Genomic DNA, 57,671 nt, shown 5'->3' with positions numbered 1-57,671 from the left:
CAGTGGGACATCATGGGCATGGACATATTTCTGTTTGGTTTCGCGTACATTGGGACAGAGTACCGTTCCAACGAAGCGGCAGAGCACAAGAATCTGCAAGATCAACTTGTGAATTTTTTGCGGCTGTTATTAGAATGTGCAAGAACTGGGTATATTCATTGTAGACTGACCCGTGGTTCATTCATTCGTTAAACCAAGGAGGAAACACAATGTCACGTAACAATCCGTACAAGTGGTTAAACGCCATTGGTTTTATCGCTGTAATTATCGTGAACTACCTTTCCAACGCTCTGCCGATCGGGGGCAGAACCAACAAGGAAGTATCGGATATGTACCCTGTGCTACTCACACCTTCTGGCTATGCCTTCGCTATATGGGGTTTGATCTACTTGCTGCTGGCAGGTTTTGTGATCTATCAGTTTGTGCCTGCTTCGTGGAAAAGGGACTCCATTACCCGTCTCGGGTATTGGTTCCTGGCAAGCTGTGCCTTTAACGTAGCCTGGATTTTCGCTTTTCAAAACTTGCAGACCGGTCTCGCTTTACTGATTATTGTACTGCTTCTGTTGTCTCTGATCATGCTGTATGTAAAAACACGTACCATTACTGTTCCGACCACTGCTGAGATCTGGCTTGTGAAGCTGCCATTCAGCATCTATCTGGGATGGGTTAGCGTGGCAACGATCGTCAATGCAGCTGTTCTGTTATATAAAATCGGTTGGGATGGTTTTGGTCTCAGCGAACCGACCTGGACGATCATTATGTTGATTGTGGGTATGGTGCTGGCTGTACTCGTTAGCTTCCGTTATCGGGACAGTGTATATCCACTGGTATTCACATGGGCGTACATCGCCATTGCACTTAAACAAAAGGATGTCACTTCCGTATATTATACGGCAATCATCATTGCGATCGTACTGGCAATCTACGCGATTTGGCTGTTCTTCGCCCGTAATCAGGATCGCGATTGAGCGACTTCCATCCTAACGCAAAAACATAAAGCAAAAAGCCGATTCTGGTCATTTGACCTGAAATCGGCTTTTTATGTATAACGCAGTGAATGAAGGTTGTCCTATTTCAGGGCAATAACTTCAATCTCCACCAGTGCATCTTTTGGCAAACGAGCAACTTCTACTGCACTGCGTGCAGGATAAGGCTGTTCGAAGAATGTGCTATATACTTCATTTACAGGAACGAAGTCATTCATGTCCTTCAGGAACACCGTCGTTTTCACGATTTTATCCATACTTGTGCCTGCTGCTTCAAGGATAGCCTTCACATTGCTCAAGGACAGACGTGTCTGCTCCTGTACATCTGCGCCGAATTCTCCCGTTTGAGGATTCAGGCCAAGCTGTCCGGAAGTGTAGATGAAATCGCCTGCATCAACGGCTTGACTGTATGGACCAATGGCGCCTGGCGCCTGATCGGTAGAGATTGGTTTTTTCATGGACGGGTTCTCCTTCGTGTTCGTTATCCTGCTGCCGCATGGAGTCAGGGTTCGAACTCATTTTTGTTGCCTATTATACCACGATCTGCCTCAAGCGAGAAACGCTCCTCACTAGCCACATGAAGTAAACAGCTCGTTCAAAGGTTTCTTAGCCCCCGTCCACACCAAGGACATGAATGACTTCATTCGAATACACATGGTTTCCCTTGGCTTGCACCAGCGCAATATTGGTCATGGCCTGTGCAATGGTTACAGCGTGGACCGCCCGGTATTTGTCCGCTCTGCCTTTCATCCAGCGATCCAGATACTTCATGGCATAGGCAGCCATCTGCTCACCGAACCGCTTCTCGTTTCGATCTCCCAGAATTAAGGAAGGACGGAAGATATGCAGTGACGGAAAACCGATATCGGACAATGCATCCTCCATTTCCCCTTTGGTTCGACTGTAAAAGACCCGGGAACCTGCACTCGCTCCCATGGAGGAGATCACCAGCATCTGTACTACACCATGTTGCTTCGCAATCGTGGCTGCACGAACCGGGTAATGATAATCCACCTGACGGAAATTGTCCTGACTGCCTGCTTTTTTGATGGTTGTCCCCAAACAACAGTACAGGTCATCGATTCCATCGAATAAGTGGTCTTGCCTCTCCAGCTGTTCCCAGTCCACCACATGCTGTTCCAGTTTGGGATGTTGCAGCTCAAGCGGACGTCTAACCAGAACGCGAACCAAGCTGTATGCCGGGTGCTCCAGCAGATGATGAACCAGTAATTCGCCTACAAGCCCCGTGGCTCCAATCACCATGGCTTTCCGTTCGAGACGATTCAATTACATCCCTCCACTTCGCCCTCGTTTTATTAAGTTATGCGATATCGTTTCTATTTTAACAGTACACGACGTCCAAGGGTAAATGTAAGAATCAGCATCACGACACCAACCCCCACCTGAAATCCATAGGCTGAGATCCAAGCGAGCGCATCGGACCAGGTTTCCATTTTTTCATACAACCAGCCACCCAACAACGGCCCAAGAAACGAAGTTACTCCGGTCAGAGCCGAATACACCGCGACAAACATCGGTCTTTCACTTTTGGGTGTGTCTCCAATGGTAAAGTTAAATGCCAGCTGGTTGAATCCACCTACACCGATCCCAAGGAAGATATGAGATAGAAATAGTGCGATCAATACGGGCATGAACGACATTAAACCCCACGACAAACAGGAGAGTGCAATGACTGGCAATGTCCAAAATAGGAGGGTTTTGTTGCTGAATCTGGCATTCAGATTGCCCCAGACATAAAAACCGGCCATCATAACCAGCGTCTGGACTACCGTGATCAGGGATACAGTCTGATAATTGATGTTCAATAAATCGAGCATAACATAGGAATAGAGCGGAACAATCAAGGTCTGGATCAATAACCAGACAGCCAGGAACAGCGTTGCTTTCAAGAAAGAACGATCCTGGAACGGCTTGATGAACATGCGCCAGAAAACCCTTTCGGTAGAACGTTCAAAGGGAACGTTCGGATAGAAAAAATAGATGACTGTATTGGCAATGGCACAGATCCACACCGGAATAAACAGGATTAGAAAGCCCATTTCTCCGGGGTAACGGTCCAAAACAATACCGCCTGCAAATAAGCATACGCTTCCAAGAGCATTCAGAATCGTATTTCGAATTCCAAAATAACGACCTCTCACCTTGGCAGGTACGATATCGCCAATTAGTGAAGTCCAGATCATACCGCCGATGGTATTTGATATAAAAGCAACCGTATACACGCCAATATATACACTTACCCACCACTCTTTGGGGAATATAAACGGAATCAGTCCCGTTGCACTCCACAAGATACGATGTGTGCCCACGAACAGCAGCAGCATACGTTTACGGCTGCGAATACGCTGCATCCAGTAAGCTGCTCCGATCCGGGCAATGTTCACGAACGTGGTAATCGCGAGCACAAAGCCGATATGTCTCGACCCGGCCCCAAGGTACAGCAGAAATCCGGTTAAAAACGGGCCTCCCAGCAAGGTCTGTAAAATAATTGCCGGTACACCCTCCCATGTTGCAATCGATAAATTCGTGCGTTGTGTCGAACCCTTGCGCCGTGGTTTGCTTGCTAACGGGGGAGGGTTAACGTTGACCGTCTTCTGTATGGGGATACACTCCTTAGACCGGGTCTCAAATGCCGGTCGATGCTAGTTGTCATCCCAAATTCTACTCACGGCGCGAAGGTTGTCAACTCATTTTTTCACGGTCCAACGGGAGATAGAGATGGAAGGTGCTTCCTTTACCTTCAGCACTCTCAAGTTCAATCGATCCCCCCAGTAATCTCGCTAAATCCCGGCTGATCGACAGGCCTAGTCCGGTACCGCCAAATTTCCGACTAATCGACCCGTCAGCCTGCTGAAATGCCTCAAATATGGAATGATGCTTGTCCTCCGAAATGCCAATGCCTGTGTCCTGAACGGAGAAAATAAGCCATCGATTCTGAATACCTGCATTCTTAATCTGCTTGGTGCTTACGGTCAGCGTGACCTTCCCTCGGTGAGTGAATTTGATGGCATTGGACATCAGATTCCGCAAAATCTGTTGAACCCGCTGGGGATCAGACCATAGCGTCTCGGGCAGTCCCTGTTTTTTGTCCAGAACCAACTGAATTCCTTTTTTCTCGGCAACAAGCTGAAAGTGGCTCATGGCATCTTCTGTAAGTTGTGCGACACTGATATCCTCCAGTACAATATCCAGCCGCCCCGCTTCTACTTTGGAAAGATCCAGAATATCGTTAATGAGCGTAAGCAGTTCCTGCCCGGAGTGGTCGATCATATTGGCAAAACGTACAATATCCTCCTGATCCATCGTGTCGGCATTCTCGCTGATCATCTGGGCAAAGTTAATGACACTGTTCAGTGGTGTACGCAGTTCATGGGACATATTGGCGAGAAATTCCGATTTGTACTGTGAGGCAATCATCAATTGTTTCGCACGATCCTCCAGTACAATCTGGGCTTTCTGTAACTCTTCCTTTTGCACAGACAATAGCCGGTTTGTACTCTGGATCAGCAAAATTCGATTCTGTTCATTCTGAAAATCACGTAAAATAAATGCAAAAATAAGGCTCAGCAAAATGCCTGTAGGGAGTGTATAAGGCATAATATGTGAAAAGAAGTATGTAGCCGGGATCACACCAACGATAGCAATGTTTACACTATTGACCACATTGACGATAACTGTAACAAGGATTCCTTTAATAATCAGCCTGTAGTTGCTGCGTCTCATCCATATATTCAGACCTGCACATATGACGCCCAAAATAGACATGTTAAGTACTGCCGCCAATGTAGCATCCGTGATGCCAAAAGTCAGCCTCGACAGCCCAATTCCAATACCCACGATGATTACGCTATAGGGTTGTCTATACGTTAGAACGGCAACAATTAAAGGAACATAACGAAGATCAAAGACCACTTCATCGGTGAGTTGGAACCCAAAAACCGTACTGATCCAACCTGCAAATATAAGGACAAGCACTGAACTGATCTGCTTCACTCGAGAAGAGGTACGTATTACGACATATTTATAGAACACACTAGCAAGATATGCAATGGTAATAAGCATCCCCATATTCAATACGAACATTTTCGAAAATTGCATTCACTCACTCCTGTTGTACCGACTTTACTGGCCAAATTGCCTTCGTCCGTATGTGTCTCTATCATATCATGCCCATTGAAACTTCGGCATTCCTTCTTCGTCAAAAAAATACACAAAAATACACAAATCAGGATTCAATTTGTGCGCTGGTCGTAGTAGAATATATTGTTGTTTAAATTTGAATTAGTTATTTGCTGGGCTCATGCTCCTAGGGAGCATGAATGAAAGGAGAAAGATGTTGTGCAATTGTTAAAAAGCAAATCCTATTGGCTGTCATTGAGTTTGATGCTGTCTTTGGCCGTCATGGGGCTGTTCTATGATATTCTTAACAGTCCGGAACGCGGGTTCGTAGTACTTGATTCGCCGCTCGACCGGATCATTCCCTACGTGCCTGGCATGTCCATTCCATATTTGGGCTGGTACCCGTTTGTATTCGGTGTGCTCGCTTACCTGTGTGCCAAGGATCGCCTGACGTATTACCGCGTCTTGTTATCCATGAATATCTGTGTCTGGATATGTTATCTGATCTACTTCAACTTTCAGACCATGGTACCCCGCCCGGAACTGACGGGCACAGGCCTGGGAGCATCTGTTCTCGGATGGCTCTATAGCCAGGATCGTCCTTATAATTGTTTTCCAAGTATTCATTCTCTTCACTCTTATCTGGTTATGCGTGCCGTTCTCTCGGTTCCAAGCATCCGCAAACCCGTCAAGATTCTGGTGGCCGCCGGGGCAGCAACCATTATCGTATCCACGCTAATGATCAAACAACACGTGATCTATGACGCCTTGGGTGCAGTCATACTCGGCGAATTCGTTCTCACCATCATAACAGGCCTCGCTCTACACCGGAGACGCAGAAAAGAATCGAAGTGGACAGAGGGGATCAACTGATCCCTCACTTCGATGGTTTCTGAAGTTGCTGTTGTCGTCTCCATTCATCAATAAACAAACCTGCAAAATAGGGGTCCCATTGGGTCCCTTTTCCTTCTTCCAAAATCGTTAGCGCTTTCTCGTGACTCATCCCATTCCGATATGGTCGATCCGACGTCATGGCATCAAAGGCATCCGCTACCGCAATGATGCGGCCAAAAAGGGGAATATCATCACCAGCCATCCCATCCGGGTATCCTTTGCCATCATATCTCTCATGGTGAGATCGTACACCTGGCAGAAAGTCGGCCATGGCATCAATAGGCTCTATTTGCAACAAAATACTCTCTCCCTGCACGGGATGTGTACGAATAATCGCAAATTCTTCATCGCTTAGTTTTCCATCCTTCAGCAGTACCTCATCAGGTATGCCGATTTTCCCGATATCATGAAGCAGGGCTGATTTGTACAATAAATCCGCCTGTTCCTCATTCATTCCGCTTAACTTGCCAATCATCAGCGAATACTCTGCCACACGCATGGAATGCCCTGCCGTGTACTTATCTCGGGCGTCTAAAGCAGCAGCCAACGTAGAAAAATAACTTTGCAATAACTGTCGATTGCGTTCCTGTCTCATCTCCAGCCGGTTAATCATCATATTAAAGCCGGAGATCAGTGCCGAAAACTCATCCGCATATAGATCCGGAGCTCGTCTGCCAAGATCTCCCCCCTGAATTCGGTTCATCTCATGTGTCAGTTCAGCAACTGGATCACGAACATCACGAATCAACAGCCAGCTTCCCACCAGCGCAAACCCAGCGCCCAGAATAACGATGAGAATTCCCCACAGTATGTACTCTTTCGCAAATTCACTGTCCATATACTGAAGTCTGATATATGTAGCCAGGAAAAATAGAAAAAGAGGAAATAATCCAATCAGTGCCGTACTTAGCTGAAATTTACGCTGGATCGATACCAGGATGCGCCCTCCCAGTGAAGGTTCCATCCCGTATTGGACTTTGCCTCGATGTCGAATCTCAAGTAACAGGGGTCTAATCGCCCGCACCGTTAGGTAATACTCTATCAGCGCATGCATGATCGCAATCAGAAAGGCACACGCAGCGGCCACGACAATATACAAGTAAGGGAATTCAAGCCACCCTGTGGATATCATCCATATTGTTAATCCGGCTGCCGGAAGTGAGAACCCAAGCATGTGCGGACCCATGATCCGATATATGGTCTGTCCCGGGAAACGATGAATTTTCTCATACATGTGGTTTAATTCGTCTCTCTCATGATGCTCGGAAGTGAAAAATTGTCTTATGGGGCCAAGCTGCACCCACAGCGTAATTAATTCAGCAACCAGCATGAACAAGAGTGAAATCAGTACAATAAAGATGAGTCGAACAAATTGAATATTGGGTATTTGCAGAGTAGATACCATAACTACTGTACCGACAACAAAAACAGCTGCCAGTGAACCGATCAGATAATTGCGTATCAGGCGAAAGATAAATGAACGGTATGCTTCCAACTGAACCCCTCACTCTCTATGTGCAACCAGTTCTCCCTTGAGACACAGGGAGATTAAGGGTATTGCCTTCTATTTGTTTATCGGTTGCTCCGACTAAAAAAATTAATAAAATCCAATGGGTTGGCACCAGAACTGGAAAACACAAAAAGGCTGCTCCACGACGGAGCAGCCTTTGGTGATATGTCCTATATTTATCCTTTAATCTTGGCAGCCAGAATCATCGTACCGCGCGGCTCATCTCCCATTGCATCCGGTTCAAGCGTGATGGCAACCGTATCATAGTCGTTGGCCGAATCCAATGTGTAGTATACCGCTCCCGTCCCGTCACGACTAAGGAAAGTACCCGCATTCTGAGGGGTATCTCCTTTGATCAACCAGACCTGAAAAGCCTCGTTGCCTTCCAGGTTCGGCAGGTTCTCAGCCTGCACAACCAGGTGAGTGCCTTTGCTGTCAATAACGATGGTTGCGAGACCCTGAGCTACAATGTCCTGCGTTGCAGGATTCAGCTTCACTGCCTCGCCAGTCTGCATGCCCTGTGCAGGCTTCAGAGCTGATGCCAGCTGCTCTTGCAGCTGCGCATTCTGCGCCTGTGCCTGCACCAGCTGCTCTTGCGTAGCCGACGAGCCCGCCGCTTGCTGCGTCAGCGAGTCGATCTGGCTCTGCAGCTGCGCCGTGTACACGCCGAGCAACAGTGCCGCGGCCGCAAGGCCGGCACTGGCTATGCGCCAGGCGCTGCTGCTGCGCGCACGCGCGCGCGCTTGTGGCTGCCATGGCTGTGCCTGGGCAGCCTCTTCCACCCGGGCCGCAGGCACCGCCGTTACCGGCGGCAGGCCTGGCCCGGGCTGCGCCGCACGTTCATGCTGCGGCGCAAGATCCTCCTGAAGCACCACGGGTGCTTCAGGCTCTGCAGGAGCAGCCGCTGGCTTCGCCTCGGCGCTCTCCTGCACATGTCCGAGCACGTTGCCCAGCACACGTGCTCGCATGCCTGACGGCGGTGCTACAGGTTCCGCCGCAAGTGGCAGGAAGCCAGTCACTTCCTGCAATTCCTTCACCTCCTGGCGGCAAGGTTCGCAAGTTGCCATATGCGCTTCAAACGCCGCCACTTCCTCTGCTTCCAGTCCGCCCAGCACATACATCGGTGCCAGATCAGACCACTCCTCATGTCGTTCTATCATGGATGTATGCCCTCCCTTCCCGCGTCCGGATGCAATTCAGCATCGGCCAGCAACTTTTGGAGCTGTCGCATGGCAAGCCTGACACGGCTCTTTACTGTACCCAGCGGAATCCCGAATCGGCTGGATACTTCCTGCTGGGTTAATCCCGCATAATATATCGATTCTATAACTTGTTGCTGATCACCGTTCAATTGGGACAACGCCTCTTTAATCCGCGTACCTTCCCATTTACGCTGCACTTCTTCTTCCGTGTTTGTATGCTCATCGGCATAGGCCGCCAGTGTCTCTTGTTCAACTGAAGTAGCCGCTGCCCCTTTTGATTTCCGCCTCAGCATGTCCACTGCAATGTTACGCGTAATCGCAAACATCCATGTGGTCAGCTTCCCCTGTGAGGCATCGTAACGTTCAGCATTATTCCAGACCCGCATAAAAAGTTCCTGAACGGTCTCTTCTGCCGTCATGGGATCACCAACGATCCGATAGGCAAAAGAATACACCGCTCGCTCATAACGGTCATATAACAGCTCCAGTGCGGAGGCATCACGTTCCGCGATCCGCCGCATTAACCTGCTGTCCTCCATCGATTCAGTCATGCGAGGGCCCCTTTCTGTTTCTTCCCTCTTATTATAACCTACGCAGAATCTTTTGAAGAGGATTACCCCTGTGAAGAAATAGTCTGAAAAATTTTCTGTATCTTTTCAAACTAACCTTTCACTTTTTAACATAAAAATAGTCCGAATACATGTTGCTCTGGTCGCGCTTTCCTTTTTATTGCAGAAAATTACAACCTGTGGTATACTATAAAAGTTGTATTAAACAACCTCATATGATTTCTGTCTTCTTTAAACCCCGGAATATTTTCTTCATGCTGCGACCGCAGCGAATTTTTAAGCACAACTAACCTATGAAGATTGAAGAACCTGAATCACAATAACCCGGTAGTACAGAGTTTCACAAGATGTTCCCATTCACACTGGCGCGGTCATCGGAGCCGCAAGGACAAAAGAGAGGTAGGGCTTTTGTTGTTTTGGATATCACTTATTCTTGAGAAGATTGAAAACATACACAAAGCACCCGGAATTGGGTTCCGGGTGTTTATCCATGTCCACATACACATTTCAGCATCATCCACAGACTATCGGACACCGTTCCTTCATTGAGAAAAGTCTTCCTTTCACTTATCAGACTAGCCAGATATATTCGGTTCGGTTCTGCTTTTAAAACTTTTCCGTTCTCCCACTGACTGCACTCCTGGATACTTAATCCCTTACTCCCTTACTCCCTTACTCCCTTACTCCCTTACTTCTCCAATTCTGCAAATAACCCCAGATTCTAAAGCAAATGTTTACGTTCACCAGACGCTAACGAATCCTGCACAACTTATATTGAGGATTTCTGGTGCTATGTAAAATCTAACGAATCTCAGCCACGTTAATCCATGTCACTTCATGAATATAGGCTCCAAACATGCCCAGATTAAGGAAATAAGGTGTCTACGATTCGTTAAACAGTCTGTGGAATTCGTTAAAGAAAGTAATGCCAACGCTCCTTCACTTCTAATAAAAAAAGGACACCGCAGGATGAAATCCTACGCTGTCCCTTTCTGAATCATAGGTACGTTATGCCCCAACATGGAACTCAAACTCGGAGTTTATTTAGAGCACCTATCATAACGATCCACGATCAGCAAAGTCTCCTTGCACTCACAATTACTTAGATAAACATCGTTTTGGAGATGATGACCAGCAAGATGAACAGTACGAGGATCGTACCCATGGAACCCCAGCTTCCGCCGCCATGACCATAGGATACTCCACAACCCTGTTGATAACCGTGCATCATTGGAGCCTGATTGGCATGGTGTCCGTATCCATAGCCATATCCCATTGGCATTGTTCCACAACCATATCCATACCCATGCATTTCATGACCTGTGTATTGGTATCCTTGCATATGCTCATAACCTCCCATATGTCCGTATACGTGTCCCTGTCCGTTCGGTGAATTCGGTTTTACTTCGCTCATTGTTCATTCCTCCTTAACATTTGCCTACACCCCTAAGCTATGTATTCAGCCTACCTCTGGACCGGGCTATTGCCCTCATTTTGACAAAATGGGCGTTTAGCCATTAGGTACCTTCCCCATTTTCCAAACATACGCCGTCATTCCATTACTTGAATTCCACCAATTCTTACGTTCAACCACACGCTATCTTATCTTCCTGGCTCTCCACCATGCTTGTCCTCTAGAAAAAAACCCCACCGGTTGCCCGGCAGAGCTCGTCATATTATACCCAGAAAGATTTAGTGATGATTACGAGAAGAATGAACAGAACCAGGATTGCTCCAGTCGATGTCCAGCCGCCGTATCCTGCGCCTTCAACTACGTTGCCCATGTAGAACCCTCCTTTACCAATTATATTAGGGTCCAAACGGTTTATTAGATCAGGAACGCTTTAGAGATGATGACCAACAAGATAAAGAGAACCAAAATCGCGCCAGTCGATGTCCATGCGCCGCCGTATCCACCTACAACTCCACTCATGTAAACCCCTCCTTTGATTTGAGGTACAGTTCACTATATGCACCAATCATACATGGGACCGGGCTCAGGTCGAAAATGGGCTGTTTTTTTCCACATGACTATTCGTTAATTGCACCTACATAAAGGGTTAGTTCTTAAGTCTGAATGTTATATTCAAATACGTTTAAGCCATAAATAAATCTCACGGTTATATCCATCAAATGTATGTACTATCGTTCAAAATGGATACCAATACGGTATATCATTAGCTTCTAACTTGTTAAATACAGATAAATTACCTTTTTAGTAATTATGAATACTGAAATCTTTATTTATGTTATTATTTTACTAATAAAGTAGAAAGGAGTTTCCATGCCCACCACCTAAACTAGATTACAAACGAAATGATGACCTTAGAAAAAATCCCAACCGATGGGAAGCACATTAGGAGAAATTAGACATAATGAAGAAACTTATTACGATTTTGGCATTAGCCACATTGCTTAGTGCTTGTGGTAATTCAGAAACAAACACAACAACCAATAGCCAAACGTCCGAAGCATCCAAGGCAACTGAAACTGTCTCAACAGAAGCAAAAGCTACGAAATACACTACATATAGTGGAGAAGGATTTTCTTTTGCATATCCTGAATCCTGGAAAAGCGTAGATACAAGTCAAATGAATGTTCCATCCATTAAAGCTGCTTTTTCAGACCAATCTTCATCAGCCACATTTGCAGATAATATTAATCTGACGATTGAGGCCAGCTCAACCGGTTCAATCAATCCTGAAGAATACGCTAATAATATAGTTGATTATTACACACAAAACGGTTCAAGCATCGGCATTTCCGATTATACAAAAACCAGCTACACGAACAAGCCTTATAAAGAATATAGCGCTGGTGTCTTGGAAGGAGCCTATAAACACACCTCGGGTACAGATGTTGTCCTTGTCCAATATCTGATTCCGACCAATACAGAACTCTATACCATGACGTTAACCTACGCCAAGGATACTTATAATCAGGATGAGATCAAAGATATCTTGGATTCCCTAAGTATTACTGTTCCTCTGGAGCAAACAGCAACAACTGCAACGAGCGGAAATACATCTGCCACAGCATCAGCTGCGGATTTCTTTAATGAGTTAACTCCCTACATTACAGAAGACACAGCCTTTATGGAGCAGGCATCTTATGATTTCTTTGGTAAACATGACGATGTATTCCCGGCCATTACGGCAGAACTAACCAAAAAGGTACAGGGGCTCGTTGACTCCAATGTAACGACCCGTCATCTGAATAAAAATGTAGCCAACTATTACAATACTTTCGTACAAGTTAACGGGGAAGTCATATCCGTTGAAGAAGATAGCTCTCTCGGAGCAACTTTCTCTATCGTTCATGTCATGGATGAGAACGGAAACGATATTATAGCGTTATATCCTGCAACGACCGGAGATTTGCTTGATGGTGATTATGCCACTGTTATCGGTGCTCCAATTACCAACTTCTCTTTTGAAAATGTTGGCGGTGGTTACACCAACGCCACTTTGATTGGAGCCTCATTGGTAGTTGCAGATTAATTAAAATGTTAAATGAGTATACAAAAAGGCCAGCTCTTTAAAAGACTGGTCTTTTTTGACATTCGATTTAGGGATGTAGAGTATTTACATTAGGAATTAATTGGGCCTTGCCTGAAGTGACGTCAGTTTATCCTGAACCGATTGTAACTTCTGTATACTTGAGGCATCCGGTTTATCACGACGGTCGTCAATTTTGACGGATGTGGAAACACGCTGAGCTCCTGACAAAAACGGCGCTTCATGCAGAGCCGCAATTGCTGTAAAGATCTCGTTAAGCGGACCCTCAATAATGGTGCTCATGGAAGTTAACTGAAATGTAATGCCCCGTTGATGTTCCAATACCTTTTGCATGTCCGCCACATAACTGCTTAGACTCGTTGTACCCGTTCCGATTGGAATTACAGTCACTTCTGCTATTGCCATTTTGCTCCGCCTCCTCTGGGCCCCGTGAACAACCGCTGCCGCTGATTTTAGTCGATTTTTGACTATTTTTATTCTACCAGTTGAATACATTACAATTCAAACTGACGTGAAGACGTCATTCAAATTGTTCAAAAATTTTTTTTGATAAATCTTCAAATCTTCCAGTCCTTTTCCTTTGCGGATTCCTGGCTTAAATGGTATACTCGGAATTACGTTTTACTGGTTCTGCCCACTTTACAAACACAATATGTTGGGTTACAGTATGTTGACAGCTACAAAATGTAGTAACACTAGATTTCTCCGCTTCTAATAGTCACCTTCTGCAATCTCGCGAAAAACAGGATGAAATCACCTCCAAAGGCACGTCCCTGTAGGTGTAAATCGCTTTCTCGAAACAGAGTTGACACGGAGGTTAACGGGGCTGTTTGGACTGCATCCGGTATCCTCAAACTACAGGCACATCTGCATATAGACAAAAGCTTACATAAGCACTCTTTTCTGTCGATATCCTGAACCTCTAAGACAGTAAGGAAGCCAGAGCATCCATGGGCATTTTCAGCCGCGAGGCGGGAGAATGCTTTTTATATGAGCATGTTCTGCATTGTGCTGCTTTGTGCACCTCAAGTTGAGCGATTTAAGACATGAACTTGTCACCGCCTTTTAGTCCGCAAAACGTAACCTATTTCTTTTTCTCACCGTAAGAAGACACTCAATTCTTTATATAAAGAATTTCTCCAATTTATCTCTTAAACATGCGAAAGCGAGGAATATTCATGCCACAAGTTGTGACCAAGCCGAACAACCGCCAGCTTGCCTTTGATGATATGCGCATCTCGGTATATGCCGACCGTATCCTGGAAGGACTGGACATGCTCGACAAGGAACGTCTGGTACGCGGGGTAAACAGCAAGCTCCGTCGTGATGAAGTTACCGGAGACGAAATCAGTAACGCTTTTATGATGAGCGCACTGGAACTGGTAACCAAAGAGGAGCCTAACTGGAAATTTGCAGCGGCACGCTCCCTGCTCACTTCCCTGTACAAAAAAGCGGCTACCAACCGCAGATACAAGTCTTATCCGGACGAGCCTTATGGCGCATTCCACCCGCTTCTTGTAGATCTCGTGAAAAAAGGCATCTACCGTGAAGAATTGCTGGAATGTTACACCAAAGAACAGATCGACGAACTTGCTGAATGCATTGACTACCGCAACGATCTGCTCTTCGATTACATCGGCTTGCTCACACTGGCAGAACGTTACCTCGCTCACGATTTTGACGGAAAAGTGATGGAGTTGCCTCAGGAGCGTTACATGGTTATCGCGATGTACCTGATGCATCAGGAGCCTGCTGAGAAACGTATGGATCTCGTTAAGGAAGCATACTGGGCAATGAGCAACATGTATATGACAGCAGCTACACCTACGATGTCCAATGCGGGCAAAAAAGTGGCTGGACAGCTCTCCAGCTGCTTCATTGATACTGTGGACGACTCACTTGAAGGTATCTTCGATTCCAATACCGATGTAGCCCGTCTGAGCAAAATGGGCGGCGGCATCGGCGTTTACCTTGGTAAAGTAAGAGCACGTGGATCGGATATCCGTGGACACAAAAACACAAGTTCCGGTGTAATCCCTTGGATTCGCCAACTAAACAATACAGCGGTCAGCGTAGACCAGCTTGGTACACGTAAAGGTGCCATTGCCGTATATCTGGATGTCTTCCACAAAGACATTCTGGCGTTCCTCGATCTGAAGCTGAACAACGGTGACGAGCGGATGCGTGCTCATGACGTATTCCACGGAATTTGTCTGCCTGACTTGTTCATGGAGCGGGTATCCAGCCGTGGCGAATGGAGCTTGTTCTGCCCGCACGAAACTAAGAAAGTGATGGGTTGGAAAGACGAGAACGGTCGTCCACTCGGACTGGAAGATTTCTATGATGAGTCCTTTGGTGCAGGTGCATTCCGTGAGAAATACGAAGAAGCGGTCAACCACCCGCTATTGTCCCGTATCACCGTTCAGGCGATTGATATTATGAAACGTGTGATGAAGTCCCAGCTCGAAACAGGCACACCTTACATGTTCTACCGGGATACCGTTAACCGTGCGAACCCGAACCGTGCACATGGTATGGTCTACTCTTCCAACCTTTGTACCGAGATCATGCAGAACCAATCTGCCACTGTGGTAGAAAAGGAAGAACTCGTAACCAAAGATGGACAAACTCGTATCGTGATTTCCAAAGTGCCTGGCGACTTTGTTGTCTGCAACCTGAACTCCATTCACTTGGCACGTGCCGTGCCTCACAATGTACTGGAGCGTCTGGTACCGATTCAGGTACGTATGTTGGACAATGTTATCGACATTAACAACATCGAAGTGCTGCAAGCCCAATACACCAACAGCCAATATCGTGCAGTCGGTCTGGGAACATTTGGACTTCACCATCTGCTTGCCCTCGAAGGCATTCGCTGGGAGTCTGATGAAGCGGTAACGTATAACGACAATCTGTACGAAAAAATTAACTACCTGCTCGTGAAAGCCAGCATGGAGCTGTCCAAAGAAAAAGGACATTATCCGAAATTCAAAGGTTCCGATTGGGAAAGTGGTCACTACTTCGACCAACGCGAGTACACGTCAGGTGAGCGCGTAGGCGAGTTCGTAACAACCGAGCAGTGGAAAGAACTGCAAGCTGAAGTACGACAAAACGGTGTTCGTAATGCCTGGATGTTCGCCATTGCACCAAACGGTTCCACGTCCATCATTGCCGGCTCTACGGCCAGCATTGACCCGCTCTATGAGCTGTTGTCTTATGAAGAGAAAACAACATACAAGATTGCCAATCCGGCACCTGATCTGTCCGAAAAAACGATCTGGTATTACAAAACGGCATTCATGGTGGATCAACATGCTTCCATCAATATGGCTGCTGCGCGTCAGCGCCACGTCGATCAGGGACAGAGCTTCAACCTGTATGTTCGTCCGGATATCAAAGCAACGGAATTCCTGGAACTGCACTTGCACGCCTGGAGAGCCGGCATGAAATCGACGTATTACGTTCGTAGCCGGGCATTAACCATTGAAGAATGCGATTCTTGCGCAAGTTAAGTTTTATCCGTGATAGAGAAGATTAACTAGATTCACGATGACCACCAGGGCATCCTGTTTTGATTGCAAAATGGCGTTGCCCTGGTTCTTTTTTGCCTAAAACACGATCACAGCATCGCAAGATGTTGATATAGATGATTTCCCAAAGTTCTGTCGGCAGAACATTATGAAATTTCAAGGAGTGAACGGACGATGCAAGTACAGAAAATTTTCAACACCGAAGCCCCTAACCAATCAACCCGTATTATTGAAGGTGAATGCTCCGGTATCCTGAACTGGAATGACATTCGCATGCCTCATATGTACAAATTGTACAAAGTACTGCTGCTCAACCACTGGATCGCAGACGAGATTCCAATGTCCAAAGATGCTTCCCAGTTTGCTCAACTGGACGAGGAAGAGCAACGTACATTTAAAATCAACATCTCCCTGCTCGCGGTACTTGACTCCATGCAGACGATGTTTGTTGGTGATGTAAAACGTTACTTTACCGATTCTTCACTCGAAGCGATCTCGGCCATTATCGGACAACAGGAAGTTGTTCATAACCAATCCTACTCCTACGTCCTGTCTTCGATCGTATCGGATCGGGAGCAAAAGGAAATTTTTGAATACTGGAAACATGATCCAGTCCTGCTTGACCGCAACCGTTTCATCGCTGATATCTATCAGAACTTCCGGGACGAGCCGTCTCCACAGACGTTCTTCCAAGCTATGGTAGCCGATCTGGTACTCGAGGGAATCTTCTTCTATAGTACGTTTGCCTTCTTCTACAACCTGGCCCGTGACCAGAAAATGATGGCAACCAGCCAGATGATCTCGTATATCCAGCGGGATGAAAACCAACACTGTTACTTCTTCGCTGAAGTGTACAAACAGTTGCTGGTAGACTTCCCTGAACTGAACACACCTGAGAACATGGACTATGTATACAAAACAATCCATCGTGCTGTTGAGCTTGAAACCAACTGGGCACATTACACACTCAGCAACGTGCGTGGTATTGACCTGAACGAGTTGGAAGATTACATCAAGTACATCGCCAACAAACGTCTGCGTCTGATGGGTATGGAAAAAGCATATGAAGGTGTAGATGTAAACTGCATGCCTTGGATCAAACCATTCTCCGATGAAGCATTGAATGCAACCAAAACCGACTTCTTCGAAGCTAAATCCCGTAACTATGGTAAAGTTGGCGACGATAACGGATTTGACGATTTGTAAACCCAGCTAATTGTATTCTTCAATCATTCATAATGATCACATTAAAGCACTCCTTGTTCGTAGAAAGCCATCGTGGTTGTCTACAAGCGGGAGTGTTTTTTTACCTCTGAACCTTGTAAAATAGTTGGAAGAGATTCTCATCCCCTACTGAAATGAGGCCTAATCATGGAAAAAGAACTGCTGGAACAAATCAACTTGTGGCATGAGCAGGACCAATTCAGTCTCATTATTGAACGTATTGAACGAATCCCCGTCTCAGAGCGGGATTATGATCTGATTGGTCAACTCGCAAGAGCCTATAACAATGACGCACGCTATCGCGAAGCCATCCAACATTTGTTGTCTGTCAAGGAGCAAGGGGTAAACGATCCACTCTGGCAATATCGCTTGGGGTACGCCTACTGTTATATCGCCAACTATGAACAAGCCCTTTTGGCTTTTGAGAGAGCGGACGAGCTCATGCCACACGATGAATCTACCTTGGAATTCCTTCGTCAGATTCGTCCCGAAGCGGACAAGATGCGTCGAGATCGCCAGCGTCATGAAGAGGAGCTTGCCGCATTCGAGCAGAGCGGAGCACAGAACCATCTAAGAGCTGCTTCAGGGTCTTATGATCCTGCAACATTCTGGAAGCAGAGTGATTATGCACGGGACAACCATGTGTCGGCTCCCTTTGACGAAGCAGAAATTGTGTCGATTGAGCAAGAACTGGGTTACAAACTGCCCGCTTCCTATATTCATCTGATGAATACGCAGAATGGCGGTATCCCTGCACTCACTGTATTTCCCACCAAAGAAGCGACTTCCTGGGCTGAGGATCACATCGCCATTTCAAGCATTACGGGAATCGGACACGATAAAATATACGCACTCGCTGGTGAGATGGGAAGTCGATTCATGATCGAAGATTGGGGATACCCCGACCTGGGAATTGTGATCTGTGATTGTCCATCCGCTGGTCATGATGTCGTTATGCTGGATTATCGCTTCTGTGGCCCTGAAGGCGAGCCCTGTGTAGTTCATGTAGATCAGGAAAATGATTATGAGATTACATATCTTGCGCCGAATTTTGAAGCTTTCATCCGCGGCTTGGTTGATGAGGATACGTATGACCTGTCTGACGAAGAGAATGAGGTCTAAAATCCAGGAGGGTCCGGCCATATGACAACCCGTATATATTTTGGTTCCAATCAACTTGGCGAGGTGGCTGCAGTTCCATTGCAGGATGCGCTGAATGAGCTTGACCTGGGAACCCTTGAAGAGTATCGGCGAACGGATAAAGGTGTTATGGGTCAGACATTGCTCATTCGCTCTTCCCGTGGAGAGTATATTCTGAAAGGCAATCCTTTATATGCAGGACAGTTACAGGAAGAAAAGTTCTTTGTAGAACAACTGGCGAAACATACGTCCATTCCTGTCCCTGACCCCTATTTATTACAGGAAGATACCGAACTTCTAGGCTGGAGTTATGCCATCATGCCGCGCCTGCCCGGAAATCACCTGTATGATCCAGCATTCCAGGCTTCATTGTCACAGCAAGATCAGGAAGAGATCGCCTGTATGTTTGCCCATACATTAGCTGAACTGCACCGCTGGAAGGTGCCTGATGCCGGGGAATATGACCCTATAGCCCAGCAGATTGTCTCCTTTGCAGGCGATTATCTGGACTGGTTGTACGGAACCATTCGTCACTGGTTACATGACGCTGAACAGTACTCGGTGATTACAGATGAAGATGTTCAGTGGGTGGACGAGCAATTCAAGAATGCTGAACCGGCATTTCGGTCAAGAGCTGTTCCGTGTTTTGTTATGGGAGACTTCAAGGTCGAGAATATTCTGATTCAAAATCTGGACGACCGTTCTTCAGGGTGGCAGATTAGTGGTCTGTTCGATTTTACAACCGCCTATTTCGGAGACGGCACGGCCGACCTAACCAAAATATCCACCAGGTATGTTCGTGAGGGTCAACCAGAACTGGCCGCACAGTTCCTTCGCTGCTACCGGGATCTGGTCTGTGCAGCAGATGAAGAGAAATGCCAACACTTCCGCACACGTCTCAGCATGCATCTACTCTATCAACGTATCTTGTGGTGGGGGGAAGCCAAAGCGACAGGACAAGTGACATGGGCAGCCGACCTGCCTTTTGCACAGTGGGCGCAGCAGTCCATTGATTCGATTGTCGCATTGTTAGATTAGTAGAATGTATCGTTCCATATATGCCGCCCAACATGCGGGCGCACGCATAAAACCGCCAGAGATCATCCTTGATCTTTGGCGGTTTTCCTCATCTCACTATATATTTAAGTCAACGATGGAACTCTCAACTTAAGCTTGTGCAACGGGTGATTCCTGATGTTTCTGCAAAAACTCCAGCATCCGGCGGTACACGAGAATCTCGTTTGTTTTCCTTGAGAAGCCATGACCCTCATCATCCAGAACGATGTATTCCACTTCAAGTCCCTTGGACTGGAGCGCAGCCACGATCTGATCGGATTCGGCCTTCACGACCCTTGGATCATTAGCACCCTGAATAACCAGCATTGGGTTAACCATTTGATCGAGATACGTAATCGGTGAATCCTTCGTTAAGCGTTCGCGGTCACGGACCGGATCACCCAGCCAGTTGTCCATCATCGGCTTCCAGTCTTCCGGTACGGATTCCAGGAATGTGAACAGGTTACTTGGCCCAAAAATATCAACCGCAGCCCGGAACAGCTCCGGATGGCGGCCTGCCAATAACAGGGTCATGTATCCCCCATAACTTCCACCTACCACAAACAACCGCTCTGGCGAGGTAATTCCCTGATCAAACAGCCAGTTGATCCCGGCAACACAGTCCAGTCTTGGCCCTTCGCCCCAATCTCGTTCAACCAATTTGACGAACTCCGCACCATATCCGGTACTGCCCCGGAAATTCGGTGCAAAGACATGATAGCCCTGAGCGAGCATCATCTGGAACATCGGTCGAAAAAACTTCGCTTCGGATGCTTGCGGCCCGCCATGCGGCCAAAATACAGTGTATCCATTGGCCTGCTCTGGCTTTGCTTTGAACAAGAGAGCTTCGATCTCCAGTCCGTCGTAGGAGTTATACCGAATAACTTCAGGGTACACGAGATCACTTGGGTCCAGTCCGGTTACCCGATTGGCAGTAAGCGGCTCCCAGGACTCAGCACCTGCCATTTTGCGATAAATGTTATGCGGCTGGATCGCTCCACGTCCGAGGATATACACATTGCCAGCCTTCGTCACGTTCACCTGTTCTATTGTATCCAGCGGCATCTCTATGCGCCGAGGCTCATCAGCATTTTTGCCCAATACGTACATACGATTCTCCGGCCCTGTAAGTGTCCAGAAATATAAGGTCTCGGAAGCCTGATGCCAGCGGATGAACTCCACATCTTCCCCTTCGATTTTGCACAATGAACGGAATTCGCGGGTATCGATACGGTACTCAGCCACATAGGCGTATGTGGAGTCATCATTGGTAATGAACAGAAGGCGATTGTCATCTGCAAAAATCAGATCGGATACCTGACTATGACGTTCTGAGGCTGGCAGAATTACCATTTCTTCATCGTTACGATACAGATGCGCCGTCTGATACGTATTCGAGTACATTTTGAGAATGACATAACTCTTCTCGTCAGGACTTACTGCAACCAGGCTGCTCGTAACCTCTTCTCCACTGTATAACAGTTTATCTTCACCTGTCTCCAGATCGATGCGGCGTGAATTCAGATAGTTCGGATTACCCGCGCTGGTAACATAATAGAGACGTTGTCCATCCTCGGACAACTCTGAGAAATAACAGCGATCATTCGGTTCAGCCGGAACCACAGGCAGTGGGACACCACCCTCGGGTGGAAGTGCATACAGATGATAGTTCTCATCTCCATCCTGATCAAACGCGGTAAGAAGATGCCGTCCTTGCGGGTCTGCTTTAATAAATTGACTGCTCTGATTCAAGTACGTTAAAGGATACGGGTATCCTCCAGGCAAATCCATCGCCCAAATATTCGGCTGACCGTTCAGATTGCTGTCCATGAACAAACGTTTCTCATCTGCCGATACGGCAAAATGCGAAATACGGTACGTCTGGAAATATTGCTCAACATCCGGTTTGGGGAACTGAATCATGACAAACCTCCTTGGAATTGAACCAACGAATTTAACATTGGTAAATTAAGGTACTATTTGTCCATATTATAGGTAATGCCATTGTTTAGACAATAGATATGTGAGTAATACTTTCGAATTTTCTCCATTTGCACATCAGACTCATGGATAAAAGGTCATATGAGCTTTGTCTTCACGGTAATAATCCAACCTTTGCTTCATCGTACCTGTATGCAGTTCGAACAGATGTCCATCCGGATCGGTGAAATAGACAGAAGCTGCATCCCGCGGATCTCTTGGTCTTCCGGGAAGAATGTCTGCTCCGGCTGCTCGAAGTTGCTGCACAGATTCGTCGAACTCTTCTTCTTTGACAGTAAAAGCAATATGAGTATAGGTTCGTTCCGTATAATTGCGAATAACATCCTCCTGATTTAGGGCGATCCACAGACCGGCCAACTCGAAATAAGCCAGTTTGCGTCCTTTCACTTGAATTCGGGCACCGAGAGCCTGCTCATAAAAGGTAATGGACCGCTCCAGATTGGATACGGAAAAGCACAAATGATTAATTCCTTGAATATTCATGTGGCTCCTGACACCTCCATCGATTTAAGGACCTATCCTTATTATGGTATATTTTGCGCAAAAAACAACCGCCGTGCCTGCTCCTCTCGCACATCCTTCTGGGCGAATGCATAGGTTATCCGTATCAATGTACGTTCGAGGAGGATGTAAAGCGAATGAATCCTGTTTATCCTTTTTACGGTGAGAAAACGGTGTGCAAGGAGCAAAAGCTGGCATTTCCACCCCAGCACCAGGACCAGCAACCCGGTCTGGAAACCCTCATGGTGCCTGAACCAATTAGTGAAGATCCTGCCTATATCGGCAGCTGCAAACTCCAAGGTAAGGTTGCCATTATTACGGGTGGTGACAGTGGGATTGGCCGGGCGGCCGCCATTGCTTTTGCCAAGGAAGGTGCGGATATCGTCATTGCTTATCTATATGAACGGACAGATGCCGAAAGGACTCGTGAACGGATCGAAGAACTGGGACAACGCTGTCTCTTAATCGAGATTGATCTCCGCTTAAAGAAAAACTGTGAAGCCGTCATTCGCACAACCATGGAAACCTACGGAAAGATCGATATTCTGGTCAACAATCACGGCGTACAGTATGTGCAGCCGAGCATCGTTGATATTACGGAAGAACAGCTGTATCACACCTTTCAGACCAATGTGTTCGCCTATTTCTTTCTGATTCAGGCCGCTCTCCCGCATCTGTGCAGAGGTGCCTCCATTATCAATACGGCTTCCATTACGGCATATAAAGGCAATACCCAACTGATCGACTACTCTTCTACCAAAGGAGCCGTCGTATCGCTGACTCGTGTACTCGCACAATCGCTCGCTGCACAGGGAATCCGTGTGAATTCTGTCGCCCCGGGACCCATCTGGACACCGCTCATCCCTGCCAGTTTCTCCGCTGAGGATGTACAGGTATTTGGAACGGAGACGCCTATGGGTCGGGCTGGTCAGCCATATGAACTGGCGGCAGCTTACGTCTATCTCGCCTCCCGTGATTCATCCTACGTCACAGGTGAATGCATTCATGTCAATGGCGGTGATATGGTGACGACATAGGCTGGTGTCAGGTTGGATTTGGCAGGTGTGGCAGGATATCGGTTGTCCGGTTGCGAAGAGGGTTAGGAGTATGATCCGGTGAAGACCGGAACCTGACATCTTGTGACAAGGAGCTGAACAACCTGATGAACTTCGATCCACTCTACCAACCGTACCCCTCGTACCGCGTACCTGTGTATGCGAAGCAAGGCATGGTCGCCACGTCACAGCCACTGGCTGCACAAGCCGGTCTGGATGTATTGAAAAAAGGCGGCAATGCCATCGATGCCGCCATTGCAACTGCGGCAGCACTCACGGTGCTGGAGCCAACGTCCAATGGCATTGGAGGCGATGCTTTTGCCCTCGTCTGGACCGAGGGCAAACTGCATGGCCTGAATGCCAGCGGCCCTGCGCCTCAGGGCATATCCATTGAGGCGCTTCAAGCGGCAGGCTACACGGAGATGCCGAAGCTTGGGGTTGTTCCGGTGACGGTGCCTGGCGCACCGGCGGGTTGGGCTGAGCTGAGCCGCCGTTTCGGGCGGCTCACGCTGGCGGAAGCGCTGGAACCGGCCATCCGCTACGCGGAGGAAGGTTACCCGCTTGCGCCTGGGCTGGCCCGCCACTGGGCAAGGGCGGCCGAGATCTATGCACGCCAGGGTGATGCGAAGGCAGGGCGTGCGTGGTTTGAGACATTTGCTCCAGGCGGGCGTGTTCCCGCAGTTGGAGAGATGTGGCGCTCGCCGGATCATGCGGCGACTCTGCGCCAGATTGGCGAGAGCGAAGCGCGAGACTTTTACGAAGGAGAACTGGCAGAGCGCATTCATTCCTTTATGACAGAGCATGGTGGTTATCTGACCAAAGACGATCTGGCGGCATTCCGTCCCGAATGGGTCGATCCCATCTCCGTCTCCTATCGTGGATACGATGTGTGGGAAATTCCACCGAATGGACAAGGAGTGATTGCTCTGGCGGCGCTTAATCTGCTGAAAGGATATGAATTTGAAGAGAAAGAATCTGTTCAGGCGTATCATCAGCAGCTCGAAGCCATGAAGCTGGCATTTGCTGATGGGGAGAAATATATTACTGAAGAACGCAAAATGGGTGTGACGGTGGAGGAGCTGCTGTCCGAGGCATACGCGGAAGAACGGCGCAAACTCATTGGTGATACCGCACGTGCACCTGAAGCAGGCGATCCACGTGCAAGTGGAACGGTGTATCTGGCTACGGCTGATGGTGAAGGCAACATGGTTTCGTTTATCCAGAGTAACTATATGGGCTTCGGCTCTGGATTGGTTGTTCCGGGTACAGGCATTGCTCTGCAAAACCGCGGACATAACTTCTCACTGGACCCTAATCATGCCAACGCCCTGGAGCCGGGCAAACGAACGTATCATACGATCATTCCGGGCTTCCTCACCCGTGGCAGCGAAGCGGTGGGGCCATTCGGTGTCATGGGTGGTTTCATGCAACCGCAAGGTCATGTGCAGGTGGTCATGAATACGATCGATTATCACCTGAACCCACAGGCCGCCTTGGATTCTCCACGCTGGCAGTGGACAAAGGGTAAAACAATTCTCGTGGAACCGGGTTTCCCGCAGCACATTGCACAGGCACTCGCCCGCAAAGGACATGATATTCAAGTGGCACTCGATCCAACCCAGTTTGGACGCGGTCAGATCATCTGGCGCAACCCGGACAATGGCGTATTATGCGGAGGTACGGAAACCCGAGCCGATGGCTCGATTGCGGCTTGGTAAAACTCGCGTAATTTTTATAATAGGATGATCACCTTATCATTCGTGTAGGGTGAGATTTTGGCACAAGAGAGATGATTCATGTCATCTCTCTTGTGCCTTTTTCCAACTTTTAACGTCAGTAAACAACATACTGTAGTTATTGATACTCCCTTTCAACCAGAGAAATGTAAAAATAATGTATAATTCATGAAAAGTATTTATTTTTTCGTAATTTTTCACTACATACCATAAATCACAGTGTCTTTCTGACCGATATAGATAAAGGGAAATCCTCACCCTACGTGTCATCATGTACACGTCATTCCCTGGAGCTAAGGAACCATGCAAAACAGAAAAATGCGAATACGGAAATGAGGGTACCACATATGAAAACAAACAAGAACAGACGCGCAGGTCTAGGTCTCACCCTAATGATGATCCTGACGGTACTGATCCTGGGGGCATGTTCAGCCAATAATACAACAACGGCAACAGACAAAAGAACAAAGGTCGGGATCGTGCTTACAGAAGTAGGTCTGGGTGACCGCTCTTTTAATGATGCTGCTTTTGATGGACTGGCTCAGGCCAGAGACGAGAAAAGCATTGTCTTTGATTATCGTGAACCGGGCGAGAACTTAACTGCCGAAGCTGCATTTGAAGAGTTTGCGGAAGCCAAATTCGATCTGATTATCGGCCTGAGTGATACGATCCAAGCAGATATGGAGAAAGTTGCAGCCAAATATCCTGACCAGCAGTTCCTCATGATTGACAGTCAGTCCGAATTGCCTAACATTTCCTCCATTTCATTCCGGGCGGAAGAAGGAAGTTATCTGGCAGGTGTTATTGCTGCTATGGCCACAACCGAAAATCATGTCGGTTTCCTTGGTGGAATGGAGATCCCGGTCCTTCGTGATTTCGAGCAGGGTTTTAAACAAGGTGTTCTGGCTGTCAAGCCGGATGCAACCGTGGATGCCGTCTACGCAGGGGACTTCGGTAATGCCGATCTGGGTGAACAACTGGCTGCACAGATGATTCAGGACAAGGGCGCTGACGTGATCTACGTTGCTGCCGGTCTCACAGGCGTTGGCGCACTGACGGAGATTCAGAAATTAGGGAAATACGCCATCGGTGTAGATACCGATCAATTCTTTTTGGCAGAGAAAGCCATTCTTACGTCCATGCTGAAAAATGTGGATGTCTCTATCTATAATGCTGTTAACACGTTTGTTCAAAACAATCATACCTTCCCTCAAAAGGAAATCGTGGAGGGGCTGGCGGAGAACGCCGTGGGTCTGACTGCTCTACATAATATCACGCTCAGTGATGAACAACAGCAAACCTTCGAAGATCTGAAAGCAAAGATCTCTTCCGGTCAAATCAAAATTACGCTTGATCAATAACCCATCGGATACGAGGAGGTACGCACATGAAACTACAGGGAAAACTGATACTTAATGCTCTAATCTCGCTGTTCCTATGCCTTGCGCTGGTTGCTTATATCATCATGCAATTACTCGGTATGAATGCCAAAAATCAAAATCTGGTACCCGCCATGCTCAAGGTGAGTGAACTGAACGCCAATCAGATTCAGACCCAGCAAGCGCTGGATGTCTACTCATTCTCCATGACAGCAGGAAACCAGGACGCAGTGCTCCGCTTGCTGGATGAAGGCCAAACGATGATTCAAGAACTTACGGACGGATTGCTGGAAACGGATCAGCAGCTACAACTTATACAGTCCATCGAGACCAAATTACAAGCTCTCAACCAGGGAGCCACCGAAGCGATGAGCGCGATGAACAGTGCGGATGCGAAACGTTACAGCACTCGGGTTCGTGGCATACAGAATGATATCTATTCGTTAGACGAGATGACTCGGGATCGTTATGATCAACATACCGTCGATTTGGAACATGACATTCAGCAAACGTGGCAAGTCGCTCTCGGTGGAGCCATCGTATTGCTCGTCGCGGTGATGTTGTTCAATATGTATACTTCACGTCAGATCGCCCGGCGTATTCGCACGCTTAAAGACGCCGCGGGACAAATTGCAGACGGTGACCTAACAGGACAATTGCCGGAAGCTCGGGGTAAAGATGAACTCGATGATCTGAGTCGCTCCTTCGGTATCATGACCCATAATATTCGCGGCATTATTCAATCGATCGGTGCAGCTGGTCATCGTGTTGATCTGATGGCGCAAGATATTGACCGTGGCAACGATACAGCCCAAGCGATCGTGCAGCAAGTATCCCGCACCACGGAGGAACTCTCGATTGGTAGTCAAAAGATTGCCGAGGATCTGAGTGAAACGGTGATGGTTGTGGACAAAATGCAGTCTACCTTCAATAGTAATCTGGAGGCTACCTCCCAATCGGTGATCGATGGTCGTGAAGTATTAACTACCGTTGAGGAAGGTAATAAGGCTGTAGCGGAGCAACTCCGGCTGGCCGAAGTGAATCGTATGGCGATGTCAGAGGTGGAACAAACGGTGCGGGAACTGGAAGAAAGCGCGGTTCGAATCACTACGATGACTGCGTATGTATCGGAGATTGCCAAACAAACGACCATGCTCTCGTTAAATGCCTCCATAGAGGCTGCTCGCGCTGGAGAAGCCGGACGTGGCTTCGCTGTTGTTGCGGGCGAGGTGAACAAACTCGCCGAACAATCTGCGCAATCGGTCAAACATATCTATGCGGCTGTGGGCGAGATCACAACCTCCATGGACAAGGTGAAGAACTCTGTAGCACAGAGCATGCTTTTATTCGGCGAACAGGAACAAGCCACTGGCCAGACTCGTGAATCCTTCTCTGCCATTCGTGAAAGTGTGGAGCGCATTAGTACGGGTATCCATCAGCTTGCTGAGGACATGCAACACTCCAATGAACTCAGTACACAGGTGCAACTGGCCATTGAAAATATCAGTGCCATCACCGAGCAGTCGGCTGCCAGCAGTGAAGAAATTACCGCCTCCACATCGGAACAACAACGTTCCTTCGCTGATGCAAGTATCAAGGTGAAGTCATTGCGTGATATCAGTGCAGAGATGCATCAGGAACTGCTGCGATTCCGGCTGTAAGCAGGATGCCGGAGAATTCGGACCGGACGTAGTTCGGATTTAGTTTAGATGCAGGTTAGATGCAGATTATGGGCAGGTTATAAGCGAGCCAGGATCAGATAGCGTGAACATACAAACAAATAAATAAAGGGGAGCCTCCGTCATGAATCATGACAGGGCTCCCCTTTTCAGTAACTAATCGTTGTTTCATCTAACTAAACATTTACATGAAACACAGAGGACAGAAAGAACCTGAAGAAGCGGAGCTAAAAGCTATCTGAAAGAAAGCTGGTTCGGAAGCATACGCTATGACCGGATTTCCCACTTTATAAAAGCAATAAAAAACTGGGGATAACAGCGATCGGAAGGTTGTTCTGTCACCGGAGTGTCCAGTGTAAATATTCTTTAGTCAACTTATATACATAACAAGGCATCAGCGTTTCAGATCCAAACGTTTAACGAACTGAGCAAACCTTTTTGGGCCACTAATTGCAGATTATAGAATTTAACGAATCTCAGGCACTCTATTTCCTAATTTAGCCCGGTTTTTCAGTGTTTTCTCTGAAATACGCAGAAATAACGTGGATGAGATTCATTAGCTTTTGCCCCTCGATGTAAACCGTGGTATAAGGTGTATCAGGTTCGTTAGGGCATTGAGCACTGGGCATTGGGTATTGAGAAATGAGTACTGATCATTGAATAATGGACAATGATCAACGTGCACTCATTTACTTTTGATGCGCTGGTGCGTTGGTTCGTTGGATTACTTGCAGTTTGAAAATGTATCGTCATAGGCAGTAACCCAAAACCGCGAGCTTGTCCCATATCTGTCCCATCCTCACAATGCGTCGATGATGTCTCCGGCCAGTAGGGACGACGGGTCACCGCGCAGCAGGGTTGCTCGTTCGGCGGCCTGTCCGTGGAGATATACGCCGAACGCGGCAGCTTGCTCCGCGCTGAGCCCTTGGGCAAGCAGACCGGCGATGATGCCGGTCAATACGTCTCCGGTACCGCCAGTCGCCATGCCGGCGTGCCCGGTGGTGTTGATGTACGCCTCGCCGGATGGCGTTGCGATGACCGTTCGTGCTCCTTTGAGCACAAGGGTCACGCCCTGCTCGCGGGCGTATTTTGCAGCGTGTCCAATGCGGTCACGCTGCACTTCCTGGGTCGACATGCCCAACAGTCGGCCCATCTCGCCAGGGTGCGGCGTCAGGATTGTGGCCGCACCTCGCTGGCCCCAGTCGCGAGGCCCATGTGGGCCAGCGTCTGCCAGCATGTTGAGGGCGTCCGCGTCAATGACGAGCGGACGATCCGATTGTTGCCACAGACGGCGCAGCCAGTCTGTGTCGCCCTTGAAGCGGCCGAGGCCCGGGCCGGTCGCGAGCACGTCGCGGCTTTCCGCGAGACGCAGCACGACGCCCGCGGAAGCCGCGTTCCATTCGCCGCTGTCGCCATCGGAGGCGGCAGCGAGCATGAGCTCGGGCACGGTGCCGATGACATGCGGCAGCAGTGCCGCGGGCAGCGCCCATGTGGCGAGCCCGCAGCCTGCGCGCAGCGCGGCCTTGGCCGAGAGCAGGCCAGCGCCGCTCATCGGCAGACTTCCTGCGGCCAGCAATACGTGGCCGTAGGTGCCCTTATGGCCGTCCGGTGCCCGGAGGCGGCCTGTATCCACGCGCAGCGCACCGCGCAGCACCCCGTCCGTCAGCAGACGGACCGAGGGGCCATGCTCTGGCGCAAGCCGCGCGGGAATGCCGATGGCGCGCACCACAATGCGCCCCGCGGCAGAAGCGCCCGGGTACTGCACCAGCCCGCGCTTAAGCAGCGCGAGACATACGGTCACCCGGGCTTGAATGCAGGGCTCGTACACCTCTCCGGTGTCGGCGTCCAGCCCGCTTGGCACATCGGCGGACACGACCGGCTTGCCGCTGTCGTTCGCCGCCTTAATCAGCGCCGCGTAAGCTCCCCGCGGCGCCCCCCGCGACCCGGTGCCCAGCAACGCATCCACGATGCCTGTGCACCGGCTGAAGTCCACGGCTTCGCGCCCGTGGACAAGAGCAGGGATGCCAAGCTTCGCGGCGGCATCCCGTTGCACTGCGGCTTCGCCCCGCAGTGCATCAGGGGCATCGGCGTAGACCAATGTTACGCCAAGCCCCGCTTCAACCAAATGGCGTGCGGCCACCAGCCCATCGCCGCCATTATTGCCCTTGCCGATCAGCATGTACCACTGCTGATCTCCCGGGCGCTCCATCACCAGCGCCGGATCGGCGATGATGTCGCCACCATAACCTTGCCGATCACCGGGCCCGGTGTGTGCCCGCCTCGCATCGGTCTTGCTGCTATAGCCAAGCTGCCCTGAATCCACTAGCCGGCCTTCTGCCTGCCCTTCCCGACACAGCTTGATCACTTCCTCGGCTATGGCGCGACCTGCATTCTCCATCAGACTTGCTGCCGGAATACCGAGCTGATGAATGGTATGCTCGTCCACAGCTCTCATCTGTTCAGCGGTTACGATAAACAACGTTCATCCCTCCCCGTGACAAGCTCATCTCATACCTAAAAGCAACAACTTCGCACCTAAACTCTGCATCTTATATGTGTATCGCTATCTTTCCTCTTACCTCATCCAGTTACCACGATCCACTCGATACATCATCGAAAACTCTATCGATCCCGTGTACGAGACCTTCAGATTAAATCCATTCCAAAGCCTGTCTACGCTTAATAACCTACCGTAAACCGCGCTTGGATAAACTGCGGATCGTCCAATTCGTCCACCAAAGCCGCTGCAAAATCACCAACGGAAATAGAGCTTTCCCCGATATCATCCGTAATCACACGGTTCATGCCAACCCGGAACTGGCCTGTCCGACGTCCTGTTGTGATTGTCGCAGCAGGGCTCATGTAGGTCCAGTGAATGCCCGATGCTTCAATCAGTTCATATGCATCTGCATGTGCTTTCGCCAGTGGTTTGACTTCTTCCGGGAATCCCGGCGTATCCATCAGCCTATCACCGGAATCGGTTAGCAAGCTTCCCGCTCCACCAACTACAACCAGACGTCCTGCTTTTGCCCGACGCACACCCTCGATCAACGAACGTGTCACTTCCAGCATCTCTTCTTCTCCACCGAACTTCGGTCCATATGCACTCACAACCACTTCTTGACTCGCTGCAAAATCAGCCACCTGATCCGGGTTAAGCAGATCTCCCTGTTCTACACGCAAACGCTCATGAACCATCTCAATCTTCGAAGGGTCACGCACCACCGCTGTCACTTCATGCCCACGATCCATCAGCTCCCACAGTATCATCTTGCCAATCGCTCCGGTTGCTCCAAAAATGGCTACTTTCATATGAATTCCCTCTTTTCTGTAGATATCATCTTATCAACTTACCGTTATTTTAATACTTAATCCTATTGTTATATACCTTAAACGGCTCACGCCATCTTAAACCGGATGTGACATCTTGTAAACGTTAATGTTCATTCGCTTAACCTCTCCAACTATGCACCAGACCACGAACAACACTTCCCCAACCGCTTTTCCTTTCCATATCATTACCATAGACATCGCCAAAAAAGCCGCATTTGCGGCTTCAACATCACGTATTTATCTTACGTGGATAGTCTACTGAATGTTAGAAAATCAACAGCCTTCTGCGCCCAGATTCGCTCCGAATAAGCCTCATGCGCCATATCCTGTACAATATGAAGCTCAATCCTGCCCACAGTTCCAGACAGTTGCTTGTTTTCCATGATGTCCAGATATAACCTCTCCGTCTGTTCTACGGGACACAGTTGATCAGCCTGACCGTGAATGAGTTGAATATCCAACTCACTGAGTCCGGATACATAAGCTGTTGGGCTTCGATCCCGCAGGGCAGATTGATCATGCAAAAGCTCACCGATTTCAGTTTCCAAGAATGACCTCAGCTTTGCTCCTCCGCCCGCATACAGCCCTTCCAGATCCGTAAACGGTGCACAGGCAACCACAGTACTCCATAACGCCGGACTTTTACCTGCTACCAGCAATGCCAGATAAGCCCCATAGCTCACTCCATAGAGAGATACGTTTGAATAAGAAGATAACATCTGCTCCCGCATGAATTGGATGACATCTGCATCCACGCCGCCCCAATCGTTCTGAATGCGCATCCTGTAATCCGTGCCGAACCCTGAACTGCCGGGATAATTCAGCCCGATGACCCGCACTCCTGCTTGATATAATCCGCTGATGACCGGACTAAAGCTGTCAAACAGGCAATTATGAGGCCCACCATGAAGATAGATGACCACCAGTTCTGCGCCCTTTGGGTGCATGTCCATGTACGGAATCATGTCATGCCCATAACGAACCCATCCATAGATTACATCGGGTTCCTCTTCAGGATGGTTACCAATTCTCTCATCTCGCTCAACCGGGAAACGGGTAATCGTACGCGTTTGCTCCGAAAACCGGTATATCCCCGGCACCGGAGGACGTATGATAGATTCATATTTTCCGATCAAGCCCTGTCTGTCCTTGCTCAGGACAGCCTGTGTCAAGATTCCCGGATAATCATACAGCTCAAACATCTTCTCTCTGTCCAATGTATATTGAACATATTGCCACCTGCCGCAGGTTATCCCTTCGCAGAGGACTAGCTGTTGATGTGGATCGATTTGCATTCTAATCAGTTCAGAGAAGGGTTGTCTATCCCTTGAACATTCATGCACCCGATCCGCTCCCTGCCTAATCCATCCCGGCTGGAAGCCATCTTCCACAGGAATAGAAACGGCTATCAGATCCCCCTGCTTATCCATCACAGGGTAGGCATACTCCGTATAGGGTATTTCGGATGATGGATGGATATCTTCGGAATATGAATACACTCTTCCCAATCCACCAACGTTTACACCAACCTCTCGTGTTGACGCAGACCAGAATACAAATTGCGGATTATCCAGATCAGGAGTAACCCATCTCGCTTCATCCTTTTCTGGATCATAAAGACCTATACGGACAGCCCCTGAACGATGTCTAATGGAAAATAGCAGAATTAATTGCTCCCCTTGCCAAGCGGCCTGCTTCACTGGAAATGGAAACTTCACTAATAGGCTCTGTACCAGAATTAATTGCTTCTCATTCTCGTATATATGAAGCCATTTCCCCGCCTTTTCCTGTGTAATCACCAGAACACGGTTCCTGCCAATAAACTGAATATGCTGCGTGTGCTGATCTGACTCTGTCCCATGTTCAGAAAGGCTCTGCCGGCTATCCATGCGGCCTGTATCATCAAGACTGCACCATTCGCATGTATTGTCATCATAGCCCAAGAGCATACTCGTTCGTTCCTTGTTCACACTCATTCGTGTCAGGAATGGATAGCCCAACCGGATTTCCTCCTCTCATTCCAACACTTTAACTGCTCCCATCCCTCCAATTGCGATTCCAGTTTATCAATATACTGGTCCTGCGTGTATGCATCTAGGGGCGTAACGGTCCTCAGTCTGCCTAATGTTTCCCGAATCAACCTGATCTGTGGCAGACTGGCAACCGGCAGCCCCATCATCAATAGACGGTACACCCGGGATGCCCGTTCCTCTAACCCTTGAGTAATCAGCGCACCCGCGATTTCCACCGCACGGCCAAGCAGTTTGGAATGGATCGTGTTTGTCTTCATACGTAACAACTGAATCAACAGTTCATATTCTTGCTCCTGCTCACCCTGCTGTTGATGTAATACCATTTTTAATTGCAGTACATGCCCCAGCCAATCTGCGTACGTATCAACACATAACTTCTCCGCAGCCAGCAACGTCTTACCTGCCTCTGCATAGTGACCGGCTCGGAGCTGCAAGCCCGCAATGTTTAGTAACGTCTGAATCTGAAAAACTCGCTGATCGGGTCCATCAGGAAGCTGGCGTATACGCTGGCCCGCCTGTTGCTCCAACGTGATTGCACGTTCTACATTGCCCTCCTGCATCTCAATTAATGCTTCACCATTATCAAGCGCAGCCCATTTCCCAGTACGATACGTTTCAGTTAGTTCTTCATGGACAATGATTTCCCGAGCTTTCGAATAACAGTGTCGTGCTTCGGTATACTGCTTCCCGTTTTTGGTCAACAGCTGACCCAACTCAAACCAGAGTACTGCCTGCTGTGTCGCCGACAAACGTTGAAATAACGAATTATTGTCGAAAAAATGAAAACAGGACCTGTAGCGGGCCGGATCAGCCGATTTGGACAACAAAACCCAGGCCAGCCTATTGTAGAGCGCCAACGCTGCCTCTTTTTCCTTCCCTTTCTCCTTGCTTACCATTTGTAGATGTTCTTCCAACAAACGTCGAGTTTGATCGGGCGTATCCCTGACAATAGATACCGGAAGTTTGGGGATGTCCTCAGGATTACTCGCCATGGTTGGATATCGATGAAAAAAAAGCACTACACTTACTCCCCTTAATTTCTGTCGATACAGGATATAGTGGATGGCTCCCAGATCTGCAGGGTGAAGGTAGGAAGATACTTCAACCAGAACCCATTTTCGATTACCAGGCGTCCACCCTGATCTTTGGAATCTCAATAACGCATTTTTACATGCCACAAGATCATCTATTGGCTGAAATGGATTTAGTTGATAGATCAGCGGGAGAGTAGCATACGGATCACCAACCGCAATTTGTATAGCCTTATCCTGCCAATGCGTTCTCAGTTTGTGAATTTCATGCTTCACCGCATCTGATGTCCCATCAACGACAAACAATCCAGGTTCATGACTCACACGAAACCATTTACTTCTCAGATCATGATAATCCGTACTTTCCAGTGAGACAGGCATCATGAAAGTTCACTCTCTTTCGTGATTCGGCATACGTGTATAAGCTCAGGCACCTGTTGTAAATTCAGCGCCGTCATCAATTGATAACTGCCCCGGTTGTTTGCATCAAGTGAAGCTTTAATCCACTGATCCGGATCTGAACTGCACCGATGGAGACCATATGCAGCAAGCCAACGGGCCCAACCTTGACGCTTCGCTTCTGGTATTGTGAATATATGAGCAAGGAGTACACTGCCAAACTCATCGCTTAACAGGCAGCCCCCGATCTTCCTTCCTCCCAGTTCCACAAGCCCGGAACCTTTCAGCAGCTTGCCATATACACCCTGATAAATATCTCCGATAGCTTGACGAGCAGCTTCCCAACTTGGACAGGTAGGATCACTGGCCTGGAGCAAGTGTGCAAGGGAATCCGCCTGCCCCTCCGCAGACATCCAAACTGCGTCTTCATTAGGCATAGCCGGCACGGGAACGTCCTTCAGCTTGCCGAAAAATCGATACCGATGGGCAAGAACATCCGCCCGGTATCCAAGCTTCTCCCACGGAAATGAGGCAGGAGCAGTTGCATATAGAGAGGACCATGTGATTTTATCCAAAATGGATGACATTCGATTCTCCCAATAAAGATTGGAATGTGTTTCACTCCATAAATCCAATGTATACTGCCCCTCACCCTGATCAATCATCATGAACGAAGATAGGGTTTCGTCGTTTCCAGGTTCAACTGCATAATAGCGAGCACCCGTCTTCCCCGATTCGTGCTGGCATTGTGGCAGGATATCAGATATGGATGTTAGCATCATACGCTTTCCCCTCCCTGTTATAATCGAAACCTGAATAAACCAGCGGTTCGGATGCAACAGACGGATAAAAACGGCGTAGCAGGAACGTATAGATCCCCATATAACCGGTCATATAATCCGGGGAGAAGGACTCCATGTCCTCCAGAGGCCACATCCATATGTCTTCCTGTGGATCACTTCGCAATACATACAAGCTCTGTGTATACTCCGCTAGTTTGGTTTCATATCTGCCTGGGAACTTGCGGTTAGCCAAGAGTAGAAAATCGCCATTGCCTGCAATTCCGTGACACTGCCCAAAAGAAGCAAATACCGTTGCCTGTGCCACTGCATCCGCTGCTTGAAGTCCAAGTCTGGTACAGAGGGGATCTTGTAAAATATCAGCCGCTGCCATCAAAAATCGACCAATACCCGCCGATCCATTACACCAATGTACCCAGAGTGTATCCGGTTTTTCCGGGGATGCAGGCCACAGGCTCACGCCATTCTGTCCTCCATGACTCGTACGATCAAGTGTATCTACAATTCGCTTCACAGCAGAATAGTACACTTCCTTTCCTGTACGCTCCGCCAAAGCAAGCAGATAATATCCGATACCTGCGATGCCATGAGAGAACCCAAGGGAATGATGGCCTTTTTTGTCCGATTTATCTTTCACTTTCCACAAACTCAATGATTCATCTGTCTGCTCTTCTTGTTCCAGAATATAAACTCCCAGTTCCTCTGCTCTTGCCAGAAGTTCAGGGCGGCCGCCAATACGGTATATTTCAAGCAGCATCAATCCCAACCCCGCCGCTCCATGACTAATATTGGTCTGTACTGGCTCATGCCGGGTGATTTCCAATGCCAGATCCTCTGCACGTCGAAACAACGATGGATCATTTATTCGTTCAGCTGTCTCTGCAAGTGCCCAGGGAACAGCGCCATATCCAAAGTATAGTGCTACAGGTGTCTCATCTGGAACGTAAGGTTGATTCGTCAAAATCCATTCCAATACTTCACGTGCATATTGATGGTATTGTCTGTTTTGTGTAATCTGTCCAAGCTGATTAAAACCAAAGATCATCCCTGTCCAGCCAAAGTTGAAATTCGCCGGATGAAACATCTTGCTCATGCTGTTTTCCGGGAACAGTTGCAAGGGGTTATTAAAATCAAGAGAAGTGTACAGCGTGTTTACCATGCGCTCTGCCTGACGGAGTACTTCTTCTGGCTCCATATTGCATTCATCCTTCTCTATTACATCCATGCTTCCTCCTGAATTGACCTCTTGCTGCTCCAGCAATGCAACCAGTGTTTCACGAATTTCTGATAACTCCACATATCCGCCAGACATGATCTCGATGCCCAGACTTCCCAAGCCACGAAGCTGTGTATTACTCTGATGATCCAGATAAGCCTGTGCAGCTTCCAGATGGGATTGCCGATATTTCAGATAGGGGTCGATGGATGAAGCCATGTAATAGAAGACGCCTCCCAGTGCATACAGATCATCCGCATAAATGGATCGCCTGCTGTGTTCACGTCCCCGTGGCACATAGCCCGGAGTATGACCGGTCAATGGATCGGCCTTACTCTCATCACTTCTGACATAAGCCAGTTCAAGATCAATCAGGCGTACACTTCCGTCCGTCAGCACAACAATATTGTTGGGCGTCAGATCATTGATCACAATTCCTTTATCGTGACATTGCTGCACCATATTGAGAATATGTATACCCATCCGATGCATATCCGCCCGGTTGTAATCTGCGGCTACATGTCTGCGATGGATATATTCACGCAAGCTGATGCTTTCAAAATACTCCAGGATCAGATAGCGGTTATTTTCAGTGCTGAACAGATCAAGCGGTCGTGGGGTAACCCCCGTATCTTTCATCAGATCAAGCACGTGATATTCATTATCCAGATAGTCATGAGCAGAGCGCCCATTACCGTCTACACGCATGCGGTGGACCGCTTCTTTCATGACAGCCTGTTCGTACGATGTGCCAGAGATGAGAAATACTCCTCCCTTGCCGGACTTCTTGAGAACACGTCTCACACGAATATTTCGTATACCAAACTCATTGTTATTGGAATCGGAGTAACGAGAAGCAGCCTGATCCTTCCCAGTGGCTTGAATCCGCAGTAACTCCTCAGGTTCATTCACCCACTCCGGTTTATACCTGCCGGGTGTTCTTCGATCCTCCTCCAGCTTACCTTCCGGATTCTGGATCGCATACACTTTTGCACCCGAGTAACGGTCATAGTAGAAACGATCAGTGAATGCACCATATCGATAAAATACACACTGGCTACCGAGGTATGCCCGATCTGTCGGAATAGCTGGTCCTTTCAGATCGCTTGTACATGAATGCATGAGCTCAAGTAATTTCAAGAACTGCTCTTCGTCTCGTGCGTAAATGGTGACACACTTCCCAGTCTGAGGGAGAGGTATGGAACCGTTAGATGTTTCAATCAGTTTCAGCCCGCTGCTCACTACTTTCCATTGCACATCATTTTCTGTGAGAACAGGTGCAATGCGTCGCAGCAATTCAGCCCCTTCCACAGGGATAACAGACAGATGAATTTTCCAGCCCTGTGCGGGAAGCCTTAATTCTTCCGGTCTAAAACAAATCCAATGGCCGTCATTCGACCATTGGATGGATTGGGGAAGTTCCCGGATTATATGTTCCAAAGCGTTCTCAAAGGCGTCCTTCTTGGGCGTTACGCTTGCGAATTTCAATGAGAATCACTCCTTTTTGAATAAAGTAAGAGGGGGAGGTACAATTATTTTAGTAATGCGCGAAAATCAAAGACTTATCTTTCAAATGATTTAGTGAATAGAGCGTGTAAAGAAGTTCCTAGCTCTCAACAACGATTGTTTGTGAGCTAGTCCAGCTGCAAACTGTACACAAGCTTGTTTCCTCAAACATGTTGTTATCCTCTTCAACCTCTAGTGCCATCAAATCCTGTACAGATAAAATTTCCTTGTTTTCCATGATATATTACCTCCCATTTGTCTCCCCCTCTTATAAACCAAATTCTACATAAAATTTGATATTCCTTCTTTTAAATTGAATTATTTTACATAAATTATTCACTCAATCCATTTATTTCACCTGATCATGTCAAATTACTTGTTTCCTCGGACTAAAAAGAGGCGCAATATGACATCAGAATCCAGACTACATCGAGGTCGTTTGTTGCCGGGTACGCTTGCTCCGTTCTTCACGGAAAGGTCGGACAAACAGGCTTGCCATACCCATACATATAACAAATGTACCAATCCCCATGTACACCCATGAAGGGTTGTACGTTTCAATGAACCACCCTCCCAGCAACAAACCAAGCGGATTACTAATGCCACTCATCAAGACACCCATACTGTTCATGACACGTCCTCTCTTTTCTTCCGGGGTGGATAAAAGAATGGAAGTAACCAATGGTACATTCACAAGAGCTAGTCCCATCATCAACAAAAATGAACATGCAATCGCAATATACAGATTAGGAAACATCGGCATGAGCAACAAACTTGTGCCTGAGATGAGATAACTGATCAAAAACCAGTGAGCGAGCGAGAGTCGTTTGGCATATTTACCACTAAGCAGAGAACCTGCAATACTGCCAGCGGCAAAGGCTGACTGAAGCAGACCGTAGCCTTGTGGTCCGGCTTGCAGCACCATATTGGCAAAAATCGGCGTGAAAATGTGCAGTGGTGCACCTGCAAAATTGATAATGGCTCCAAAGATAATGCAGCACGCCAAAATTTTACGGGAAAACAGGAATGTAATTCCCTGCATGCTATCTTTAACAAAACCGGAGACTCCTTTTTGTTTCACGACTTTGGTTACAGGGATGCGGATAAAGAAAATGGATATGGCGGATAGCAGAAATGTAACGGCATAGATGAACAGGATGGACTGAACGGAGATGAGCGCGATCAATATTCCCCCCAAGGCGTATCCAAGCAATTCAATCGTTTTGGAGGAAGAGTTCAGTAGTGCATTGGCTGGAGCTAATTGTTTTGTAGGTTCTGGCAAAATAGCGGGGATGACTGTCTGGGTTGCGGGATTGAACAAAAAACCAAGGATGGCAATGAGCAGATTGGCTGCGTAAATATGCCACGGAAGCATGGCTCCTGTCATGAACAAAAGTGCCAATATGCAAGCTATGCCTGCACGCAATATATCTGTCCAGATCAAAAGCTGCTTTTTCGGCAGGCGATCACTGATCGTAGCCAAGGGAATGCCCAAAAATGCATAGATCAAGTACGGTAGCATCGGAATCAGCGCAGCAGCAAGTGCCGACTCCGTTAATTGGAGGATATACCACATCGTCGCCATAGAAAATAAAATCTGACCTGCGCCAGAAATCAACCTGCCAACAAGAAGCACAACAAAAGAAGGAAGGCGCAAAACCGCTCGATAGCTGTCGCCACGAATCTCACTTTTCATCTTTTTCACGCACCTCTCCCTCGTACGTAACAGATTCATCATCACTATTACGATGCAGACGCGTAACCAAACCTGAATCTCGAATGGTCTGTTGTATCTTGGCTTTTACCCGTTCCAGTTCAGCCGTATACTCGCGTATCTCGTTCAATAAGGTCTGATGGGTTCGTATGCCTTCCCTAATCAACATTGCAGTCGCATCAGAACGGTTTTTGGCTAATTCAAGAAATACAAGCTGATCTATGATATCAATCTCTTCCTGACTTAATCGGACGGAAACAACTCCCTTGGCTCCCGAAAGATTTTTGTTCGCCTGCTCCACAGATCGTTCCACCATCTGGTTAAACTGAGCTTTCTGGTCATTGTACATATTCAATTCCTCCATTCTTCACGAGTGCACCCGTATATCGTAATTTGTAAATCGTAAACTGGTTTTAATTTACATTATACCTGTAAATAATTGGTTGTAAAGCAAAAAACCTTTGGATTTATCCAAAGGTTCGCCGAATATGTTATTTAACTAGTTCACTAATCTCCCTGCCTCCACCACATACCCTCCGATTTTGGGCTGGTGTATTCAAATCCAAATTGAGCATAAAGTTGATCAGCCGGAACATCCGCCAGCAGACTGACCAAACCACGGGCAGGTACTGCTTTACGCAGATAATTCATAATCTCGCTCATGATCAGTTTTCCATACCCCATTCCCTGAACATCCGGGTGTACAGCAATATCGACGACCTGAAAGAAACAACCTCCATCTCCAATCACTCGCCCCATGCCTATCAGCATATCCTCTTCACGCAGACATACGGCAAACAGGCTATTCGGTAATCCAATCTCCGCCCCTTCTCTGCTCATTGGGCTAAGACCCGAAATCTGCCGTAAGGCAAGATACTCCACCGCTGCAGGTGGTGTGTGTTCAATACTCACATGATCCATGATTTGTGCCCCTTTCTGCTTGAATTCATCTACTTCCTGTGTAATAGTGAGAGAATGCTTACGTGAAGCGTGTTTCATGATACGTGAAGTTGGTGCAAAGGAGGAACAAGTGTGTTTCAACGTTGGATTGAAGATCTAACATCGCGCTCAGGCACTGTGGCTGTGCTGTTTGGAGTCATGGCTTTGCTTCTGGGGATATACATATGGTCTGCCACTGAAGTTCGCCGCAGCCACGAAAGGCGAATGCAAAGGATACGAGATACATTATACATAAGTACAGCCCTCTTGGGACAACTTACCATCCAGGAAAATCGGAATTATGAACGATCGGAACACGAACATAATGATCTGATCACAGCAATGTTAACCTGCAAAGCCGCATCTTACCTATCCCCTCAGCTACAGGACCAGATCCGTGACTGTATTAAGGATCATGATCCTGCCAGAATCGGACTGATGCACAGAGCACTGGAACGGGAATGCACCGTATTATCGGATGAACTCAGCCGGGATACTCATGCAGATCATTGGGGCACAGCGGTCTGGACCATCCTTCGGCCCGTAGCCGAACCAGCCGCACTGGCGGCCACAGGGTTTCTGGTTACAGATCTGGTATTTCGTCAGCGAATGTTGGACGTCCCTGTGGACTCATGGGACAACATCTTGCCATGGATTCGCGCAATTTCCCTGATGATCACCATAATATATGGTTACCTGCTCTGGGCTAGCCCCCAACGGGATAGGCCGGGTACAGTAACCAAATTGCTCTCCTTGCTGATCGCGCTATGCTCCTCGCTCCATCTGATTGGACCTGTTGCTGCGCCCTACGCACTGGGATTACAATTAATCCTGTTCACTTCAGGCTTCAGTCTGACCGGAACACGCTCTCGAAGTGATCGCCCCTACGCAGGACATACGGATTTGGAACCAACAAAGCAAGTCTCTACGGAGCTGGAAGAGAATACACGTCGTACATCTGGTACCAACACCGACGAGTAACTAACGCATTCAGCCCATCACCATCTTCGAGTGAATTTTCAACATCTATATTCTGCATGTCTCTTACCACGTAAAAAAGGGCTGAAACTACATTGTAGTTTCAGCCCTTTTTTATATTACTAATTTTGTCTTGCGAAGAATGATTGGCAGCTTATTCTGTCATCGAAGTGGCATGTGTAATATTTTTTTTAGTTCAATTTATATAATGGATAATTACTTCGCTTATTTGGCTACAACATGTGCAATGATACGACCTTTTTCGTATGTGACCGTAACGTTATAACCATCTGCGGTTACACTGTCGAATTCACCTGTAATTCCATTAGCGGTGATTAACGTAATATCTTTGGAACCTTCAATCTTATGGTTGGACAAGTCTAGTTTGAGACTTCCTCCATCAATGTAGAGCTTTCTGCCGACATTCAGTTGACTGTTGTCACCATCTACAACCAATTCCAGCGTACCGTTATCCATGGTGAAGTTTCTATTCAAGGTTAATGCTCCGTCGACATTCACAACAACGGTTCCATTTTCCACATACAGATCACCTGTACCCAAAGCCGTTGCGGATTCGGCTACCAACGTTCCTGCTTGCAGCAAGGTTCCGCCTGTGTAGCTGTTGTTGCCTGTCAGGGTAAGTGATCCTGTTCCCTTTTTCGTGAGCATTCCACTACCGGTGATATCATTTCTCCACCAGTCTTCAGCATTGAACCGTCCTTTGGAAGCATCCATATCCACAGTTACATTGTTCAAGAATGCACCGTATCCATCCGCAGCCGTGACCAGATCAATTCTACCCCAGCCCTTGGAATCATCCAGTACAGGATATCCAGAGTCAATGGATGTTGTATACAATACTTGTCTGCGTTGCTCATCTGTTAGATACGGTTGACGCGTTTCCAACAGAGCTTCTGCTCCTTGCGGTACAACGGGAGCCAAACCTTTGGTTCCTGTTTGTGGTAGACCGTAAGTCATCTTCTCTCTATAGAAGGCTTTATTGGCATCATGATCTTCCCATTTGTGTTCATCATAAGCACTCTTGAACGTGTAATCTTCGGTTACGGTGTGTGCATACTCATACAGACTCATATTTTTTTCCTTGGCTGCGGCTCCAAATACTCCTCCTGCATTCTCATAGCCTTTCTCTAACACATCTTTGTTCTCAGCCTTATTAAGTGCATATGCAGCCATGGCTGTGGACTGTATTCTTCCTCCTATAACATCAAGCGGCGAGTGCATCCCCGTTACGACTCGATTCTCGCCCAGCTGAGCTGCTCTCGTTAACAATTCAGAGAATCGTTCTGGTGTAGCGTATGCCAAAGGAAATACGGATAAGTAAGCTGCACTGGTATGTCCGCTCGGAAATCCGCCATCTTTTCCTCTTCCATCCTCAGCGATTCGTTTGACATAAGTTAACGCAGGAATAAGCTTAACGTTGGTTTCGTATTGCTGGTAATGTTTTTCTCCGGTTGATTTGGTGCCGCCTGAAGCCAGAGGTACTTCTTTTTTCTCACCTTCGCCCAAGGTTTCCCATACAGGCAGTCCTTTGCTGTCAACAACTTCTTTCACTTCTCCATTGGAATTCATTCTCCACGGTCTAGGGGAAGAGTAGAAATATTTAGAGGGATTAGATGAAGCAGGAATTTTGAATCGAACCAGATCAACTAAATGGACCAAGTCTGATAGTTCTGTTTTTTCCTCCCAATCTCCAATACCTTGGCTTTCATCTTCCACGGTTTCTTCGGTCAATACCACATTCATCTCGTCCACCGTTCGTTCAACGTTTGTCTTTGGCTTGATGATATCTACATACGTGTTAGCCAACGGACCAAAGCCCTCCATCACGCTGTAAATCTTATCCCTTTGGTCATCATAGTAGGCTGCCAAAGCCTCTTCACCCGTGCGGTTTTGCGTGACCTTTTCTACATATCTGATATTGGCTTCCCAAGTCGCTTTGTTTCGGATCTCTTCATTTGCATATGTTTTCTGATCATCGACGGCTACGGTTGGATCATTCTTAAAGCCGTCATAATATGGGGACGGTCCATCTCCATACTTTGCATTCTTTCCGTCAGCTCCAATTTTGGTTGCCGCCGTTCCATCTCTCCAGTCCGCTTGGTTCATGGACCATACTTGATCAAAACCGTCCAAAATATCAATGAACGGATTGGTCTCCGCAATATTTTTCAAGGTGTCGTCTCCAGCATTGGCCCCGTCCTTCACGGCGGACAACCGAGCTTCATCTGCTGGAGGATTAACATTCAGTACGGCTGCCGTTCCTTTTGGCTTAGCTGGTTTGGCAGCCGTAGTCGCATCTGCTTCTACCGCCTTAACGAGTGCTGACACGGCTTCGGCACGAGTAATGGAATTAAGCGGCTTGAAGCTTCCATCTGCATAACCAGCGATAATTTTCGCTGCTGCCGCTCCACCTACTGCTCCCTTGCTCCACGCTGCAATAGACGATGAATCGCTAAAGACATTTGCTGCTGTTTCATTCAATTCCAAATTTAGAATACCGGCAATCACTTTAGCTGCTTCTTGACGGGTGATCGGATCTTGCGGCTTCATTGTGCCATCGGTGTATCCATCTATATATCCATTCGCATTTGCAATAGAAATTGCTTCGTAATACCATGCACTCTCAGACACATCGTTAAAGGTAATTTTAGCTTGTCCGGAATATCCAAACGCTCCATTTACCAAATTCATAAATTCTGCTCTGGTAATATACGTGTTCGGTTTGAATGAACGATCCAGGTAACCTCGAATTAATCCTTCATCACCCCATGCTTGAATATTTGCTTCCGCCCAGTGTCCCTTAATATCAGAGAACTGAATCTTCTGATCGGCTGCAAAACTCTTCTCTGCAAATGTCGGACCTACCATAGACAACATTAGAAGTAATGCCAGTGACTTTTTAAGTGGTTTTCTCATGGCTTGCAAATACACGCTCCCATTATGGTAAATTATTTTTTTGCTTCTGCATCTGCAAATAAGTAAGAAAGTCTCTATACAGATGTCTGATCTGCCGTTACTGTAGCATTAGGGAGCGTTTCGCATCTATAGAACAAATTCCGTTTTATATCAAAATCGTACGTTCCGATGATTTCTGCCCTCAAAAAACAGAGGAGATACTACTTTCGTTAATTATAATATCCTTTTATGTAAACGCTTTATTAAATTAGTGTAAAATGTGGAGAAGAAGTTTGTTAAATTTCGATCAACATGATTTCTAGTCCTCGGCCTGCTATATAATGATGAAGTTGTTTAGACACGAGAAACGAAGGGGGAAAAAGAATGCATAAGCCATTTCAGTCTGTGAGATCCAAGATGGTTCTTTCCTACCTTGCTGTCGTTCTTGTCATTGCGCTTCTTTTCGGCTCCATTCTATACCTCTTCTTCTCCCATCAATACAGCAAAGAAATTCGAATCAATAATCAGCTGTCGCTGAAAAGCACTGTCAATTATATTGAGAGCTCTGTGATCCAGAAGGTGAATCAGGTCTATCTGTCCCTGGCACTCGGTAACGCCGCAAGTATCGACTTAGATAGCTTAAAAGGAAACCACAGCAAAATCCTGGACATCGAACAGTCCCTCAAAAATATGGTGCAAAATTATTCCGATCTCATTGAAGCTATTCATGTGTACGATACGAAGAACCACTTCATCGTCTCATCTGTATATGGGCTATTGCTCTATGAGGACACGCCTTCGAGTATGGATCATACGACGGATTGGATTGCTGCGATGAAAGAGACTCCAGAAAGCTCCTTATGGATGAAGACTCGCATGGTGCCTCAGGATGCTTATATCGAATCACGAGAACAGGGCAACATGAGTCCTCTAATTTCCTATGTCCATAGTTACCCGTTTCAATCGTCTGGACAAGAGAGCAAAGCCATGATTGCGATTGATATCAAAGAATCAGCGATCAGTCAGATCATTAAAAATATGCTCCCTGCTGACTATGCGAATACATTAATCATCGATCAGGACGGAACCGTCATATCTGCCGCGGACAAAACGTTGATAGGCAGCTCCACGGAGGAGAATCTGACGCAGTCGCTGCTCACCTTTCATTCTTCAGATGAGAGCTTCACACCTGTATTTAACTATGACTCTCATGTCGTTACCCAAGATCAATTTAAAGGAAATGCATGGAGAATCTACACAACCACACCGAATGAAAGCTTCTATTATAAATTGGATAGCTTAAAAGAAATTTCGGTTCTTCTCGGCTTGTTGGCTGTCGCGGTTGGGATAGCGATGTCGTCCATCTTTACCAGGGCCAACTATAGTCCTCTTAAACGAATCATGAATAACATCAAGAGCCGGATGGATAGCCCAGCCAGCTTAAAGCAGGACGAATACCGGTTCATCGATACAACGTTTAACAGTCTGTCCAATAAAGTTGATAGTCTTGAAGAAACACTCCAAGCCAATCACAAGATGATTAAGCATAGTATCATGCTTAATATGTTAAATAATCGATTTACAACGGAGGAGCTTACGGAGCAACTGCAATCTATTCATATTTCGATGGCCTACACTCGCTTCCGCTGCATCGTCATTGACCCCGTTAATGAGAAGTGGAAGGATCTGCAGCCACGACAGTTGCAGCATACGTTGTATACGATGATCCAGCAGCTGGAGATTGCAGAAATGGATGGAACTCAACTGCTGGCAGAGGAATTGCAGGATCACAAAATAGCAGTAATCATCTGTACCAACCAACCCGAAGAACCTCTCTCTGATCACATTGTAGACTTTATTCACGCTGAGGCGAGCAGCAGATTTGGTCTGGAATTTGTACTATCGTTAGGCGGATGGGTAGAACACTTTACGAAGATTCACACAAGCTATCATCAGGCGAATACCCTGATTCGATACAGCTACTTCTTTCCCGAGCAGTCTGCCATTCAGAATCTTGATCTTCTGAACAGGGAAGCCAGCAGTTTGGAGATCCCGGAGTCATACCTGGTAAACTTTGAAAAGAAATTGCAGGCTCGGGATGTGCAAGGCACAGTTGAGGCCATTCAGGAATTGGTCGCGACATTAAAGGAAGGCTCCTATTCCGCCGAATACAGTCGGATCATCTTATTAAAAACGGTATCTATTTACGCTGAGTGTATTCATCAGGTGCGCCTGCAACCCGCCGAGGCGAGTTCATTGAATCTGTACAAGCAATTTTCATTGTTCTACAATATCAACCGCTATTCAGAATGGATGATTCATCTCGTGACCGAATTTGTGATGCATATGGAGAAGCGAAGTGAGGTACGAAGTGTGGATACCATCTCGGCTGTCAAAGCCTATATTCACGAGCACTTATCGGGCGATCTCACGCTGGATCATGTTTCAGAGCAAGTATTCATCAGCCCTAAATATCTCAGTAAACTTTTCAAGGAAGAAACCGGGATTGTTTATTCCGAATATGTTACGAATCAGCGAATGGAACGCGCACGGGAACTCATGACACAGCGTGAAATTACGGTTGAGCAGGTCGCAAGTACGGTCGGTTACCGTACCCCTGCCTATTTCATTAAGAAGTTCAAAGAAATTCACGGCTGTACACCAAAAAACTTCATGCGCAGTCTAATCGAACAGGGATCTATATAGGTTCAATTAAGCATATTTACACGGACACTCCCATGACAGAACAACCTTCCGATCACTATATAGTATTTAAAATTAGTAAAGGAGCTGCTATGAACCTCAACCTGTCAAGAAAGCTATGTCTATATTCCGCAATGTTCCTCCTTCTCATATTCACAAGTGGATGTACCTTTTTAGGGAGAGAAATAGCACAAGTGCAACAGCAGGACCATCTAGCAAGCGCTGAGAAGGAGACAGCACCGCAGTATACGATATCCTGGACCATGCATCAGAATATCCCTGTTCCTGAAGACGCGGAGATGATTGCATATATTGAAGATCGGTTTGATGTCGATCTGGAGGTGTGGAACCTTGAGAACAGGCGGTACGAGGAACTGCTGGATCTGGAGCTTGCCCAAGGGAAAATACCTGATCTGTTCCGGATCAGACAACCGCATGATCTGCTTAAGTATCAAATGCAAGGCGTCTTAGCGGAAATCTCCCCGGAAGTCCTTGAACAATATGCGCCAAATATCGTGCAGCGAATTCGCGATTATGATTCACGTTACCTAGAGTATGGAAAAATAAACGACTCCTTATATGGAATTCCGGCCATTAATCAGACCAACATCTATCGAACCCCTGTTGTATACCGAGAGGACTGGCTTAAGCAGCTCGGTCTGGAGGTGCCCAAGACATTAGATGAATTTGAAACGGTCATGTATGCTTTTGCCAAAGATGATCCGGACGGAAATGGTAAACAAGATACGTATGGCCTATCCAGAGAGGGCTTAAATGTCGTGTTTGGCGCTTTTGGACAGTCCGTTTTCACCGAGCAACTGTATTTTAATGAAAAAAACAACCAACTTGTGATCGGTGCTTTGGAGCCGGAGATGAAAAAAGCATTGGTTTATATGCAAAAGTGGTATCGGGACGGGGTTATCGACCCCGAGTTTATAACCGGTGAGAATAAAGGTGGATATAAACATCTGTCCCATGCTTTTATTAATGGAAAAATTGGGATGACCTCGATGGGCAACTACTATCATTGGAATCAAGAGGGAGACTACAGTGTCCTTAATGAAAATGGCCAAGAAACTCCAGTGGGAGCCTCGTTCAATGTTAATGAGTTGCTACAGAAGAATGCAACTGCAGAGGTTGTATTTGGTTCTCCTGTTATTGGTCCTGATGGACATAGCGGTTCAAAAGGGAATAATCTGCTGATGAATTTTATTGCTATAGGCGCTGAGGCTGCGAAGGAGCCAGGAAAACTGGAGAAAATTTTGGAGATACTCGATTATGTAAGTGCCAACCCCGATCCGGTGGAGCAGATCAAAATGGAGTATGGCCTTCCAGGAAAACACTGGAATTGGAGCGCTGAAGATTCAAATTCGTTTTATTTACTTTACCCATACAACAGAATGGAGAATTATATGAATATGATCGGCTCAAGTATCGGCATGACGGTTCCAGGTACACCCTCGGATAAACGTGAACAGTGGGCTGCATCTGCAGGGTTGACGGAGAATGGTATCTATAATCGCCTGGAGGTTGCAACCCCTGCCCTGATTCAATATTCATCTGACTTGATTCGCATGAGAGACAGAGCGTACATCTCCATCATCACTGGCGATCAGCCTGTGGGGTATTTCGATACCTTTGTGGAAGAATTCATGGATGCAGGTGGGCAACAGGTGCTGCTTGAAGCGAATCATTGGTATAAGGAGCATATGGAGACAAGTCGTGCACAATAGGTAGGAAGATCTGGAACATGCATTTCCCATGAGTTTCTGAAAAGTATACATTTGTGTTCCTATGCACCCATCCTTGATTCCCTCATGCCACGTCACTCTCTATCCCTTCGCACTCGCATTTGATCCACGTAGTGAACGGGCTGAACTGCTTCGTGCCGTGCTTCCGGATTTGGAGGCGCTGCCTGAGGGCGTGTTTTCAAAACGCTTGCGTTCGGTCCGCTCCATCTGCACAATCTGACCTTCGTGCACTACGATATGCAAAGAACCAAACTCCATGTCATTCAGCTGTCCGGCAATTCGGTCCAACCATACCTCATCCACTTTTAACGGCTTAGCCATAGAGCCGCCTCCTCTTCTCGGGCTACTGCCCGCCATATTCCTAAGTACGCTGTCATGCAACGGATTTATAAATCATTCTTATCCAACCTATATACTTGGTTTATACATTAGCAGGGCTTCCAGTAGCTGTCAATCTGTATTTTCTTCTTCTCATAGTCACTTTTCTGAAACAGCTTTGTGACCAAGCCAGCTCTTGAGCAACAACGTGGCGAGAGCCAGAATCAGGAGCAGTGACGCTACGGCAAACGAAGCCGAGAATTGATATTCGTTATACAAAATCTCGACATGCAGCGGCAGCGTATTGGTCTCTCCGCGGATATGTCCGGACACCACAGATACCGCTCCGAACTCGCCCATGGCACGGGCATTACACAGAATAATGCCGTACAGCAGTCCCCATTTGATGTTGGGCAAGGTTACACTCCAGAAGATTCGCCACCCGGAAGCACCTAGCGTAACCGCCGCTTCCTCTTCCCGGGTTCCCTGATCCTCCATTAGTGGAATCAACTCCCTCGCTACGAACGGGAAGGTAATAAACAGCGTTGCAATCACAATGCCTGGCAGCGCAAAAATGATTTTGATATCATGTTCGGACAGCCACGGCCCAAACCACCCATTCGAACCAAAGACCAATACAAAGATTAATCCGCCCACCACAGGTGAGATCGAAAAGGGAAGATCAATCAAGGTGATCATGAGTCCCTTGCCCTTGAACTGGAACTTGGTAATGACCCATGCAGCGGCCACACCAAATATCGTATTCAGCGGCACGGTAATCGCCGCAACCAATAACGTGAGTTTCAGTGCAGACATGGCATCCGGCTCGGTAAGAGCCGCGATGTACACACCCCAGCCCTGCTTCAACGCCTCCATGAGCACAATGGCCAGTGGCAAAATAAGCAGCCATATGAGTACCAGGCTCGCCAGTCCAATCAACAACCATTTGACCCATGGAGCTTCCGTTGTTGCACGGTTCGTTCCACGGCCAGCTCGTACGGGTGGAACAGGGCTTAGTGGGACAGAACCCGCCATATGCTGCACCTCCTTTGGTTTGGGTGAGTGACTTCGTTTAATATCCTTATTTCACCATGCTTCATTGTCATGCCCTTCCCGCCTTCCGGCTCCAACGCTGCAAGGAATTAATGATCAACAGCAGAATGAAAGAAACGAGAAGCAGCAGCAAAGCTACAGCTGTAGCGCCTGCATAATCGAACTGCTCCAGCTTGGCCATGATCAGCAAGGGGGCAATCTCCGTTTTCATCGGCATATTACCTGAGATAAATACAACCGAGCCATATTCGCCAATGCCCCGGGCAAAAGCCAGGGCAAAACCCGTCAGCAGCGGTGGAATCAGATCCGGCAGCAGAATCGTACGGAATATCCGCCATCTTCCTGCACCCAGTGTGGCAGCCGCCTCTTCCACCTCAGTCTCCAGCTCCTCCAACACCGGTTGCACCGTGCGAACTACGAACGGAATGCCGATAAACATCAGCGCCAGTGTAATCCCGGCCTGTGAATAGGCGAGCTTGATACCCAAAGGCTCTACAAACTGCCCAATCCAGCCATTGCCGGCATAGATCGCCGTAAGAGCAACCCCTGCTACCGCTGTGGGCAAGGCAAATGGCAGATCAATGACCGCATCAAACAGCCTTTTGCCCGGGAATTCATACCGAACAAGCACCCATGCCAGGAGTAACCCCAGCACGAGATCAATCAGCGCCGCTGCACCTGCGGTCAGAAAGCTGACCTGGAAGGAAGCGAGCACCCTGGGATTGGTCGCAACCTCAATCATGGTTGCCCATGTCAGCCCTGTTGAGTTAAACAACAGCGCTGCCAGTGGAATAAGTACAACCAGGCTCAGGTAGAGCACACTGTAACCCATCGTTAATCCAAACCCTGGTAATGTGCGTCTTTGCGTCACCATCACCTTGCTCATGCACGTTCATCCTCTCTGCCTTCAGCCGGTAAGGCTGGTTGGCCGCTTACAGCGCGATTGATCGGGTCTTCTATGAACAGAGCAATCTTAGCTGCCTGGAACATAGATCTGGTCGAAGATACCACCATCATTGAAATGTTTGGCCTGAGTATCCCGCCATGTACCGAATACATCTTTCAATGTGAACAGTTCAAGCGCCGGGAACTGATCTTTGAATTTTTCCTCCACGCTGTCCAGCGTTGGGCGGTAATAATTTTCGGCAGCAATCGTCTGTCCTTCTTCACTGTACAAGTATTTCAGGTAGGCATCTGCCACGTCGCGGCTTCCTTTTTTGTCTGCATTTTTGTCCACAATCGCAACCGGGGGTTCAGCCAAAATACTAACCGAAGGCACGACAATATCGAATTTGTCCGGACCCAGTTCTTTTACCGATAAGAAAGCTTCATTCTCCCAGGCAAGCAGCACATCCCCAATGCCACGTTCAACAAACGTCGTTGTAGAACCGCGAGCACCCGAATCCAGTACAGGCGCATGCTTGAACAATTCTCCAACGAATTCCTTCGCTTTCTCTTCATCATTGTTATTGTGCTTAAGAGCATATCCCCATGCCGCCAGATAATTCCAGCGTGCCCCGCCGGACGTTTTGGGATTCGGGGTGATGACTTGGGTATCCCCTTTGATCAGATCATCCCAGTCCTTGATGCCTTTTGGATTGCCTTTACGTACAAGGAATACAATCGTAGAGGTATACGGAGAGCTGTTATGCTCGTATTTGTCCTGCCAGCCTTCGTTAATCAAGCCTTTATCTTCAATCGCATCAATATCGTATCCCAATGCCAGTGTCACCACGTCTGCATCCAGTCCGTCAATAACAGAACGACTCTGTTTGCCCGATCCCCCATGGGATTGCTTGATGGTTACTTCCTGGCTTTTCTCTTTCAACCAATGCGCCGCAAACGCTTTGTTATATTGCTCGTAGAGTTCCCGCGTTGGATCGTAGGAAACATTCAGCAGTTCAATGGCTTTAGCCCCTTCTGTGCCGCCTTCTGCTCCCCCTGATGTTCCTGCCGTATTGGACCCGCCGCTATCTGATCCGCATGCTGCCAGAACTCCTGTTAACACAAGTGCCAGACCAACCAAGATACCCTTATGAATTCTCTTTTTCATGAATAACACTCCCCCGATATCAATCTTCATGACTACCTCAGGCCGGCTGAACAGAATCGAACGCCCCGTAAAAACAAGAAGACGGAGGAACCCCCGCGCACTTCTCCCCATAAAGTCATGCCGGCTTAAGGCCCGTGCATGCTCCATCTGGAAAGGATGCGCTGTGGTGTTCCTCCGTCTATACGGTGAGAACGTTATTCTGTTCAGGTTGCATGGTTGCATCTGTCTGTAAAATGAATCTGTTTTCACAATGAAAACAGATTCATTTTTATTATTCCTACCTGTTTAGTAAGTTATATACGTATAATAAAGGCAGTCTATATACCTGTCAAACGTTTTTTCCGATTTTTACCGTATTTCTGGGCTATTGGCAAAAAAAGAGGAACAACGAATCATCGTCCGTTGTTCCCTACAGCGAATGCCAACCTTCGCTGTCTATCGTAAGCATAAACAGAATTGGACAGTCATACCTTGTCCATTCCTCATCTGCCCGCATACCGGATATTCGGTACCGGCGGTGTGTTCATGCCTTCGCCCAGATAAAATCCGGTGTGCGGCGGCTGATTGTAGGCTACATTTTGCCAAGCGACGCCAAGACGGTACACCGGATCATGCATCAGCGTATAGATGCGTTTGTCGGTAACTGCTGTTGTGGTATAAATCCGCAGCGCTGAGCTGTCATTGGTCCGCCACACGACTTCCTCTCTCCAGTCCCCGAACAGATCGGCCTGCAGATTCGGCGTAGACTTGGTGCCGTTGTTGGAAGAAACGCCGGATGCGGTGAGCAGGTTCATCGTTGTGCTGTTGGTATAATTCCACTTGTCGATTCGGTTGCTGTCCAGCAGTTCACGGAGCAGGTCGCCATCCCACCAGATCCCAAAATTCGTGGAGGACGGCAGGGTTGTCCCGAGTTTCTGCCCTTTGGCTGTGTACAGACTGCCGTCTGCCCATACTTCGGCACCTTTATATCTTGGATCGATATCTGCCGCCATGCCACGTCCAATATCCTTCGTTGTTTTGACTCCCCAGATTAACTGACCTGTACCTGCATCACGGAATTCAACGCCGGCATTGGACGGTGTCTCATGGACCTGAAATACCTCAAGTCCAGGGCGGTCCGGGTCGAGGTCACTCAAATGCATGGCATCGCCATGATGAAGTCCTGTCGTGTACAATCCTTTGCCGTTGTCATCTACCGCCATGGCACCATAAACGATCTCGTCTTTCCCATCTCCGTCTACGTCCGCCACACTCAGATTATGATTACCCTGCCCGGCATAACCCGAGTTACCGGAGGTATTGGAATCAAATGTCCACTGCTTGGTCAGCTGTCCATTCCGCCAGTTATAGGCCACGAGCACACTGCGCGTATAATACCCGCGAGCCATGACCAGACTTGGGCGCTCGCCATCGAGATAGGCAATGGCCGCAAGGAATCGGTCCACCCGATTGCCGTAGTTATCCCCCCAACTGGATACATTGCCACGCGCCGGTTCGTAGTTCACCGTGGAGAGCGCTTTGCCAGTCTGTCCATTGAAGACCGTCAGGAATTCGGGGCCAGACAACACATAACCGCTGGAATTGCGGTAATCCTTGCTGGCATCCCCGATGACCACACCAGTACCATCCTTGGTGCCATCGGCTGTTTTCATCGCAACTTCGGCTTTGCCATCACCGTCGAGATCATACACCATGAACTGAGTGTAGTGAGCACCGGCACGGATATTTTTGCCCAGACTAATTCGCCAGAGGCGTGTTCCGTTCAATTTGTAGGCATCGATAAACACTTCCCCCGTATAACCGCTCTGGGAGTTATCCTTGGCGTTGGAGGGGTCCCACTTCACGATCAATTCATACTCACCATCACCATCCAGGTCACCTGCACTGGCATCATTGGCACTGTAGGTGTAGGCTACTCCATCGGGCGTTGTCCCACCTGCGGGTACACTGAGCGGTACAGACAGATAGTTATTGCCCCATACACTTGCTGCCGCTGAAGCAGCCTGCTCCGTTCCACTGACGACAGCGCGAACCGTATATTTGGAACTGCTTGTCCCGCTTGCATCCTGAAGGTTGGTGCTGTTTGTTATGGGCGTAGCGTTCACCTTGGTTCCATCTCGATATACGTTAAACGATACATTCGATCCTTCCATTCCCAGAAGCCGCCAACTGACAAACACACCTGTCCCGGTCTTCACAGCCACCACACCGCGATCCAGATATTCCATCTGCCTTGCTCCCGCTGCATGTGTTACTTGCGTGTTGCCAAAACCAAGCGAAGTGACCAGTAATGCGAAACTCAACAACGATACTCCGGCTGTACGTAATGTGCGCTTCCACAGTGATGATCGATTCCCCATAAACAATTGCCTCCCCAATTGTAGTGGTAAGCCCGCTGCCCTTGTAGCGCCATCTTTTGTGTAAGCGCTTTAATATATTTATTTTAAATTAAACATATAATTCCATCTATAGGTCTAATTTAGTAATTGAATGGTTCATATTTAAAAAAGCCGAAGGATTTCTCCTTCGGTTAGCCGTTGCCCATCCTTCGAATTGCTTCAGCACACGTTGAAACTCATTGTCGTACTCCCTCACCCAGTTCTTTCTACTTGAATAAAGCCCAACAAGTTCTAATGCTTTGGCATAGTCTCCCTGCTCCTCGAATACCGTCGACTAGAATCACAATCAACTGACTCACGGATATGGAACGATTCCCATGTTCTTTTAAAAAGCCTAAAAAAGCTGTAAAACCATGTGTTTCTCCATGATTTCACAGCTTTTAGACAACTTTTATACCACAGGAGCAATACATACCGGACGAGGCAGTTCCAGCTTGAATCCATTATGCGTCAGACGTCCGTCTTCTTCACTGATCTGAAAACCTACGAGGTTATTGCTGTCCTGATTCGCCACGACCAGAATCCCACCAGGCAAAATATTAAAGTTACGTGGTGTCTGCCCAATCGTGGACGTCCACTCTACGGCTTCCAACTCACCGCTCCCCTGGTCAATATGATAAAGGACGATGCTGTCATCTCCCCGATTGGATGCATACAGGAAACGTCCACATGGAGATACACGGATGTCTGCAGCCGTCCCCTCTCCTTTATGCCCTTCTGGAAGTGTGGAAATGTGCTGTACCGTAGTGAACTCCCCTCTGCGCTCATCGTATAGGAATGCCGTAACCGTGTTGTTCAATTCGTTGATTACATATGCCCACTTCGAGTTGGGATGGAACACAAGATGCCTTGGCCCTGCGCCTGGTGGCTGATCCATCTCACGATGGGTAACCAAACGTCCCTCTTCCAACCGATACACAATGATCTGATCCAGACCGAGGTCACATACGACAGCATACTGCCCGGACGGATCTGGCTGAATGGAGTGTGCATGCGGCCCTTCCTGACGTTCTTCGTTGATTCCACTTCCCGTGTGCTCCACCCACGCACTCATCTCACCAAGCGTCCCCTGATCGCCAACCGGGAATACATTGACACTGCCGCTGCTATAGTTGGATGAAAACACCCACTGACCATCCGTGGAGACAGACACATAACATGGAGAAGCCCCTCTGGTCTGTTTTCGATCCATCAGGTGCAGCTCACTCGTTGCCGCATCTCTCCCATAGACCAACACCTCTCCCTCGTCCGTCTCACTCGCCACATACAGACAATTTCCATCCGGGCATAGCGCCAGATAAGACGGATTATCCACACCATCCATGTGATTGACGATTCGCATCTCTCCTGTATCCGCATTCAACGCACATAGGTATATTCCTGGTTCATCCGCTGACGCATACGTACCTGTATAGAAAAGTGTTTCCTGAGTTGTGACTGGTTCCATATCTAATCTCTCCCTTATCCTGTATATTCACTGTTCTGATTTTTCCCACTGATATGTACTTACCCAATTCACGGGCAACTGCTTCACTTCCTGTAACGTGGCTTTCTAAATCGATAACAACCCCGGTGTGCGCCCTCATATCTGTCATTGACTCCCTTATCGCCTCTCACCATAATACAAAGTATGAGACCTAACAACAGACCACCCCTACAGCGTAAATCTGACGGATTTCGTATGCAAAAACTCATTGTTCTTCCGGACTCCCTGCTGCAAGAAACCGCAGCTTATCCGGTCACGTCCGGATTATATGTTACCGATATCGGTTACTTTCACGAAGCGGAGCATCATTACCGTGATCGTCCCGATGGTTGTGAATCACACATTCTGATGTACTGTGTCCAAGGCACAGGCTGGTATACGATGGATGGCAGCAAGACATATGATGTCAGCCCGGGAAACCTCGTTATATTACCTGCATATGTCCCTCATGTGTATGGTGCCAACACAGCTGAACCATGGAGCATCTTCTGGATTCATCTGCGCGGGGAACACGCTTTATCCTACATAGAACCCTTGTTAACTCATCATATTACTACCATGCCACCGGCAAAGGCTCAAAAATGGCTTGAGCTTTTTCATGAATGTTACGGCGCACTTGAGACGGGTTACTCCATGCAGACGATGACGTATGCATCCCAGATTATCGGTTATATGCTTGGTATGCTCGCTTATGGACCCGAGACGACAGGAACAGATGGTGGGATCGTGAGCAGCAAACGTGCAGCTGAACAATCCGTTCAATATATGCTGGAGCACCTGGAGAATGGAATCACCCTCAAGGAACTGGCGGCTCACGCGCGGCTGTCTGTCCCTCATTACTCTCAGTTATTCAAGCAAGCTACGGGGCATTCGCCCATCGATTATTTCCTGCGGCTTAAGATTCAGCATTCCTGCCGCTATCT

Annotated in this window: 45 protein-coding genes (1 of these 45 running past the window's edge); 15 read left to right on the top strand and 30 right to left on the bottom strand. The window is 47.8% G+C overall.

Features of this window, described 5'->3' with window-relative positions; all coding sequences use genetic code 11:
• Nucleotides 1–209 precede the first annotated feature (209 nt).
• Nucleotides 210–968 (top strand): tryptophan-rich sensory protein, encoded by a 759-nt coding sequence (locus tag FE296_RS14390; RefSeq protein WP_124117847.1) that lies wholly within the window; start codon nucleotides 210–212, stop codon nucleotides 966–968.
• 101 nt (nucleotides 969–1,069) lie between these two features.
• On the opposite strand, the gene FE296_RS14385 is transcribed toward FE296_RS14390, so the two are convergent.
• The 4 genes from FE296_RS14385 to FE296_RS14370 all read right to left on the bottom strand — a co-directional run bounded on the left by FE296_RS14385 (nucleotide 1,070) and on the right by FE296_RS14370 (nucleotide 5,105).
• Nucleotides 1,070–1,444, bottom strand: coding sequence for a RidA family protein (locus FE296_RS14385; protein ID WP_017690870.1), 375 nt, complete (start codon nucleotides 1,442–1,444; stop codon nucleotides 1,070–1,072).
• Between the two features lie 148 nt (nucleotides 1,445–1,592).
• Nucleotides 1,593–2,249, bottom strand: coding sequence for an oxidoreductase (locus FE296_RS14380; protein ID WP_150365402.1), 657 nt, complete (start codon nucleotides 2,247–2,249; stop codon nucleotides 1,593–1,595).
• 74 nt (nucleotides 2,250–2,323) lie between these two features.
• Nucleotides 2,324–3,481 (bottom strand): MFS transporter, encoded by a 1,158-nt coding sequence (locus tag FE296_RS14375; RefSeq protein WP_223868880.1) that lies wholly within the window; start codon nucleotides 3,479–3,481, stop codon nucleotides 2,324–2,326.
• A 208-nt stretch (nucleotides 3,482–3,689) separates the two neighbouring features.
• Nucleotides 3,690–5,105 (bottom strand): sensor histidine kinase, encoded by a 1,416-nt coding sequence (locus FE296_RS14370; RefSeq protein WP_124117851.1) that lies wholly within the window; start codon nucleotides 5,103–5,105, stop codon nucleotides 3,690–3,692.
• 240 nt (nucleotides 5,106–5,345) lie between these two features.
• Here FE296_RS14370 and FE296_RS14365 point away from each other — a divergent pair, with 240 nt between their 5' ends.
• The gene (locus FE296_RS14365) at nucleotides 5,346–5,999 is read left to right on the top strand and encodes a phosphatase PAP2 family protein (RefSeq protein WP_124117853.1); all 654 of its coding nucleotides are present in this window, start codon (nucleotides 5,346–5,348) and stop codon (nucleotides 5,997–5,999) included.
• Between the two features lie 4 nt (nucleotides 6,000–6,003).
• Here FE296_RS14365 and FE296_RS14360 read toward each other — a convergent pair whose 3' ends face one another.
• The 6 genes from FE296_RS14360 to FE296_RS33350 all read right to left on the bottom strand — a co-directional run bounded on the left by FE296_RS14360 (nucleotide 6,004) and on the right by FE296_RS33350 (nucleotide 11,234).
• The gene (locus FE296_RS14360) at nucleotides 6,004–7,515 is read right to left on the bottom strand and encodes an HD domain-containing phosphohydrolase (protein ID WP_124117855.1); all 1,512 of its coding nucleotides are present in this window, start codon (nucleotides 7,513–7,515) and stop codon (nucleotides 6,004–6,006) included.
• Nucleotides 7,516–7,706: 191 nt separating this feature from the next.
• Entirely contained in the window at nucleotides 7,707–8,690 is a 984-nt protein-coding gene (locus FE296_RS14355; RefSeq protein WP_150365400.1) for an anti-sigma factor, read from the bottom strand.
• The gene (locus FE296_RS14350; RefSeq protein WP_124117859.1) at nucleotides 8,687–9,283 is read right to left on the bottom strand and encodes an RNA polymerase sigma factor; all 597 of its coding nucleotides are present in this window, start codon (nucleotides 9,281–9,283) and stop codon (nucleotides 8,687–8,689) included. The genes FE296_RS14355 and FE296_RS14350 overlap by 4 nt, the downstream gene beginning before the upstream one ends.
• 1,120 nt (nucleotides 9,284–10,403) lie before the next feature.
• On the bottom strand, nucleotides 10,404–10,715 hold the full coding sequence (locus FE296_RS33355) for a hypothetical protein (protein WP_017690878.1): 312 nt from the start codon (nucleotides 10,713–10,715) through the stop codon (nucleotides 10,404–10,406).
• 262 nt (nucleotides 10,716–10,977) lie between these two features.
• Entirely contained in the window at nucleotides 10,978–11,085 is a 108-nt protein-coding gene (locus FE296_RS32750; RefSeq protein ID WP_190945226.1) for a sporulation protein YjcZ, read from the bottom strand.
• Nucleotides 11,086–11,129: 44 nt separating this feature from the next.
• Complete coding sequence (locus FE296_RS33350) at nucleotides 11,130–11,234, bottom strand: hypothetical protein (RefSeq protein WP_017690880.1); 105 nt, start codon at nucleotides 11,232–11,234, stop codon at nucleotides 11,130–11,132.
• Nucleotides 11,235–11,676: 442 nt separating this feature from the next.
• Between FE296_RS33350 and FE296_RS14340 the strand changes: the two genes are divergently transcribed.
• Nucleotides 11,677–12,801, top strand: coding sequence for a PsbP-related protein (locus tag FE296_RS14340; protein ID WP_150365382.1), 1,125 nt, complete (start codon nucleotides 11,677–11,679; stop codon nucleotides 12,799–12,801).
• Nucleotides 12,802–12,897: 96 nt separating this feature from the next.
• Here FE296_RS14340 and FE296_RS14335 read toward each other — a convergent pair whose 3' ends face one another.
• Nucleotides 12,898–13,224 (bottom strand): MTH1187 family thiamine-binding protein, encoded by a 327-nt coding sequence (locus tag FE296_RS14335; RefSeq protein ID WP_124117863.1) that lies wholly within the window; start codon nucleotides 13,222–13,224, stop codon nucleotides 12,898–12,900.
• 773 nt (nucleotides 13,225–13,997) lie between these two features.
• On the opposite strand from FE296_RS14335, the gene FE296_RS14330 reads away from it, so the two are divergent.
• From FE296_RS14330 to FE296_RS14315, 4 genes are all read left to right on the top strand, one after another.
• Nucleotides 13,998–16,331, top strand: a complete 2,334-nt coding sequence (locus tag FE296_RS14330; RefSeq protein WP_124117865.1) for a ribonucleoside-diphosphate reductase subunit alpha — start codon at nucleotides 13,998–14,000, stop codon at nucleotides 16,329–16,331.
• Between the two features lie 192 nt (nucleotides 16,332–16,523).
• Nucleotides 16,524–17,555, top strand: a complete 1,032-nt coding sequence (locus FE296_RS14325) for a ribonucleotide-diphosphate reductase subunit beta (protein ID WP_062837278.1) — start codon at nucleotides 16,524–16,526, stop codon at nucleotides 17,553–17,555.
• Between the two features lie 165 nt (nucleotides 17,556–17,720).
• On the top strand, nucleotides 17,721–18,695 hold the full coding sequence (locus FE296_RS14320) for an SMI1/KNR4 family protein (protein ID WP_150365381.1): 975 nt from the start codon (nucleotides 17,721–17,723) through the stop codon (nucleotides 18,693–18,695).
• Nucleotides 18,696–18,716: 21 nt separating this feature from the next.
• Nucleotides 18,717–19,751: a phosphotransferase family protein gene (locus tag FE296_RS14315; RefSeq protein WP_124117869.1), complete on the top strand. Its 1,035-nt coding sequence runs from the start codon at nucleotides 18,717–18,719 to the stop codon at nucleotides 19,749–19,751.
• A 129-nt stretch (nucleotides 19,752–19,880) separates the two neighbouring features.
• Here FE296_RS14315 and FE296_RS14310 read toward each other — a convergent pair whose 3' ends face one another.
• Both FE296_RS14310 and fosB read right to left on the bottom strand, forming a co-directional pair.
• Complete coding sequence (locus FE296_RS14310) at nucleotides 19,881–21,692, bottom strand: S9 family peptidase (RefSeq protein ID WP_150365379.1); 1,812 nt, start codon at nucleotides 21,690–21,692, stop codon at nucleotides 19,881–19,883.
• A gap of 141 nt (nucleotides 21,693–21,833) precedes the next feature.
• Complete coding sequence (gene fosB, locus FE296_RS14305) at nucleotides 21,834–22,253, bottom strand: metallothiol transferase FosB (RefSeq protein WP_124117873.1); 420 nt, start codon at nucleotides 22,251–22,253, stop codon at nucleotides 21,834–21,836.
• 155 nt (nucleotides 22,254–22,408) lie between these two features.
• Here fosB and FE296_RS14300 point away from each other — a divergent pair, with 155 nt between their 5' ends.
• From FE296_RS14300 to FE296_RS14285, 4 genes are all read left to right on the top strand, one after another.
• On the top strand, nucleotides 22,409–23,308 hold the full coding sequence (locus tag FE296_RS14300) for a glucose 1-dehydrogenase (protein ID WP_150365377.1): 900 nt from the start codon (nucleotides 22,409–22,411) through the stop codon (nucleotides 23,306–23,308).
• Between the two features lie 125 nt (nucleotides 23,309–23,433).
• Nucleotides 23,434–25,044 carry a gamma-glutamyltransferase family protein gene (locus tag FE296_RS14295; RefSeq protein ID WP_150365375.1) on the top strand — a complete coding sequence of 537 codons (1,611 nt, stop codon included), beginning with the start codon at nucleotides 23,434–23,436 and terminating at the stop codon, nucleotides 25,042–25,044.
• 365 nt (nucleotides 25,045–25,409) lie between these two features.
• Nucleotides 25,410–26,423, top strand: a complete 1,014-nt coding sequence (locus FE296_RS14290) for a BMP family lipoprotein (RefSeq protein ID WP_150365373.1) — start codon at nucleotides 25,410–25,412, stop codon at nucleotides 26,421–26,423.
• Between the two features lie 26 nt (nucleotides 26,424–26,449).
• Complete coding sequence (locus FE296_RS14285) at nucleotides 26,450–28,102, top strand: methyl-accepting chemotaxis protein (protein WP_150365371.1); 1,653 nt, start codon at nucleotides 26,450–26,452, stop codon at nucleotides 28,100–28,102.
• A gap of 817 nt (nucleotides 28,103–28,919) precedes the next feature.
• Here FE296_RS14285 and FE296_RS14280 read toward each other — a convergent pair.
• The 10 genes from FE296_RS14280 to FE296_RS14240 all read right to left on the bottom strand — a co-directional run bounded on the left by FE296_RS14280 (nucleotide 28,920) and on the right by FE296_RS14240 (nucleotide 41,073).
• Nucleotides 28,920–30,599 (bottom strand): NAD(P)H-hydrate dehydratase, encoded by a 1,680-nt coding sequence (locus FE296_RS14280; RefSeq protein WP_150365370.1) that lies wholly within the window; start codon nucleotides 30,597–30,599, stop codon nucleotides 28,920–28,922.
• A 200-nt stretch (nucleotides 30,600–30,799) separates the two neighbouring features.
• Nucleotides 30,800–31,432, bottom strand: coding sequence for an NAD(P)-dependent oxidoreductase (locus tag FE296_RS14275; protein WP_150365368.1), 633 nt, complete (start codon nucleotides 31,430–31,432; stop codon nucleotides 30,800–30,802).
• A gap of 263 nt (nucleotides 31,433–31,695) precedes the next feature.
• On the bottom strand, nucleotides 31,696–33,453 hold the full coding sequence (locus tag FE296_RS14270) for an alpha/beta hydrolase family protein (RefSeq protein WP_150365367.1): 1,758 nt from the start codon (nucleotides 33,451–33,453) through the stop codon (nucleotides 31,696–31,698).
• The gene (locus FE296_RS14265) at nucleotides 33,435–34,901 is read right to left on the bottom strand and encodes a hypothetical protein (protein ID WP_124117888.1); all 1,467 of its coding nucleotides are present in this window, start codon (nucleotides 34,899–34,901) and stop codon (nucleotides 33,435–33,437) included. The genes FE296_RS14270 and FE296_RS14265 overlap by 19 nt, the downstream gene beginning before the upstream one ends.
• Nucleotides 34,898–35,698 carry a hypothetical protein gene (locus FE296_RS14260; protein WP_150365365.1) on the bottom strand — a complete coding sequence of 267 codons (801 nt, stop codon included), beginning with the start codon at nucleotides 35,696–35,698 and terminating at the stop codon, nucleotides 34,898–34,900. The genes FE296_RS14265 and FE296_RS14260 overlap by 4 nt, the downstream gene beginning before the upstream one ends.
• Nucleotides 35,676–38,420, bottom strand: coding sequence for a lanthionine synthetase LanC family protein (locus tag FE296_RS14255; RefSeq protein WP_150365363.1), 2,745 nt, complete (start codon nucleotides 38,418–38,420; stop codon nucleotides 35,676–35,678). The genes FE296_RS14260 and FE296_RS14255 overlap by 23 nt, the downstream gene beginning before the upstream one ends.
• A 118-nt stretch (nucleotides 38,421–38,538) precedes the next feature.
• A complete protein-coding gene (locus FE296_RS32745) occupies nucleotides 38,539–38,676 on the bottom strand; it encodes a hypothetical protein (RefSeq protein ID WP_161799395.1) in 138 nt (45 codons plus the stop codon).
• A gap of 186 nt (nucleotides 38,677–38,862) precedes the next feature.
• The gene (locus tag FE296_RS14250; protein ID WP_190945224.1) at nucleotides 38,863–40,134 is read right to left on the bottom strand and encodes an MFS transporter; all 1,272 of its coding nucleotides are present in this window, start codon (nucleotides 40,132–40,134) and stop codon (nucleotides 38,863–38,865) included.
• Nucleotides 40,124–40,501 (bottom strand): ribbon-helix-helix domain-containing protein, encoded by a 378-nt coding sequence (locus FE296_RS14245; RefSeq protein WP_150365360.1) that lies wholly within the window; start codon nucleotides 40,499–40,501, stop codon nucleotides 40,124–40,126. Before FE296_RS14245 ends, FE296_RS14250 begins: the two co-directional genes overlap by 11 nt.
• 158 nt (nucleotides 40,502–40,659) lie before the next feature.
• Nucleotides 40,660–41,073, bottom strand: coding sequence for a GNAT family N-acetyltransferase (locus FE296_RS14240; RefSeq protein ID WP_150365358.1), 414 nt, complete (start codon nucleotides 41,071–41,073; stop codon nucleotides 40,660–40,662).
• Nucleotides 41,074–41,184: 111 nt separating this feature from the next.
• Between FE296_RS14240 and FE296_RS14235 the strand changes: the two genes are divergently transcribed.
• A complete protein-coding gene (locus FE296_RS14235) occupies nucleotides 41,185–42,072 on the top strand; it encodes a hypothetical protein (RefSeq protein ID WP_150365356.1) in 888 nt (295 codons plus the stop codon).
• Between the two features lie 222 nt (nucleotides 42,073–42,294).
• Here the strand turns inward: FE296_RS14235 and FE296_RS33925 are convergent, their stop codons facing one another.
• Complete coding sequence (locus tag FE296_RS33925) at nucleotides 42,295–45,006, bottom strand: S-layer homology domain-containing protein (RefSeq protein ID WP_317889414.1); 2,712 nt, start codon at nucleotides 45,004–45,006, stop codon at nucleotides 42,295–42,297.
• A gap of 363 nt (nucleotides 45,007–45,369) precedes the next feature.
• Here FE296_RS33925 and FE296_RS14225 point away from each other — a divergent pair, with 363 nt between their 5' ends.
• Both FE296_RS14225 and FE296_RS14220 read left to right on the top strand, forming a co-directional pair.
• Nucleotides 45,370–47,691 carry an AraC family transcriptional regulator gene (locus tag FE296_RS14225; protein WP_150365353.1) on the top strand — a complete coding sequence of 774 codons (2,322 nt, stop codon included), beginning with the start codon at nucleotides 45,370–45,372 and terminating at the stop codon, nucleotides 47,689–47,691.
• Nucleotides 47,692–47,882: 191 nt separating this feature from the next.
• Nucleotides 47,883–49,421 carry an extracellular solute-binding protein gene (locus FE296_RS14220; RefSeq protein ID WP_150365352.1) on the top strand — a complete coding sequence of 513 codons (1,539 nt, stop codon included), beginning with the start codon at nucleotides 47,883–47,885 and terminating at the stop codon, nucleotides 49,419–49,421.
• A gap of 99 nt (nucleotides 49,422–49,520) precedes the next feature.
• Here the strand turns inward: FE296_RS14220 and FE296_RS14215 are convergent, their stop codons facing one another.
• From FE296_RS14215 to FE296_RS14190, 6 genes are all read right to left on the bottom strand, one after another.
• A complete protein-coding gene (locus FE296_RS14215) occupies nucleotides 49,521–49,760 on the bottom strand; it encodes a YezD family protein (RefSeq protein WP_036607453.1) in 240 nt (79 codons plus the stop codon).
• A gap of 156 nt (nucleotides 49,761–49,916) precedes the next feature.
• On the bottom strand, nucleotides 49,917–50,792 hold the full coding sequence (gene cysW, locus FE296_RS14210; protein ID WP_074093283.1) for a sulfate ABC transporter permease subunit CysW: 876 nt from the start codon (nucleotides 50,790–50,792) through the stop codon (nucleotides 49,917–49,919).
• Between the two features lie 67 nt (nucleotides 50,793–50,859).
• A complete protein-coding gene (cysT, locus tag FE296_RS14205; protein WP_150365350.1) occupies nucleotides 50,860–51,696 on the bottom strand; it encodes a sulfate ABC transporter permease subunit CysT in 837 nt (278 codons plus the stop codon).
• An 87-nt stretch (nucleotides 51,697–51,783) separates the two neighbouring features.
• Nucleotides 51,784–52,863: a sulfate ABC transporter substrate-binding protein gene (locus tag FE296_RS14200; RefSeq protein WP_150365348.1), complete on the bottom strand. Its 1,080-nt coding sequence runs from the start codon at nucleotides 52,861–52,863 to the stop codon at nucleotides 51,784–51,786.
• A 482-nt stretch (nucleotides 52,864–53,345) separates the two neighbouring features.
• Nucleotides 53,346–55,223, bottom strand: a complete 1,878-nt coding sequence (locus FE296_RS14195) for a rhamnogalacturonan lyase (protein ID WP_150365346.1) — start codon at nucleotides 55,221–55,223, stop codon at nucleotides 53,346–53,348.
• Between the two features lie 430 nt (nucleotides 55,224–55,653).
• Nucleotides 55,654–56,709 (bottom strand): lactonase family protein, encoded by a 1,056-nt coding sequence (locus tag FE296_RS14190; protein WP_150365345.1) that lies wholly within the window; start codon nucleotides 56,707–56,709, stop codon nucleotides 55,654–55,656.
• 234 nt (nucleotides 56,710–56,943) lie between these two features.
• On the opposite strand from FE296_RS14190, the gene FE296_RS14185 reads away from it, so the two are divergent.
• Nucleotides 56,944–57,671, top strand: the 5' portion of a protein-coding gene (locus FE296_RS14185; RefSeq protein ID WP_167483792.1) for an AraC family transcriptional regulator. It continues 133 nt past the right edge of the window; the window shows 728 of its 861 coding nt (coding positions 1–728); the start codon lies at nucleotides 56,944–56,946; its stop codon lies off the right edge, out of view.

It is taken from the genome of Paenibacillus sp. UASWS1643 (genome assembly GCF_008693195.1).
In the GTDB taxonomy this organism is placed as follows: Bacteria; Bacillota; Bacilli; order Paenibacillales; family Paenibacillaceae; genus Paenibacillus; species Paenibacillus amylolyticus_B.
The sequence above is the reverse complement of the archived record's forward strand: the minus strand, read 5'-3'. Positions and strand labels throughout refer to the sequence as shown.

Bases quoted from the DNA above. Each gene is read 5' to 3' on its own strand.
- FE296_RS33925 (WP_317889414.1), bottom strand. From the start codon at position 45,006: ATGAGAAAACCACTTAAAAAGTCACTGGCATTACTTCTAATGTTGTCT.
- FE296_RS33350 (WP_017690880.1), bottom strand. From the start codon at position 11,234: ATGAGTGGAGTTGTAGGTGGATACGGCGGCGCATGGACATCGACTGGC.
- FE296_RS32750 (WP_190945226.1), bottom strand. From the start codon at position 11,085: ATGGGCAACGTAGTTGAAGGCGCAGGATACGGCGGCTGGACATCGACT.
- FE296_RS14225 (WP_150365353.1), top strand. From the start codon at position 45,370: ATGCATAAGCCATTTCAGTCTGTGAGATCCAAGATGGTTCTTTCCTAC.
- FE296_RS14295 (WP_150365375.1), top strand. From the start codon at position 23,434: ATGAACTTCGATCCACTCTACCAACCGTACCCCTCGTACCGCGTACCT.
- cysW (WP_074093283.1), bottom strand. From the start codon at position 50,792: ATGGCGGGTTCTGTCCCACTAAGCCCTGTTCCACCCGTACGAGCTGGC.
- fosB (WP_124117873.1), bottom strand. From the start codon at position 22,253: ATGAATATTCAAGGAATTAATCATTTGTGCTTTTCCGTATCCAATCTG.
- FE296_RS14215 (WP_036607453.1), bottom strand. From the start codon at position 49,760: ATGGCTAAGCCGTTAAAAGTGGATGAGGTATGGTTGGACCGAATTGCC.
- FE296_RS14195 (WP_150365346.1), bottom strand. From the start codon at position 55,223: ATGGGGAATCGATCATCACTGTGGAAGCGCACATTACGTACAGCCGGA.
- FE296_RS14285 (WP_150365371.1), top strand. From the start codon at position 26,450: ATGAAACTACAGGGAAAACTGATACTTAATGCTCTAATCTCGCTGTTC.
- FE296_RS14355 (WP_150365400.1), bottom strand. From the start codon at position 8,690: ATGATAGAACGACATGAGGAGTGGTCTGATCTGGCACCGATGTATGTG.
- FE296_RS14275 (WP_150365368.1), bottom strand. From the start codon at position 31,432: ATGAAAGTAGCCATTTTTGGAGCAACCGGAGCGATTGGCAAGATGATA.
- FE296_RS33355 (WP_017690878.1), bottom strand. From the start codon at position 10,715: ATGAGCGAAGTAAAACCGAATTCACCGAACGGACAGGGACACGTATAC.
- FE296_RS14335 (WP_124117863.1), bottom strand. From the start codon at position 13,224: ATGGCAATAGCAGAAGTGACTGTAATTCCAATCGGAACGGGTACAACG.
- FE296_RS14380 (WP_150365402.1), bottom strand. From the start codon at position 2,249: ATGGTGATTGGAGCCACGGGGCTTGTAGGCGAATTACTGGTTCATCAT.
- FE296_RS14390 (WP_124117847.1), top strand. From the start codon at position 210: ATGTCACGTAACAATCCGTACAAGTGGTTAAACGCCATTGGTTTTATC.
- FE296_RS14190 (WP_150365345.1), bottom strand. From the start codon at position 56,709: ATGGAACCAGTCACAACTCAGGAAACACTTTTCTATACAGGTACGTAT.
- FE296_RS14260 (WP_150365365.1), bottom strand. From the start codon at position 35,698: ATGATGCTAACATCCATATCTGATATCCTGCCACAATGCCAGCACGAA.
- FE296_RS14245 (WP_150365360.1), bottom strand. From the start codon at position 40,501: ATGTACAATGACCAGAAAGCTCAGTTTAACCAGATGGTGGAACGATCT.
- FE296_RS14315 (WP_124117869.1), top strand. From the start codon at position 18,717: ATGACAACCCGTATATATTTTGGTTCCAATCAACTTGGCGAGGTGGCT.
- FE296_RS14290 (WP_150365373.1), top strand. From the start codon at position 25,410: ATGAAAACAAACAAGAACAGACGCGCAGGTCTAGGTCTCACCCTAATG.
- FE296_RS32745 (WP_161799395.1), bottom strand. From the start codon at position 38,676: ATGGAAAACAAGGAAATTTTATCTGTACAGGATTTGATGGCACTAGAG.
- FE296_RS14250 (WP_190945224.1), bottom strand. From the start codon at position 40,134: ATGAAAAGTGAGATTCGTGGCGACAGCTATCGAGCGGTTTTGCGCCTT.
- FE296_RS14325 (WP_062837278.1), top strand. From the start codon at position 16,524: ATGCAAGTACAGAAAATTTTCAACACCGAAGCCCCTAACCAATCAACC.
- FE296_RS14310 (WP_150365379.1), bottom strand. From the start codon at position 21,692: ATGATTCAGTTCCCCAAACCGGATGTTGAGCAATATTTCCAGACGTAC.
- FE296_RS14200 (WP_150365348.1), bottom strand. From the start codon at position 52,863: ATGAAAAAGAGAATTCATAAGGGTATCTTGGTTGGTCTGGCACTTGTG.
- FE296_RS14350 (WP_124117859.1), bottom strand. From the start codon at position 9,283: ATGACTGAATCGATGGAGGACAGCAGGTTAATGCGGCGGATCGCGGAA.
- FE296_RS14320 (WP_150365381.1), top strand. From the start codon at position 17,721: ATGGAAAAAGAACTGCTGGAACAAATCAACTTGTGGCATGAGCAGGAC.
- FE296_RS14370 (WP_124117851.1), bottom strand. From the start codon at position 5,105: ATGCAATTTTCGAAAATGTTCGTATTGAATATGGGGATGCTTATTACC.
- cysT (WP_150365350.1), bottom strand. From the start codon at position 51,696: ATGAGCAAGGTGATGGTGACGCAAAGACGCACATTACCAGGGTTTGGA.
- FE296_RS14340 (WP_150365382.1), top strand. From the start codon at position 11,677: ATGAAGAAACTTATTACGATTTTGGCATTAGCCACATTGCTTAGTGCT.
- FE296_RS14330 (WP_124117865.1), top strand. From the start codon at position 13,998: ATGCCACAAGTTGTGACCAAGCCGAACAACCGCCAGCTTGCCTTTGAT.
- FE296_RS14240 (WP_150365358.1), bottom strand. From the start codon at position 41,073: ATGGATCATGTGAGTATTGAACACACACCACCTGCAGCGGTGGAGTAT.
- FE296_RS14265 (WP_124117888.1), bottom strand. From the start codon at position 34,901: ATGATGCCTGTCTCACTGGAAAGTACGGATTATCATGATCTGAGAAGT.
- FE296_RS14300 (WP_150365377.1), top strand. From the start codon at position 22,409: ATGAATCCTGTTTATCCTTTTTACGGTGAGAAAACGGTGTGCAAGGAG.
- FE296_RS14385 (WP_017690870.1), bottom strand. From the start codon at position 1,444: ATGAAAAAACCAATCTCTACCGATCAGGCGCCAGGCGCCATTGGTCCA.